The 57,671-nt window shown below is 69.9% G+C and carries 49 protein-coding genes (2 of these 49 running past the window's edge); 27 read left to right on the top strand and 22 right to left on the bottom strand.

The window, feature by feature from the left end:
• The 3 genes from ABZW60_RS26885 to ABZW60_RS26875 form a co-directional block, all read right to left on the bottom strand.
• Positions 1–92 carry the 5' portion of a hypothetical protein gene (locus tag ABZW60_RS26885; protein ID WP_355481296.1) on the bottom strand. Its footprint begins 439 nt before the window's first position, so the window shows 92 of its 531 coding nt (coding positions 1–92); it begins with the start codon at positions 90–92; its stop codon lies beyond the left edge, outside the window.
• Positions 93–304: 212 nt separating this feature from the next.
• Positions 305–829, bottom strand: a complete 525-nt coding sequence (locus ABZW60_RS26880) for a hypothetical protein (protein WP_355481294.1) — start codon at positions 827–829, stop codon at positions 305–307.
• Between the two features lie 117 nt (positions 830–946).
• Positions 947–1,420 (bottom strand): DUF456 domain-containing protein, encoded by a 474-nt coding sequence (locus tag ABZW60_RS26875; protein ID WP_355481292.1) that lies wholly within the window; start codon positions 1,418–1,420, stop codon positions 947–949.
• A gap of 54 nt (positions 1,421–1,474) precedes the next feature.
• Between ABZW60_RS26875 and ABZW60_RS26870 the strand changes: the two genes are divergently transcribed.
• Positions 1,475–3,451, top strand: coding sequence for a glycogen debranching N-terminal domain-containing protein (locus tag ABZW60_RS26870; RefSeq protein ID WP_355481291.1), 1,977 nt, complete (start codon positions 1,475–1,477; stop codon positions 3,449–3,451).
• On the opposite strand, the gene ABZW60_RS26865 is transcribed toward ABZW60_RS26870, so the two are convergent.
• Positions 3,452–4,078, bottom strand: a complete 627-nt coding sequence (locus tag ABZW60_RS26865; protein WP_355481289.1) for a LysE family translocator — start codon at positions 4,076–4,078, stop codon at positions 3,452–3,454.
• Between the two features lie 82 nt (positions 4,079–4,160).
• On the opposite strand from ABZW60_RS26865, the gene ABZW60_RS26860 reads away from it, so the two are divergent.
• A complete protein-coding gene (locus ABZW60_RS26860) occupies positions 4,161–5,636 on the top strand; it encodes a PLP-dependent aminotransferase family protein (RefSeq protein WP_355481287.1) in 1,476 nt (491 codons plus the stop codon).
• 107 nt (positions 5,637–5,743) lie between these two features.
• Here ABZW60_RS26860 and ABZW60_RS26855 read toward each other — a convergent pair whose 3' ends face one another.
• Positions 5,744–5,974, bottom strand: a complete 231-nt coding sequence (locus ABZW60_RS26855) for a hypothetical protein (RefSeq protein WP_355481285.1) — start codon at positions 5,972–5,974, stop codon at positions 5,744–5,746.
• A 392-nt stretch (positions 5,975–6,366) separates the two neighbouring features.
• Between ABZW60_RS26855 and ABZW60_RS26850 the strand changes: the two genes are divergently transcribed.
• Positions 6,367–8,451: a DNA topoisomerase IV subunit B gene (locus tag ABZW60_RS26850; RefSeq protein ID WP_355481283.1), complete on the top strand. Its 2,085-nt coding sequence runs from the start codon at positions 6,367–6,369 to the stop codon at positions 8,449–8,451.
• A gap of 25 nt (positions 8,452–8,476) precedes the next feature.
• Positions 8,477–9,130, top strand: coding sequence for an HAD family hydrolase (locus ABZW60_RS26845; RefSeq protein WP_355481281.1), 654 nt, complete (start codon positions 8,477–8,479; stop codon positions 9,128–9,130).
• Here the strand turns inward: ABZW60_RS26845 and ABZW60_RS26840 are convergent.
• The gene (locus ABZW60_RS26840) at positions 9,114–11,024 is read right to left on the bottom strand and encodes a hypothetical protein (RefSeq protein WP_355481279.1); all 1,911 of its coding nucleotides are present in this window, start codon (positions 11,022–11,024) and stop codon (positions 9,114–9,116) included. The genes ABZW60_RS26845 and ABZW60_RS26840 overlap by 17 nt on opposite strands.
• A gap of 243 nt (positions 11,025–11,267) precedes the next feature.
• Between ABZW60_RS26840 and ABZW60_RS26835 the strand changes: the two genes are divergently transcribed.
• The 6 genes from ABZW60_RS26835 (at position 11,268) to ABZW60_RS26810 (ending at position 20,546) form a co-directional block, all read left to right on the top strand.
• Positions 11,268–12,386 carry a LacI family DNA-binding transcriptional regulator gene (locus ABZW60_RS26835; protein ID WP_355481277.1) on the top strand — a complete coding sequence of 373 codons (1,119 nt, stop codon included), beginning with the start codon at positions 11,268–11,270 and terminating at the stop codon, positions 12,384–12,386.
• Between the two features lie 113 nt (positions 12,387–12,499).
• The gene (locus ABZW60_RS26830) at positions 12,500–16,009 is read left to right on the top strand and encodes an endo-1,4-beta-xylanase (protein ID WP_355481275.1); all 3,510 of its coding nucleotides are present in this window, start codon (positions 12,500–12,502) and stop codon (positions 16,007–16,009) included.
• 6 nt (positions 16,010–16,015) lie between these two features.
• Positions 16,016–17,485 carry an extracellular solute-binding protein gene (locus ABZW60_RS26825; protein WP_355481273.1) on the top strand — a complete coding sequence of 490 codons (1,470 nt, stop codon included), beginning with the start codon at positions 16,016–16,018 and terminating at the stop codon, positions 17,483–17,485.
• 5 nt (positions 17,486–17,490) lie between these two features.
• Complete coding sequence (locus ABZW60_RS26820; RefSeq protein WP_355481271.1) at positions 17,491–18,477, top strand: sugar ABC transporter permease; 987 nt, start codon at positions 17,491–17,493, stop codon at positions 18,475–18,477.
• Entirely contained in the window at positions 18,474–19,304 is an 831-nt protein-coding gene (locus ABZW60_RS26815; protein WP_355481269.1) for a carbohydrate ABC transporter permease, read from the top strand. Before ABZW60_RS26820 ends, ABZW60_RS26815 begins: the two co-directional genes overlap by 4 nt.
• Before the next feature lie 21 nt (positions 19,305–19,325).
• The gene (locus ABZW60_RS26810) at positions 19,326–20,546 is read left to right on the top strand and encodes a Gfo/Idh/MocA family oxidoreductase (RefSeq protein ID WP_355481267.1); all 1,221 of its coding nucleotides are present in this window, start codon (positions 19,326–19,328) and stop codon (positions 20,544–20,546) included.
• A 38-nt stretch (positions 20,547–20,584) separates the two neighbouring features.
• On the opposite strand, the gene ABZW60_RS26805 is transcribed toward ABZW60_RS26810, so the two are convergent.
• On the bottom strand, positions 20,585–21,904 hold the full coding sequence (locus ABZW60_RS26805) for a hypothetical protein (protein WP_355481266.1): 1,320 nt from the start codon (positions 21,902–21,904) through the stop codon (positions 20,585–20,587).
• A 132-nt stretch (positions 21,905–22,036) separates the two neighbouring features.
• On the opposite strand from ABZW60_RS26805, the gene ABZW60_RS26800 reads away from it, so the two are divergent.
• The gene (locus tag ABZW60_RS26800; RefSeq protein ID WP_355481264.1) at positions 22,037–22,786 is read left to right on the top strand and encodes a carbonic anhydrase; all 750 of its coding nucleotides are present in this window, start codon (positions 22,037–22,039) and stop codon (positions 22,784–22,786) included.
• Here the strand turns inward: ABZW60_RS26800 and ABZW60_RS26795 are convergent, their stop codons facing one another.
• The 7 genes from ABZW60_RS26795 to ABZW60_RS26765 form a co-directional block, all read right to left on the bottom strand.
• A complete protein-coding gene (locus ABZW60_RS26795) occupies positions 22,787–23,284 on the bottom strand; it encodes a carbonic anhydrase (RefSeq protein ID WP_355481263.1) in 498 nt (165 codons plus the stop codon).
• On the bottom strand, positions 23,281–24,210 hold the full coding sequence (locus ABZW60_RS26790; protein WP_355481261.1) for a sucrase ferredoxin: 930 nt from the start codon (positions 24,208–24,210) through the stop codon (positions 23,281–23,283). Before ABZW60_RS26790 ends, ABZW60_RS26795 begins: the two co-directional genes overlap by 4 nt.
• Positions 24,211–24,256: 46 nt before the next feature.
• Positions 24,257–25,918 carry an MFS transporter gene (locus ABZW60_RS26785; RefSeq protein ID WP_355481259.1) on the bottom strand — a complete coding sequence of 554 codons (1,662 nt, stop codon included), beginning with the start codon at positions 25,916–25,918 and terminating at the stop codon, positions 24,257–24,259.
• Complete coding sequence (locus tag ABZW60_RS26780) at positions 25,915–26,619, bottom strand: LppX_LprAFG lipoprotein (RefSeq protein WP_355481257.1); 705 nt, start codon at positions 26,617–26,619, stop codon at positions 25,915–25,917. Before ABZW60_RS26780 ends, ABZW60_RS26785 begins: the two co-directional genes overlap by 4 nt.
• 4 nt (positions 26,620–26,623) lie before the next feature.
• Positions 26,624–29,071: a DNA topoisomerase IV subunit A gene (locus ABZW60_RS26775; protein WP_355481256.1), complete on the bottom strand. Its 2,448-nt coding sequence runs from the start codon at positions 29,069–29,071 to the stop codon at positions 26,624–26,626.
• 1,081 nt (positions 29,072–30,152) lie between these two features.
• A complete protein-coding gene (locus ABZW60_RS26770; RefSeq protein ID WP_355481254.1) occupies positions 30,153–32,087 on the bottom strand; it encodes an FtsX-like permease family protein in 1,935 nt (644 codons plus the stop codon).
• On the bottom strand, positions 32,087–32,854 hold the full coding sequence (locus tag ABZW60_RS26765; RefSeq protein WP_355481252.1) for an ABC transporter ATP-binding protein: 768 nt from the start codon (positions 32,852–32,854) through the stop codon (positions 32,087–32,089). The genes ABZW60_RS26770 and ABZW60_RS26765 overlap by 1 nt, the downstream gene beginning before the upstream one ends.
• 108 nt (positions 32,855–32,962) lie before the next feature.
• Here ABZW60_RS26765 and ABZW60_RS26760 point away from each other — a divergent pair, with 108 nt between their 5' ends.
• The 4 genes from ABZW60_RS26760 to ABZW60_RS26745 are packed head-to-tail and all read left to right on the top strand — an operon-like array spanning position 32,963 to position 35,710.
• Positions 32,963–34,225 (top strand): sensor domain-containing protein, encoded by a 1,263-nt coding sequence (locus ABZW60_RS26760; RefSeq protein WP_355481250.1) that lies wholly within the window; start codon positions 32,963–32,965, stop codon positions 34,223–34,225.
• Complete coding sequence (locus ABZW60_RS26755; RefSeq protein WP_355481248.1) at positions 34,207–34,860, top strand: response regulator transcription factor; 654 nt, start codon at positions 34,207–34,209, stop codon at positions 34,858–34,860. The genes ABZW60_RS26760 and ABZW60_RS26755 overlap by 19 nt, the downstream gene beginning before the upstream one ends.
• A gap of 2 nt (positions 34,861–34,862) precedes the next feature.
• Positions 34,863–35,264, top strand: coding sequence for a CoA-binding protein (locus ABZW60_RS26750; protein WP_355481246.1), 402 nt, complete (start codon positions 34,863–34,865; stop codon positions 35,262–35,264).
• Between the two features lie 23 nt (positions 35,265–35,287).
• Positions 35,288–35,710 carry a TIGR03667 family PPOX class F420-dependent oxidoreductase gene (locus ABZW60_RS26745; protein ID WP_355481244.1) on the top strand — a complete coding sequence of 141 codons (423 nt, stop codon included), beginning with the start codon at positions 35,288–35,290 and terminating at the stop codon, positions 35,708–35,710.
• On the opposite strand, the gene ABZW60_RS26740 is transcribed toward ABZW60_RS26745, so the two are convergent.
• The 4 genes from ABZW60_RS26740 to ABZW60_RS26725 are packed head-to-tail and all read right to left on the bottom strand — an operon-like array spanning position 35,707 to position 39,483.
• On the bottom strand, positions 35,707–35,955 hold the full coding sequence (locus tag ABZW60_RS26740; RefSeq protein WP_355481242.1) for a DUF2630 family protein: 249 nt from the start codon (positions 35,953–35,955) through the stop codon (positions 35,707–35,709). The two genes, ABZW60_RS26745 and ABZW60_RS26740, sit on opposite strands and share 4 nt — an antisense overlap.
• Positions 35,952–36,719: an ABC transporter permease gene (locus ABZW60_RS26735; protein ID WP_355481241.1), complete on the bottom strand. Its 768-nt coding sequence runs from the start codon at positions 36,717–36,719 to the stop codon at positions 35,952–35,954. Before ABZW60_RS26735 ends, ABZW60_RS26740 begins: the two co-directional genes overlap by 4 nt.
• Positions 36,720–38,420: an AMP-binding protein gene (locus ABZW60_RS26730; RefSeq protein WP_355481239.1), complete on the bottom strand. Its 1,701-nt coding sequence runs from the start codon at positions 38,418–38,420 to the stop codon at positions 36,720–36,722.
• 10 nt (positions 38,421–38,430) lie between these two features.
• On the bottom strand, positions 38,431–39,483 hold the full coding sequence (locus ABZW60_RS26725) for an SLC13 family permease (RefSeq protein WP_355481238.1): 1,053 nt from the start codon (positions 39,481–39,483) through the stop codon (positions 38,431–38,433).
• Between the two features lie 35 nt (positions 39,484–39,518).
• Here ABZW60_RS26725 and ABZW60_RS26720 point away from each other — a divergent pair, with 35 nt between their 5' ends.
• A complete protein-coding gene (locus ABZW60_RS26720) occupies positions 39,519–42,215 on the top strand; it encodes a GNAT family N-acetyltransferase (protein WP_355481236.1) in 2,697 nt (898 codons plus the stop codon).
• A 100-nt stretch (positions 42,216–42,315) separates the two neighbouring features.
• Here the strand turns inward: ABZW60_RS26720 and ABZW60_RS26715 are convergent, their stop codons facing one another.
• Positions 42,316–42,834, bottom strand: coding sequence for a DUF2087 domain-containing protein (locus ABZW60_RS26715; protein ID WP_355481234.1), 519 nt, complete (start codon positions 42,832–42,834; stop codon positions 42,316–42,318).
• Positions 42,835–42,879: 45 nt separating this feature from the next.
• Between ABZW60_RS26715 and ABZW60_RS26710 the strand changes: the two genes are divergently transcribed.
• From ABZW60_RS26710 to ABZW60_RS26690, 5 genes are all read left to right on the top strand, one after another.
• Positions 42,880–43,929, top strand: coding sequence for a P1 family peptidase (locus ABZW60_RS26710; RefSeq protein WP_355481232.1), 1,050 nt, complete (start codon positions 42,880–42,882; stop codon positions 43,927–43,929).
• A gap of 150 nt (positions 43,930–44,079) precedes the next feature.
• Positions 44,080–44,868: an ABC transporter ATP-binding protein gene (locus ABZW60_RS26705; protein ID WP_355481230.1), complete on the top strand. Its 789-nt coding sequence runs from the start codon at positions 44,080–44,082 to the stop codon at positions 44,866–44,868.
• Positions 44,865–46,517 (top strand): FtsX-like permease family protein, encoded by a 1,653-nt coding sequence (locus ABZW60_RS26700; protein WP_355481228.1) that lies wholly within the window; start codon positions 44,865–44,867, stop codon positions 46,515–46,517. Before ABZW60_RS26705 ends, ABZW60_RS26700 begins: the two co-directional genes overlap by 4 nt.
• Positions 46,518–46,585: 68 nt before the next feature.
• Positions 46,586–47,197: a DUF5998 family protein gene (locus ABZW60_RS26695; protein WP_355481227.1), complete on the top strand. Its 612-nt coding sequence runs from the start codon at positions 46,586–46,588 to the stop codon at positions 47,195–47,197.
• Between the two features lie 4 nt (positions 47,198–47,201).
• Positions 47,202–48,329 carry a nucleotide pyrophosphatase/phosphodiesterase family protein gene (locus ABZW60_RS26690; protein ID WP_355481226.1) on the top strand — a complete coding sequence of 376 codons (1,128 nt, stop codon included), beginning with the start codon at positions 47,202–47,204 and terminating at the stop codon, positions 48,327–48,329.
• A gap of 7 nt (positions 48,330–48,336) precedes the next feature.
• On the opposite strand, the gene ABZW60_RS26685 is transcribed toward ABZW60_RS26690, so the two are convergent.
• Complete coding sequence (locus tag ABZW60_RS26685; protein ID WP_355481224.1) at positions 48,337–49,980, bottom strand: S8 family serine peptidase; 1,644 nt, start codon at positions 49,978–49,980, stop codon at positions 48,337–48,339.
• 97 nt (positions 49,981–50,077) lie between these two features.
• On the opposite strand from ABZW60_RS26685, the gene ABZW60_RS26680 reads away from it, so the two are divergent.
• Together ABZW60_RS26680 and ABZW60_RS26675 are read left to right on the top strand one after the other, a co-directional pair.
• Complete coding sequence (locus ABZW60_RS26680) at positions 50,078–50,731, top strand: thymidine kinase (RefSeq protein ID WP_355481222.1); 654 nt, start codon at positions 50,078–50,080, stop codon at positions 50,729–50,731.
• A complete protein-coding gene (locus ABZW60_RS26675) occupies positions 50,728–51,927 on the top strand; it encodes a rhodanese-like domain-containing protein (RefSeq protein ID WP_355481220.1) in 1,200 nt (399 codons plus the stop codon). The genes ABZW60_RS26680 and ABZW60_RS26675 overlap by 4 nt, the downstream gene beginning before the upstream one ends.
• A 110-nt stretch (positions 51,928–52,037) precedes the next feature.
• On the opposite strand, the gene ABZW60_RS26670 is transcribed toward ABZW60_RS26675, so the two are convergent.
• A complete protein-coding gene (locus tag ABZW60_RS26670; RefSeq protein WP_355481219.1) occupies positions 52,038–52,769 on the bottom strand; it encodes an SDR family NAD(P)-dependent oxidoreductase in 732 nt (243 codons plus the stop codon).
• Positions 52,770–52,927: 158 nt separating this feature from the next.
• Between ABZW60_RS26670 and ABZW60_RS26665 the strand changes: the two genes are divergently transcribed.
• Positions 52,928–53,986, top strand: a complete 1,059-nt coding sequence (locus tag ABZW60_RS26665) for a DUF4185 domain-containing protein (protein ID WP_355481217.1) — start codon at positions 52,928–52,930, stop codon at positions 53,984–53,986.
• Here ABZW60_RS26665 and ABZW60_RS26660 read toward each other — a convergent pair.
• Positions 53,983–54,459: a GNAT family N-acetyltransferase gene (locus tag ABZW60_RS26660; RefSeq protein WP_355481215.1), complete on the bottom strand. Its 477-nt coding sequence runs from the start codon at positions 54,457–54,459 to the stop codon at positions 53,983–53,985. The genes ABZW60_RS26665 and ABZW60_RS26660 overlap by 4 nt on opposite strands.
• Positions 54,460–54,645: 186 nt before the next feature.
• On the opposite strand from ABZW60_RS26660, the gene ABZW60_RS26655 reads away from it, so the two are divergent.
• The 3 genes from ABZW60_RS26655 to ABZW60_RS26645 all read left to right on the top strand — a co-directional run.
• Positions 54,646–56,049, top strand: coding sequence for an extracellular solute-binding protein (locus tag ABZW60_RS26655; protein WP_355481213.1), 1,404 nt, complete (start codon positions 54,646–54,648; stop codon positions 56,047–56,049).
• An 88-nt stretch (positions 56,050–56,137) separates the two neighbouring features.
• Positions 56,138–56,968: a sugar ABC transporter permease gene (locus tag ABZW60_RS26650; protein ID WP_355481211.1), complete on the top strand. Its 831-nt coding sequence runs from the start codon at positions 56,138–56,140 to the stop codon at positions 56,966–56,968.
• Positions 56,965–57,671: the 5' portion of a carbohydrate ABC transporter permease gene (locus ABZW60_RS26645; RefSeq protein WP_355481209.1), read on the top strand. Its footprint extends 187 nt past the window's final position; 707 of the gene's 894 nt are visible here — the first part of the coding sequence; its start codon is at positions 56,965–56,967; the stop codon falls past the right edge of the window. The genes ABZW60_RS26650 and ABZW60_RS26645 overlap by 4 nt, the downstream gene beginning before the upstream one ends.

The raw sequence follows: 57,671 nt of genomic DNA, 5'->3' as shown, positions 1-57,671 counted from the left end.
CTGGCCGCCCAGGCGACCCCGCCGGCCGTGGTGGTCACGGCCACCGCGGCGACGGTGCCGAGGAGCCGCCATCGCTTCTGTGAGAACTTCATCCTGCTGTGCCTTCCGTACTGCGTGCCGGGCGGTCACCTGGCACTGGTGCTTCTCACCATGGCCCACCCAGCTTGGACGAACCTCCGCCGCGGATAAGAAAAAGCTGGCAATCACCTAAGAACGGTGCGTGGACGACCTGAGCTTCGAGGCCGCCTGCGGTGAGGACCGGCCGTGACCGGCCCTCACCGTGTGGACGAACTACTTCGACCTACTACTTCGACGTGCCGGGCTTGGCGCCGTCCGGCGGGGCCGGGCGGTTGCTGCCGTCGTCGATCGAGTTGGCGGTCGCGGTGTCCCCGGACACGACGGCCCGGATTCGCACGGTCTCGCCGGTCTTGATGTCGGCGATCTTGCCGTCCCGGTTCACCTTGGTATCCGCGTTGACGACGTACGTCCGCGTGTACCCGTCGGTGCTCTTCACGGTGATCGATGTACTGCTGACCGCCGTCACCGAGCCGGACTGCGTGGCGATCGTCTGGTACCCGCCGCCGTCCTTCTGGACGACGAACTCACCGTGCAACGCGCCGAACAGGCCGTCCCGCGGGCCCCTGTCGTGATCGGGTGCCTTCTGGCTCCCGTTGGACGAGCCCTCCGACGGGGACGTCGAGGGTGCCGGGCTGGGGGAGTCCCCGGTCGCCGCGAACGCGACGCCGCCACCGACAGTGGTCGCCGCCACCGCGGCGATCGTGCCGGCCGCCCGCCAGCGGTTGTCGATGAGCTTCTGATGCAACGCCATACTGCAGTGCCTTCCGTTGCGCGCCGGGAGGTGCCCGGCGCTGGTCCCTCCACCGTTCGTGGCGGACCTTGGACGGCCCTGCGGCGGGACTGGAAAGTCCCTGGCAGTTCAGACAGGTCAGACGACGAACAGCACCGCGACCAGCCAGACGGCGGCGGCGAGCGACGTACCGATCAGCTCGATCAGGATGGAGACGCCGGTCTGGCGGAGTGCGTGTTTGGTGGAGGTCCACGCGGCCGCGTGCGTGCGCTGACGCTGCAGCTCGGACAGGTACACGCCGACCGGGAACCCGACGAACATGCCGACCACCGGGATCACGAAGAACCCGACGATGCCGAGCATCACGCCGACGACCATCGACCGCCGCGGTACGCCGGCCTCCCGGAGCCGGCGCTCCGGTACGACGTACTTCACCACCTGGCTGGCACCGATCAGCACCGTCGCGATCGCGAACACCACCCATCCGGTGGCGCTGCGCTCGACGATCGCCCACACCAGGATCGCCGCCAGGCTGAGGATGGCGCCGGGCAGGATCGGCACGACGATGCCGACGATCCCGACGAAGATCGCGATCCCGACCAGGATGCTCACACCAGTCTCCACAGTCCTACTTAACCGCATCGCGGCGCCGTTTAGGGTGGGGACATGTCGTCCCCACTGCATGAACTGGTCACCGCGCTCGCTGCTCCGTGGGTGGTGCTGTCGCCGCGCTCCGGGCAGCTCACCGGATCCGGCGCCGAGGGTGTGTACGCCCGGGACCGCCGGATCCTGTCCCGGCTGAGCGTGACGGTGGACGGGCACGAGCCGCTCCCGGTGCACGTCGACGAGCGGGACGCGGCCACCCACGAGTACGTCGCGATGCTCGAGGGCCTCGGCGACACCCGGCACGACCCGACCGTCCTGCTGTACCGGACACGCACCGTCGGCTCCGACGGCATGACCGAGCGGATCACGCTCGTCAACCGCTCCCGGGCGGCCGTCGACTGCCGGCTGGACGTTGCCCTCGGCACCGATCTCGCGGGCACCGCCGCGGTGCGCAGCGGCGCGGCCGCGTCCATGCCGCAGCTGGCTCCGCTGCCGGACGGTCCCGAGCGCGTGCGCTGGGAGAACGGCGACACCCGCGTCGTGGTCACCGCCGATCCGGGGATCTCGGCGACGCCGCACGTCGAGCCGGGGGAGGAGTTCACGATCACCCTGCAGGTGACCGCGGACTTCCCGAAGTCGACCACCGGCTTCTCGATCGAGCCGCCGGCCGAGCGGGCGGCGTACGACGTCACGGTCCGCTGCGACGACAAGCGCGTCGAACGCTGGCTCGACCGCTCGCTGGAAGACGTCGGCGCGCTCCAGCTGGCCGCGGACGACGACCGCTACCTCGGCGCGGGCCCGCCCTGGTACCTGACGCTCTTCGGCCGCGACTCGCTGATCTCGTCCGGCATGCTGATCCCGGTCGACCCGACCCTCGCCGCGGGCACGCTGCGGGCGCTGGCCGCACGGCAGGGCACGAAGGTCGACGCGGAGTCCGCCGAGCAGCCGGGCAAGATCCCGCACGAGCTGCGCGCCGAGGTCGCCGATCACGGGGGCGGCCTGGTCCTCCCGCCCGTGTACTACGGCACGCACGACGCGACCCAGCTGTGGGTCATGACGTTGCACAAGGCGTGGCGCTGGGGCATGCCCGCCGGCGAGGTCCGCGATCTGCTGCCGAACCTCCGGCGCGCGCTGACCTGGATGAAGGAGTACGCCGACCCGGACGGCGACGGCTTCCTCGAGTACATCGACGAGTCGGGACACGGACTCGCGAATCAGGGCTGGAAGGACTCCGCCGACGCGGTGCAGTGGCCGGACGGGACACTGGCGGTCGCACCGATCGCGCTCTGCGAGGTCCAGGGATACGCGTACGCCGCAGCGATCAAGGGCGCCGAGCTGCTCGAGGCCCACGGCGAGTCCGGCGACGAGTGGCGGGCCTGGGCGGCCGCGCTGCAGGAACGCTTCCGCGCCGCGTTCTGGGTCGACGGCTACCCGGCGATCGCGCTGGACGGCGCGAAGAACCCGGTCGTCGGCCGCGCGTCGAACATGGGACACCTGCTCGGCACCGGCCTGCTCGACGCGGACGAGGAGCAGACCGTCGCCGAGGTGCTCGCCGGCGCCGACCTGAACAGCGGCTTCGGGTTGCGAACGTTGTCCACGGCAATGACCCGCTTCAACCCGCTCGGTTACCACACCGGCAGCGTGTGGCCGCACGACACCGCGATGACGGTGCAAGGCCTGTTCGCGAGCGGGCAGTCCGATGTCGCGTCGTCGTACGTCGAAGGGCTGGTGCGCGCCGCGGAGGCGTTCGGCTACCGCCTGCCGGAGCTGTACGGCGGCCGCGGGACGGGCGAGGAGAGCACGCCGACGCCGTACCCGCTCTCGTGCCGCCCGCAGGCCTGGGCCGCTGCGTCTGCCGTCGCGGTGCTCGTGGCCGCGCTCGGCATCGAGCCCGACGTACCGGGCGGCACGCTCGCGATCAACCCGGCGGCCTCGGTGCCGTGGGACATGGTCGAGCTCGACGGACTGCTGGTCGGCGACGAGAGGCTGACCGTGCGGTTGGAGGGCGGCGAGGCGACCGTCGTCAGAAAGCAGTGATCAGAAAGCAGTGACGAGCGCGAACGCGGACAGGCCGAGGTAGATCGCCGCGACGGTCAGGTTCCGCCAGCGGCTCGTCGTCCGGACCGAGCGGAACCGCCGGCCGATGGCGTCGGCGCCGACCGCGTAGCAGAGGTCGAAGACGAGGCCGATCAGCAGCGCGCCCGCGCCGAGCAGCAGCAGCTCGGTGCGGAGCTGGTCCGCGGTCGCGCCGCGGGTCGCGAACTGCGGGAGGAACGCGAGGAAGAACAGCGCGGCCTTCGGGTTGAGCAGGTTCACCACGACGCCGTCACGGAACACCCGCCCGAGCGGGGCGGCCTCGAGACCGGCGGAGTGATCGCCGGTCGACGCCCTGAGCATCCGGACGCCGAGGTACGCCAGATAGAGCGCGCCGGCGACGGTGATCGCGGCGAACAGCGCCGGCGACGTCTGCACCAGCGTCGCGAGGCCGAGCGCGGTGACGACGATGTAGACGAGCGTCCCGGTCTCGATCGCGAGTGCCGAGACGACGCCGGCCCGGCGGCCCTGGGTCAGGCTGCGCAGCGAGATGTACAGATTGTTCGGCCCGGGCATCCCGACCAGCACCGCCGTCGCACCCGCGAATCCCGCCAACTGACCGGTACCCATCGTCTTCTCCTCGAACTGGACTGCCTTCGCGTACTAGCCTGGCGGCGTCGGAAGCAGTCCACCCGAGCCAATCCGAGGAGAAGTGGACCGTTCTGGAGATCCCGCCGCGCTGGCTGACCTGATCGGCCACCGGCTGAGCGACCGCGCGGGCGGCCTGTACCGCCGGCTCGCGGACGAGATCGCGGCGCTGATCGGCTCCGCCGAACTTCCGGTCGGTGCCCGGCTCCCGGCCGAGCGGCGACTGGCCGACGCGTTGGCGATCAGCCGCTCGACGGTTGTCGCGGCGTACGACGAACTCCGCGCCCGCGGCCTGGTCGAGAGCCGGCGCGGCAGCGGTACGACGGTCGCGCGCGCCGCGGGCCGTGGACGTTCACGAGCGGACAAGCGGATGCCGTCCGGGTACGGCGAGTCGCTGTTCCACCGGATCACGGTCGGGCCGGGCGAGGTCATCTCGCTGACGTACGCCGTGGACCCGGGACTGCCCGAGCTGTCCTCGGAGCTGATCGACCTCGCGTCCACCGACCTGCCGGAGCTGCTCGGCGACGTCGGCTACCACCCGCGCGGCCTGCCCGTGCTGCGCGAGCGGATCGCGGAGCACTTCACCGAGTCGGGTCTGCCGACCTCCCCGGACGAGATCGTGGTGACGACCGGCGCGCATCAGGCGATCGCGCTGGTGACACAGATGTACCTGCGCACCGGCGCCGCGGTCGCCATCGAGCAGCCGAGCTGGCCGGGCTGCTTCGACCTGTTCGGCGCGGCCGGCGGGCGCGTGGCCGGCGTACCGCTGGACGACGCCGGGATCCGGCCGGACCTGCTGGCGGCCGCGTTCGCGGAGCACCAGCCGGCGATGCTGTTCGTGATGCCGACGTTCCACAACCCGACCGGCCGGTTGATGTCGGCGAACCGGCGTCGTCAGGTCGCCGAGCTGGCCGCGCGGCACCAGGTCGTGGTGGTCGAGGACAACGCGTACTCCGCGTGGGATCCGGCGGGGCCGGAGATCCCGCCGCCGCTCGCTGCGTACGCGCCGGACGACGCAGAGGTCCTGACGATCGGATCGGTGTCGAAGGCGGTGTGGGGCGGGCTGCGGATCGGATGGATCCGGGCGTCCCGGCCGGTGGCGGAGCGGCTGGCCCGCCACAAGGCGCTGGCCGACCTCGGGAGTCCGGTCATCGACCAGGCGCTGACGGCCAGGCTGCTGCCACGGCTCGGCGAGCTGACCGCGGCCCGGGCGCGGCTCGCGACCAGGCGGAAGAAGCTGATGGGGGAGTTGCTGACCGAGCGGCTGCCGGAGTGGGAGTGGTCGCTGCCGACCGGCGGATCGGCGTTGTGGATCCGCCTGCCGGACACGGATGCACGAGTCTTCGCACAGGTCGCGTTGCGGCACGGCGTGGAGGTGGTCGCCGGTCACGCGATGGATCCGTCGGGCGCCCACGATGACTACTTACGGCTGCCATTCGCCTACTCGGAGCCAGTGCTCGAGGATGCGGTCGCCCGGCTGTCGCGGGGGTGGCAGGAATTGCGGCGGCACGGCCCGGGGCCCGAAGTACCTGTTGTGTAAGGCATTGCTCGCGCACAAAAGGATGGCGGTCACCCTTCCGGGTGAACCGCCATCGAAGCCTGTCTGACTTTGGCGCCGCCGTTGGCGCGTTTAGAACAGCCTGGGGGTCACCGCTCGTCTTCAGCGGCGACCGCGGGAGTGGCGTCGAGCCGGCCGGTCTCGTCGTGGATCGTGATCGCGATGTCGCGCAGCTTCTCCGAGTGCTCCCGGCTGTGGTGGGCGCAGAAGAGCAGCTCCCCACCGCTGGTCAGGGTGACTCGGACGTAGGCCTGCGCACCGCAGCGGTCACAACGATCCGCGGCCGACAGGGCCGAACTCGGGGCGAGTGCTGTAGTCATTGAGGCCTCATCTCATCTAGTTCCGTACTCACCAGATAGCAACATCCTGACATGCGGATCGCTTCCCGGTGGGGACAACGTGTCCGTATGTGAGACGAACCACCTGTCTCCGTATGACGCTTGCTGACGCGGAATCGTTTCGGGTGGAGGCGGATTTCTGGTGAGCCACGGGGGAGGGGTGCTTCTTCTCTCACTGTGCGCCATGAATCCGTCACCGTCTGCTCGGATTCGGAGTGTCGTACACCACTTCGAATCGAGTCCGGATCGATACCTGTCGCGACACGTACCTCCGGTACCCGGCGGCATGTCCCCGGAGGGCATGCCTGCGGCGTTTTGGGGGTGCGGCCGCATAGGCTGTACGCCGTCAGCGTGTGAACCAGTGAAGGAGCCCTGTGGCCGCCCCGACGCCTCGCAGTACCGAGATCGACCCGACGTACAACGCCCGCCACCTGCTCGTCCTCGAAGGCCTCGAGGCGGTCCGGAAGCGGCCGGGGATGTACATCGGGTCCACCGACAGTCGCGGCCTGATGCACTGCCTCTGGGAGATCATCGACAACGCCGTCGACGAGGCCCTGGCCGGCCACGGCGAGCGGATCGACGTCGTGCTCCACAAGGACGGCTCGGTCGAGGTGGTCGACCGGGCGCGCGGCATCCCGGTCGACGTCGAGCCGAAGACCAAGCTCAGCGGTGTCGAGGTCGTGTTCACCAAGCTGCACGCCGGCGGCAAGTTCGGCGGCGGGTCGTACAACGCGTCCGGCGGCCTGCACGGTGTCGGCGCCTCGGTGGTGAACGCGCTGTCCGCGCGGCTGGACGTCGAGGTCGACCGTGGCGGCACGGTCTGGACCACTTCCTTCCGGCGCGGCGTGTCCGGCGAGTTCGACGGCGACGGGGCGACGGCGTCGTTCACGCCGGCCAAGGGCCTGCGGAAGGCCGGCCGGGCCAAGAAGGGCGTCACCGGCACCCGCATCCGCTACTGGGCGGACCGGCAGATCTTCACCAAGGACGCGACCTTCAACTACGACGAGCTGGTCACCCGGGCGCGGCAGACCTCGTTCCTGGTGCCGGGCCTGGAGCTGGTGATCCGCGACGAGCGCGGCGACGAGATCACCGAGGAGAAGTTCAAGCACGACGGCGGCATCTCGGAGTTCTGCGAGTTCCTCGCGACCGACCAGAAGGTGACCGACGTCGTCCGGCTGACCGGGACCGGCCACTTCACCGAGACCGTGCCGATGCTCGACGACGCCGGCCACATGACCCCGACCGACGTCGAGCGCGACCTCGAGGTCGACGTCGCGGTCCGGTGGGGCGATGGGTACGAGACCGAGCTCCGGTCGTTCGTGAACATCGTCGCGACGCCCAAGGGCGGCACGCACGTCAACGGGTTCGAGCGGGCGCTGTCGAAGAGTTTCACGAGCGCGCTCGACGGCACCCGGCTGCTGAAGAGCGGCGAGGAGATCATCAAGGACGACGTGCTCGAAGGTCTGACCGCGGTCGTCACCGTGCGGCTGGCCGAGCCGCAGTTCGACGGGCAGACCAAGGAAGTGCTCGGGACGCCGGCGGCCTCGCGGATCGTGGCGAAGGTCGTGCAGACCGAGCTCGAGTCGTTCCTGACCTCGACGAAACGCGAGTTCAAGGCGCAGGCCCGCGCGGTGCTGGAGAAGATCGTCGCCGCCTCCCGGACCCGCGTGGCCGCGCGTCAGCACCGCGAGCTGCAGCGCCGGAAGACCGCGCTGGAGTCGTCCGCGCTGCCGGCCAAGCTCGCGGACTGCCGCAGCAACGACGTCGACCGGTCCGAGCTGTTCATCGTCGAGGGTGATTCGGCGCTCGGTACGGCGAAGCTGGCGCGCAGCTCGGAGTTCCAGGCGCTGCTGCCGATCCGCGGCAAGATCCTGAACGTGCAGAAGGCCTCCGTCGGCGACATGCTGAAGAACGCCGAGTGCGCGTCGATCATCCAGGTGGTCGGCGCCGGCTCCGGGCGGACGTTCGACCTCGAGCAGGCGCGCTACGGCAAGATCATCTTCATGGCCGACGCCGACTCCGACGGTGCGCACATCCGCTGCCTGCTCGCGACACTGTTCTTCCGGTACATGCGGCCGCTGGTCGAGGCCGGGCGCGTCTACACCGCCGTCCCGCCGCTACACCGGTTCGAGCTGACGAACCCGAAGAAGGGCCAGGAGAAGTACCTGTACACCTACAGCGACGCGGAGTACCAGCGGAAGACGGCCGAGCTGATGAAGAAGGGCGTCCGCTGGAAGGAGCCCCCGCAGCGCTACAAGGGTCTCGGCGAGATGGACGCCGACCAGTTGGCCGAAACCACCATGGACCCCCGCCACCGCACCCTCCGCCGCATCACGGTGGACGACGCCGAAGCCGCAGCCCAGGTCTTCGACCTCCTGATGGGCAACGACGTAGCCCCCCGCAAGGAGTTCCTCGTCCAGGGCGCCTACGAACTCGACGAGAACCGCATCGACGTCTGACATCCCGACGACCCCCGCCGGCCGGGTGTGCGAAGGTGGGCAGGTGGATGCTGCCCGGCTGGCTTGTTTTGATCTCGACAACACGTTGATTGATCGGGACGGGGCGTTTCTGGCGTGGGCTCGGTGGTTTGTGGGGCGGGTCGGGGTCGAGAGTGACGCCGTGGAGTGGTTGGTTGCTCACGACAACGGTGGGTTCCGGGGGCGGGCGGAGTTGTTCGCCCGGTTCGAGGAGCGGTTCGGTGTGGCGATCTCGGTGGAGGAGTACGACCGGGAGCATCCGCTGTTCACCTGGGTCGAGCCCGCGGTGCTGGACGGACTGGTGAGGCTGCGGGCGGCCGGGTGGCGCGTGGCGGTGGTGACCAACGGGACCGTGCTGCAGCAGACGGCGAAGTTGCAACACACCGGCATCGCGCAGGCCGTCGACTACTGCTGCATCTCGGCCGCCGTCGGCGTGCGGAAACCGCAGCGGGAGATCTTCGAACGCGCCGCCGCGGGCGCAGGCGCGACGCTCGACGGCGGCTGGATGGTCGGCGATCACCCGGCGTACGACATCGCGGGCGGCATCGCAGCGGGTCTGCGAACCATCCGGATCGGGCACCATCACGCCGCCGACACCCCGGCCGCGGACCACGACCTCGACTCGGTGGTGGAGGCGTTCGACGTCATCTTGGCGGGATGACCTGGCCGGGCGGCACCTCGCGGCCGTCGACGGCGATGGTTGTACCGCGGGGCTCGGTCGTGATCTCGATCGCCCGGCCCCGGTAGGTGTAGTTGGTGAGGTGCACGGTGCCAGGCGCGCCGGGCTGTGGGTGGATGACGAGAGAGCCGTCGGGCTGGGGGCGGATGCCGAGGAGGCCGTGGAGGACGGCCTCGGCTCCGGTCAGGCCGGCGATGATGTTGATGCGGCGGCCGGACGCGGGCGCGCCGGGGCGGTCGGAGTAGTGGTCCTGCGGGAAGTACGGGTAGTGCTCGCCCATCCAGAACAGCCGCCGCAGTACGTCCCACGCCAGCTCCGACTCGCCGCGCTCCCACAACGTCAGCGCCAACTGTGGCGCCTCGCCGGTGTAGGCGCCGGCGCCGGACCAGTCGATGTCGGCCGTCTCGTAGTGGAGCCGGTCCTCAGCGCTGACGCTGCTCACGCCGTACTCGCCGAGGAACGCCCCCGCGCGGAGATGGCTGAGGAGATCGGCGGCGACCGCGGGCGGGCACGCGCTGAGCGCGTCGTACGCCTGGATGGAATAGGTGAGCTCGGTATGACCGTCGGGGTAGCGGCTGCGGAACCACCTTGCCGCCGGGTCCCAGAGCTGGCGGATCACCTCGTCGCGGATCTCCCGGGCAGAGGTCCGGAGCTCATCGGCAGGGAGCGCCGCGCCGGTGAGGTCGGAGAGATCCGCGAGGGTGTCGAGCGCCACGGCACGTTCCGCGTTCGGGCTGGCGACGACGTGTTCCCAGCCGGCGCCGCGCATCTCCAGCAGGTTGCTCTGGTCGCCGTAGTCCCGTAGTACGCCGGTCTGGTCGTCGGGCCGGAACCGCTTGTCCAGCGCGACCAACACCTCGTACAGCCGGACGACCAGGGCCGGATCGAGCGCCCGCTCCGCGGCGGCCGCCCGGGTGAGTGAGACGAGGGACGAGCCGCTGTACGCGTAGGCGACGCCGAGGCCGGTGCCGTCGGGCGCGATCGCGTACCGATCGGTGAGGTCGGCGTCGAGGAACGACTCGATCACGTCGACGACGCGGTCGCCGAGCATCAGGCTGAGGAGGTGGGGCGCATAACCGCCGGTGTCCCAGGCGTACGCACAGACCGCACCGCCGTCGAGCCCGGACGTCGCGAGGAACGGCCGTGTCACGAAGCCCGGATGATCCCACCAGCACACGAGACCGCTCGCCAGCGAGCGCCGGTAGTACTGCTCGAGACCCGGAATGTCCGAGGTGAGCACCGGCAGCCGCTCGAGGACGTCGACAACGCTCCACCGGCTCGCCCGTGCTGACGAACCAACCGCGAACGTGAAGGTCACCGAGCCGTGCGGCGCGAGCGTCGCTGCGAGAGGGCCGTGGTGGAAAGCGATCTCGTCGTCGGCGCCCGGTCCGGGCGGCACCCAGCCCCACGCAGACAACGGCACACGATGCACGCGCGTAGGCGCCAACTCCGGAATCACGGTGATCTGGTGGACGTCGGCGGAACGATTCCGGACCGTCAGCACGAGCTCGTACCCGGCGGCACCCGCGACGAGCGTTGATTCGACATCGAGCGACGTGAGCCGGCCGTCGGCGTACTGGTGGTAGGTCCCGCGCCGGACAAGCCGGTCCGGGTACCACGTACCTCCGCTCGGCAGCAGCCCGCGATCGCCCGCACCCGGCCGGGCCTCGTCGACGATCCGCCGGCCGTCGACCTCGAACGCGATCGTCAGCCGGCTGTCGGGCGCCGCCTGCGGGGGAGCGAACCACCCGCCCGCACCGCAGACGGTGTTCGCGAGCTGGGTGACGGTCCCGGTCCCGCTGCGGACCCAGATCCCGGCGGGCGGCACGGCGCGGCGCAGGTCGAAGCCGAACTCGTCGAGGCAGTACGGCGGCATGGGCGGCCTCCTGGATGGCGCGTGGCGGGCGCGGCGTGCCGGACCGGTCCCGGCAGGTGATCCCGGCCTGCGTAGGACCGGTCCAACACGGTGCACCGATCGTGGCACGACCACGTCGTACGGCGCAATCCCCTGATGGGAAACCGTTTTCGGGCGAGGTGTTGACGGCGGTGTGGGCCGCTGTTACGTTCCGGTGCACAACCCGTTGGACCAGTCCAACGGACCGAGCAGAAGGACCCGCGGATGGCGAAGCTGACGATTCGGGACATCGCCGCGCTCGCCGGTGTCTCCAAGTCGACGGTCTCCCTGGTGCTGAACAACAGCCCGAAGGTGGACCCGGCGACGCGGCGGCACGTGCTCGCGGTGATGCGGCGCAACCGCTACGTCCCGAGCTTCGCCGCGACCGCCCTGGCCAAGGGCAGCACCCGGCTGATCGGCATGGTCGTGCCCGGCCTGTCCTGGCACATGGTTGCCTCGATCAACATCGGGGTGGCCGCGGTGACCGAGCGCAGCGGGTTCGACATCATCCTCTACACCGCGACCAACGACCGTGACTACGGCTCGCTGATCGACCGCATCCTCACGTCGAGCATGGTGTCCGGCCTGCTCGTGGTCAGCCACGAGCAACCGCTGGAGCCGCTCGTCCAGCTGCATTCCGACGGCCTGCCGGTCGTCCTCGTGAACACCATCGACGCCGATGTCGCGCTGCCCTCCGTCACCGCCGACAACTACGACGGCGCGCTGACGGCGATGGACCACCTGCTCCAGCTGGGACACGAGCGCATCGCCTGTGTCCAGGGCCGGATGGTCTACCGGTGCTGCCAGGACCGCTACCGCGGCTACCTGGACGCGCTCCGGTCGGCCGGCATCCAGCCCGATCCCGAGCTCACCAAACCGGGCGACTTCCTGCCCGAGCAGATCCGCGCCCGCTCCCGGGAGCTGTTCGCGCTGCCCGCGGACCAGCGGCCGACCGCCGTGTTCGCGCACTCGGACGTGACGGCGTACGCCGTGATGACCGCGGCGGCCGAGGCCGGGCTGCGGGTGCCGGAGGACGTCTCGGTGATCGGTTTCGACGACATCGAGTCGGCGGCCCAGATCCGGCCGCCGCTGACCACCATCCAGCAGCCGTTCGTGGACATGGGCAAGCGCGCCGCGGAGATGCTCCTCGACGCGATCGGGCCCACCGACGAACCGCCCGCCGGGGAATCTGCCGGGGAGTCTGTGGGTGACGAGCCCGCCGACGAGCGTCCCCGGCTCGTGATGCCGACCAGCCTGATCGTCCGGGCGAGTTGCGGGCCGGCGCCCGTGACCCGGTCCCCGCGCGGACGCACGCAGACGACCACGACGCCCGCCAAGGCCTGATCCGACCGGATCGAGGTCCCGCCCGACCGCCCGATCACAGCAGTCCCTGTCCGGACCCCGGCGTACCGCCGGCGGGTCCGCGCTGCTGTGCGCCCTCTGGAAGGAACCCTCCAGTGATCAGAAAACTGGCCACCGGGGTGGCCGTCGCTCTGGTCGCGGCCGTCGCAGTGGTGGCGGTCCAGCCCGCTGCGCGCGCCGACGCCGCCCCCGTCGAAGTCCTCCCGCCCGATGCCGTCGCCAACTTCACCGAGTTCAAGAGCCTGCCGGCCGACGCGACCGAGCAGGTCCCGATCACCGGCAACCCGGACTTCACCAAGGCCCTCCAGATCGCCGTCCCGAACGGCCCGCAGAGTCCGGGCCTCGACGGCGAGTACGAGATCACGCTCGGCGTACCCGCCGCCGCGACCGTCACCGAAGGCGATGCCCTGGTCGCCACGCTGTGGGCGCGGGCGATCTCGCCGGCCGCCGGCAACGCACACGTGGTGTTCGAGACCGATGGATCGCCGTACAAGAAGTCCCTCAACGCCGCGCTGCGCTACGGCACCGAGTGGCAGAAGTTCCAGTTCCCGTTCCGCGCCACCACGACGTACACGGCCGGGACGACGACGGCCGCGCACCTGAACCTGTGGCTCGGGTACGGCGCGCAGACGTTCCAGATCGCCGGCGTCTCGGTGCAGAACTGGGGACCGGGCACGCCGGCCGGATACCCGCAGGTGACGTACGACGGCCGCGACGCGAACGCGGCCTGGCGGACGGCGGCCAACGCGCGGATCGACCAGTACCGCAAGGGAAATCTCGCCGTGTCCGTCGTCGACCCGGCCGGTAACCCGGTCAGCGGCGCGACGGTGTCCGCCGTACAGCAGACCAGCGCGTTCAAGTTCGGCGCCGCGTCGGACGGCTCGCGCCTGATCGGTGACCCGTCCAGCGGGATCAGCGCCGCCGACCTCGCGCAGTACCAGAGCAAAGCCTCGACGATCTTCAACCAAGGAGCCCTGGGCAACAATCTGAAGTGGAACCACTGGGAGAACCAGACCGAGCGGGACACGATCACGCTGCCCGCACTGCAATGGATGCGTGAGCACGGGCTGCGGATCCGCGGTCACAACCTGGTCTGGCCGTCCTGGGGATACCTGCCCGCGGATCTGAGCACGCTGCAGAACGACCCGGCCGCGCTGCGGACGCGGGTCAACAACCACGTGCTCGACGAGGCCGGCGCGCTGGCGGGGATCGTCGACGAGTGGGACGTGGTCAACGAGCCGTACTCCGAGCACAGCCTGCAGGACATCCTCGGGCCGGACGAGATCGCGTCCTGGTTCCGGCTGGCGCGGCAGGCCGATCCGAACGCGAAGCTCGCGCTCAACGACTACGGGCTGGTGGAGAACAACGGCTGGGAGACGCGCCACCGCGACCACGTCTACGACATCGTGCAGTCGCTCAAGGCCGCCGGTGCGCCGATCGACCTGGTCGGCTTCGAGAGCCACTTCAACGGCGTACAACTGACGTCACCCGACGATCTGCTCGCGATCGTGGACCAATTCGCCGGGCTCGGCGTGCAGGTCGCGATCACGGAGTTCGACGTCGACACCGACGACCTGCAGCTGCAGGCGGACTACACCCGCGACTTCATGACCGCGATGTTCTCGAACCCGAACGTGAACCAGATCAGCAACTTCGGCCTCTGGACGAAGAACATCTACAACCCGCGCGTCGCGCTCTACAACGACGACTGGTCGCCCAAGCCGAACGCGCTCGTCTGGGAGGACCTGATCACCCGCCAGTGGCACACGAACGCGAGCGGTCAGACCAGTGCGGCAGGGACGTTCGGGACGCGCGGTTTCCTCGGTGACTACCTGGTGACGGTCACCGTGAACGGCATCTCGAAGCAGGTGAAGGTCGTCATGCCGACCACGGCCGGCGCGTCGGTCAAGGTGATCGCCGACGGTATCGCGACGACCGTGCGCACGGACACGCCGAACCCGATCGGCGACGGCGACTTCGAGAGCGGCACCCGCGGCTGGACCCCGCTCGGTACAGGCCCTGCGACCGCGGCCAACGCGCACAGCGGCCACACCGCACTGTCGCTCAGCCCGGGCTCCGGCGTGACCCAGAACCTCACGGGAATCACGCCTGGCACGAGCTACCTGCTGTCCGGATGGGGGAGGCTGAACGGCGGCGGCACGCAGTGCTACGTCGGTGTGCGCGGCGGCGCCACGGCCGGCACACCGACCTTCCAGTACGAACTGTCGTACGCCGACGAGCGCGCGTACACGCAAAAGCTGGCCGCGTTCACGCCACCGGCCGGGACGAAGTGGGTGCAGGCGTTCGCGTGGTCGAACCCGAATCCTGTCTCGACCGAGTGCACTCTGGACGATCTCGCGATCACCCCGACCGACGGCACGCCGCCCGTCGCGCAGGCGCCGCCGGCAACCACGCCGTACCTGCCGACGCCGTCGGTGCTCGCGAACGGGACGCTCGAGAACCAGACGAACACCACCGGCTGGTACTGCCTCGGCACTTGCACGCTGAAGAACGCGTCGTCCACCCCGCACACGGGCAGCGGCGATCTGTCGGTCACCGGACGCGCGGCGGCCTGGGCGGGGCCGGCGCAGGGCGTGTCGGTGGTGAACGGCGGCCTCTACGACTCGTCCGCCTGGGTACGACTGGCGAGCGGATCGGACACCGCGATGGTGAGCCTGAAGCTGACGACGTCGACCGGATCCACCACGATCCGTCTCGGTTCGGCGCCGGTGACGAGCAGCGGCTGGACACGGATCTCGGCGGCCAACACCAAGATCGCCTGGACCGGCACGCTGACGAAGGCCGAATGGTGGATCAGTACAACGGCGGGCACCGGCGATCTCCTGGTCGACGACGTCTCGTTCGCGCCGATGGCGAAGGTCGTCCCGGGGCGTGATCTGCTGACCAACGGCGACGCCGAGCAGGGGACCGACAGCTGGACCTGCACCTGCACCGCCCAGACCGGTGTGGTGCACGGCGGTTGGGGCTCGATCCTCGGCGCCACACCGACCCAGACGGTCTCGGTGACCAACGGAGCGTCGTACAAGACGTCGGCCTGGATCTCGGGCTCGGGTACGGCGCGGATCGACCTGAAGCTCACGCTGTCCGACGGGACCGTCAGCACCGTCCCGCTCGCCTCGGGAACGGTCAGCGGCTGGACGAAGCTTGCCGCGAACAACATCCCGGTCAGCTGGAGCGGAACGCTCAGCAAGGCCGAGTGGGTCGTGTCGGGCTCAGGGCAGGTGTACGTCGACGACGCGGCGCTCCAGCCGGCCGGGGTCGAGCAGACCGCCTTCAACCCGGTCCAGCCGACCGCGGCGTGCGTAGTCCGCAACCAGGGCGACAACAGCTACACGGCGTACTGGGGCTATTCGAACGCGAACAACTACTACATCCCGGTGCCGATCGGTGCCGACAACGCCTTCAGCCCGGGGCCTTCGGACCGCGGTCAGACCGTTTCCTTCCTGCCCTTCCAGCGGCCGCGGCGCGTGGCGGTCACCTGGGACGGCAGCCCACTCACCTGGCGGCTCGGCGCGCTGACGCAGACCGCTTCGTCCACGTCACCGGCGTGCGGTGCGGCAGCCGCCGGCCTTCATCGGAGGTAGTAACCCATGTCATCACGCATCTCACGACGGACCTTGCTCCTGGGAGCAGCCGGCGTGGCCGGCGCCGGTGCACTCGCCGGCTGCTCATCCGACAGCAGCGGGGCCAAGGGGTCCAAGGCCGCGACGACCATCACCTACTGGGACTGGTACGCCAGCCAGGCCGGGTGGGTCGACAACGAGATCAAGCTGTTCCAGGAGGCCCACCCCGGCGTCGCGGTCAAGAAGACCACCCAGGTCAGCGACAAGTACGCCGACCTGGTCTCGCTGGCGTACCGGAGCAACAACGCGCCAGACATCCTGATGGTGCCGAAGAGCCCGCAGCTCAGCCAGCAGATCTCCCAGGACTGGCTGCTGCCGCTCGACAAGTGGGCGACCGACTCGTGGCAGGGCCGGTTCCCGGAGAACAGCTTCGTCGAAGGCGTCGACGTGTTCAGCGGGAAGGTCTACACGGCTCCCTTCGCCGCGCCGGCTCCGTCGCTCCAGCTCTACATCCACCACGGCGTCTTCAAGGACGCCGGGCTGACGAACGACGACGGCAGCGTGAAGGTCCCGAAGACCTGGGACGACGTCACCAGCGCCGCGGAGGCGATCGCGTCGAAGAGCGGCGGCAAGGTCGCGCCGTTCGGCTTCGGCAACTCGACGAACACGACCCTGGCCTGGTGGCTCGATCTGTTCGTCCGCGGCGCCGGTTCACCGGGCGGCGCCGCCGTCGGCGGTATCGACGGGATGGACTACCGGGTCGGGAAGTGGACCTTCGGCACCGACCGGAACTACCTCGACGTGATCAACCTGCTGCTCGAGTGGAAGAACAAGAACTGGTTCTACCCGAACTCGATGAGCATCTCCGACGAGCAGGCCCGGGCCTTCTTCGAGCGCGGCCGGTTCGGGATGACGGTCGGCGGTGTGTGGAACCAGCCGGAGTGGACCAAGCACAAGTTCACCGACTACAGCCTGGTCACGCTGCCGACGCCGTCGGCGGGCGACCCCAAGGCGTTGTTCTACGGTCCGCCCGGCGGCAAGTTCGTCGCGGTGAACGCGAAGACGCAGCACGCCGACGAGGCCTGGGCGTGGTTCGACTGGCTGTACAGCCCCGAGGCGGGCAAGCGGTGGGTCGAGCAGGGCCAGGGGCTCTCGGTGTACGCGAAGAACAACGACCCGAAGAGCGTGACGTTCGCACCGTTCGCGCAGTACGTCGCGATGTCGGGCGCCGCGGTGGTCGGGCCGCAGCCGACGATCCGCAACCCGAAGGTCAGTGCCGTCCAACTGCCTGGGGTGAAGCCGGACATCAACGACGTACTCGCCGGCGTCTACACCGGACAGCTGAAGGACCCGCAGGCCGCGCTGAACGAGCTGGGCGACAAGATGAACCAGGCGCTGGGTGACGCGATGAAGAAGGCTCCGGGCGTCAGCGCCAAGGACTTCGCGTTCGCGGACTGGGACCTGACCAAGCCCTACACCACCAAGCCGGGCGCCTGATGGTGATGACCGCCACGGTCCGCGAGGACGTCTCCCGCGCCGAGCCGCCGCGCTCGGCCGGGCGGCGTCGCGCGCGCCGCCGGACGTACCTGTGGTCGTACGTGTACCTCGCGCCGATGATGGTGCTGTTGCTGGTGTTCGTGGTGTACCCGATCGTCGCCTCGCTCGGGTACACGTTCTACACGTGGGACGGGATCGGCGCCCCGTCGGACTTCGTCGGGTTCGGCAACTTCCGGCAGATCGTCCACGACAGCATCTTCTGGCGATCGCTCGGACACACCTTCGTGTACGCCGCGTTCGTCGTGCCGATCCAGCTCGTGCTGGCGCTGGCTCTGGCGCTCGTGCTGAACAACAAGCGGCTGCGGTTCGCGTCGTTCTACCGGACGCTGTTCTTCCTGCCGGTCGTCACGTCGGCCGCCGTGATCGGGGTCGTGATCCAGCTGCTGGTGTCGAACTTCGGCGACTCGATCAACTCGCTGCTGCTGAAGCTGCACGTGATCGACCAGCACATCGACTGGCTGGGGGATCCGCACTTCGCGCTCGGGATCATCATCCTGGTCGGGATCTGGCACACGTTCGGCTACAACCTCGTGTACTTCCTCGCGGGGCTGCAGACGATCCCCGAGGAGCTGTACGAGGCCGCCCGGCTGGACGGTGCCAGCCGGCTCGCGATGTTCCGGTACATCACGATCCCGATGCTGCGCGCGGTGGGCGTGGTGATCGTGATCCTGGCGGTGATCGGCACGTTCCAGATCTTCGACCTGGTGCAGGTGCTGACCAGCGGCGGGCCGTTCTTCGCGACCGAGGTCGTGAACACCTACATCTACCACCTGGCGTTCGGCGGCAGTAACGCGAACGCCGTGCAGCCGGACATCGGGCTCGCCTCCGCGGCGTCGTTCATCTACGGGATCCTGCTGATCGGCTTCTCCGTCGTGCAGGTCGTCGTACTGCGGACCCTGGCCCGCCGGCGGGGGACAGGAGGCATCGCATGACGCGCCGTCGGGCGGTGACCGCGATGACGCATGTCGCGCTGCTGGTCAGCGGACTGGCCTGGCTGTATCCGCTGTTCTGGGCGCTGGGCAGCTCACTGAAGAGCGACGACGACTTCTTCACCGACGGGCTCAACCCGATGCCGTCGCACTTCCTCTGGGCGAACTATCTGAACGCCTGGCAGGAGGCGTCGTTCAGCCGGTACTTCATGAACACAATTCTGATCACCCTGGGCACGGTGGTGATCACTTTGGTAGTCACTTCCTGCGCGGGGTACGTCCTTGCCCGGACACGGTTCCCGGGGCGTGGGTTCTGTCTCGGGCTGGTGTCCGCGACGCTGTTCCTGCCGCACGGTTACACGATCATCCCGGTGTTCGACCTGATGCAGCGGCTGCATCTGCTGAACAGCCTGTGGTCGGTGATCATCGTCCAGGCGTCCGGAGGAGTGGTCTTCGGAACGTTCCTGTTCATGGGCTACTTCATGGCCGTCGACCGGGAGCTCGAGGACGCCGCCCAGGTCGACGGTGCGAACTTCCACCAGACGTTCGCACGCATCATGCTGCCGCTGTCCGGGCCGATGCTCGCCACGGTCGGGCTGTTCACCGCGATCACCGCGTGGAACAGCTTCTTCATCCCGCTGGTGTTCACGCTCGGCCGGCCCGAGCTGCGGACCTTGGCGATCGGCATGTACGCGTTCATCGGCGAGAACTCGACCGAATGGACCCTGCTCTGCGCGGGGACCGTGATCACGCTCGCGCCGATCATCCTGCTCTTCGTGCTCCTGCAGCGCTTCTTCGTCAACGGCCTGGCCGGCGCGGTCAAGCAATAGGGGGTTTCCATGCCTGATTCCATGCCTGTAAGGACAGCGATCGTCGGGACCGGGCATCGCGCCCAGCTGTTCACCGAAGGCCTCGCCAAGCGGGACGGGTACGAGGTGGTCGCGTTGTGCGACCCGAACTCGGTGCGAATGGCGTTCCACAACCGCATGCTGCTCGCCGCGGGCCGTCGTACGGCGCATCAATGGCCGCCGGCGCGGTACGAGGAGATGCTGCGGGTCGAGCGGGTCGGGCTCGTGGTGGTGACGAGCGTGGACGCGACGCATCACGTGTACATCGAGGCGGCATTGCGGGCCGGCGTCCGGGTGATCTGCGAGAAGCCGATGACGACCGACGCGGTGAAGGCGCAGAGCATCGTGGACACGGTCCGGGAGACGGGCGGCTCGCTGTCGGTCGCGTATAACTACCGCTTCAATCCGGTGCATCGGCGGGTCCGGGAGCTGTTGGCGTCCGGTGCGATCGGGCGTGTGCATTCGGTGCACTTCGAGTGGATGCTCGACGTGTCGCACGGCGCCGACTACTTCCGCCGCTGGCATCGCGACAAGGCGAACTCCGGCGGGCTGATGGTCCACAAGGCCAGTCACCACTTCGATCTGGTGAACTGGTGGCTCGGCGCGGAACCGCGCACGGTCTATGCGCTGGGGCAGTTGGCTTTCTATGGTCCCGATCGCGACCACGGCTATGCGCGCGATTACCTGCGAGCACACGGATCCAGCGCTGCGGCGGACGATCCGTTCGCGTTGCAGCTCGCGGAGAACGCGACTCTGCGCGACCTCTACCTGGACGCCGAGGGAGAGGACGGCTACTACCGGGACCGCAACGTGTTCGGGCCCGGGGTGTCGATCGAGGACGACATGGCAGTCCTCGTCTCCTACGACACGGGCGCCACGATGACGTACCACCTCACGGCGTACTCCCCGGCCGAGGGCTACCGCGTGATGTTCAACGGATCCGGCGGCCGGCTCGAGCTGAATGTAGAAGAGTCGACATTTACCAGCATCACGCTGCGCCCCCTGTGGTCGCCCCCGATCGACCACACCGTCGACCACGACCACGAGGGCCACGGCGGCGCCGACCCCCGCGTCCTGGCAGCCCTCCTGGACAACGAACCAACCGAAGGCGCCGAACTCGCAGACGCCCGCCAGGCCGCACTTGCCCTCGTAACCGGCCTAGCTGCCAACCGCTCCTTCGAGACCGGCCTACCAGTCCAAACAGCCGACATCCTCAAGCTGTGATCAGAATAGTGGTCACATGACCACTATTCTGACCATCGTCACAGGGCACTGCGGAGGATCGCGTGGGCGCCGGTGATGATTGCGTCGCGGTTGGCCTCGTAGGTGGGGTCGGTGATGGCCGTCTTGTTGGTCAGGTCGAAGGACAGGACCGGAACGTGCAGGTGGCCGGCCGGCATCGACGGGTCGAGTAGGTCGCGTTGGAGGGTGTTGCGGTAGGCAACTTCGTTGGAGAGGTAGCCGCCGCCGGCGCCTTCCGAGGCGATCGAGCCCGGCGTGGGTCCGTCGGGACGGCGGACGGGTGTGGTCTCGCCGGCGGGGATCTCGAGCACGGACGTGCTGACGCGCGTGCGGAACGGGGCCACGTCAGTCTGCGCCATTCGCGCGAGTGGGAGGCTGGAGGTGATCCACTCCGGACCTGCCGGCATGCTGGGGGAGACGACCGGCGCGCTGATCGTGCCCCCGCCCCAGAGGTTGTTGTTGTCGCCGATCGAGCTGACCGACCGCCGGCGGCCGTTGAAGACCTCGAGGTCGAAGATGCCCACGCGGCCCTGGCTGGCGGTCATCACGAGATCCGCGTGCTGCGGGCCCGGGCGGTAGTGCGGAGCGAGAGCGTTCTCGACCATGCTCTCGTCGAAGTCGGTGTAGCGGACCGGGAACACCACGGTCTGGATCTCGTACGTCGTGCCGTTCACGCGCCAGCGCCGACCGTCGAGGGTGAGCGCGTTGGCACCGGACGGGTTGCCGATCCGGATGTCGGCGTCGAGCGTGAACGGGTCGAAGCCGGTGACCAGGATCTTGCGGGCGCCCGGGGTGAAGCGGGTGCTGGTGATGCCGCGGGAGGCGTACTCGAACGAGCGGATGAGGCTGTCGCGTTCCGTCGTGCCGAGGCCGAAGGCGGGCTGCCACTGGCGCAGGGCGAGGGCCATCGAGATGCGCGCCCAGTACAGGCCGCGGTCGTCGGTGGACGGCAGGGCGTCGGCGCCGTGCGGTGCCTGCTGCGCGCGGCGGGTCGCCGTACGCCACAGGGCCTCGCCGTGGGTGCGTACGAGGGCTGTGGCGGCCTGGTGGTTGGGGACACGGCACAGCAGTTGCGTGAACAGGTCGACCTGGCGGTCGAAGCCTGAGCGACGGAGGATCTCGGCAGGCACCGACGGGCCACCGTTGATGCCCCGGCTGAGCCGCTGCTCTTCCACGGTCCCGACGATCGACTGATCCAGGCATCCGGTAACGGGTCCGCCGCGGAGGGCGGGTGCGGTGTCGGGGAGCGCGTGGGCAACGGGTGCACCGGACAGGACCGCGGTCAGCGCCAGGGCGCCGGCGACCAGGGAACGGTGGAATGAGCTGGGGCGGAGTCTCATAAGGGCTGTCTATCAGATTTCCGCCCGCGATCCGAGAGATCCTCACCGTTCTGGGTACTGCAGACTGTATGCAATCTGTTACGGTCGGACCGACGGCCCCGCCCCGCCGTCCGCGCGTGAGGAGATCCGCTGATGAATGTCCTGTCCCGCCGCCACGTCCTCACCGTCGCCGGAGCCATTCTGGGCGCTGCTCTGGGCGCCGCTGCTCTGGCCGGATGCGCGGACGCCACCGGCGATCAGTCCGGTGCTGCTTCGCCTGATGCCGGGACACAACCGCCGACCGGCGCGCTGGTTGCTGATGGCAAACAGGCGCTGGCCCGGCTGAAGGCAGGTAATGCGCGCTTCGTCGCCGCTCAGGATCAGAAGCTCGACGAGGGCATCGCCCGCCGGATCGCCGTCAGCAAAGGCCAGCAGCCGTTCGCCACCGTCCTTGGCTGCGTCGACTCCCGGGTGCCGATCGAGCTCGTCTTCGACCAGGGCCTCGGCGACCTGGTCGTCGTACGGAGTGCGGGCGGGGCGTTGGACCACTCGGTCATCGGCAGCCTGGAGTTCGGGGTAGCCGAACTCCACACCCCGCTGCTCCTGGTGCTCGGCCACCAGCGGTGCGGCGCCGTCACCGCTGCGATGAACGCCGTCGACTCGGCGCACCGCACGTCCGACTACGGCGACATCGACTACGTGATCGGAGCCTTGACCCCAGCAGTCCACCAGGCGCGAGGCAAGCCCGGCGACCGCCTCACCAACGCGATCCGGACCAACGTCGACCTGACACTGGCCAAGCTCCGCCGGTCACCGGTCATCGCCCCGCTCGAGAAGGCAGGCAGACTCACGCTCGCCGGCGCCTACTACGAGCTCGACACCGGCAAGGTCATCCTGAGTTGATCAGTCGATCTGGGTGAGGTGGCCGTTGTCGACGTCGTACATGAAGCCGCCGACCAGGATCTCGTCGCCGATCAGCGGGTGTTCGCGGACGGCGGCGACGTCGCGGCGCAGGGCCTCGTGCTGGTCGGGGATGACCGAGATCGGCAGGTAGCCGGCCGGCTTGCCCGCGGCCAGTTCGACCTTGGCGCGCAGGTCGTCCTCGGACATCGCGGCCATCGCGCAGCGGGTGTGCGGGATGATCATGATCCGGCGGACACCGAGCAGCTGGACGCCGAGCACCAGGCCGGTCATCGTGACCTCGGTGACCCGGCCGCCGGCCGACCGCAGGACCTTCGCGTCACCGGGCTTCAGGCCGAGCATCTCCAACGGAGGGATCCGCGAGTCCATACAGGTGACCACGCCGATCCCGGCATGGGCGATCCCGTCGAACCCGCCGTAGTGGAAGTCGGCGGCGTACTCGGCGTTGGCGGCGAGCAGGTCGTCGAAGCCGCCGCTCATCGCACGGGTCCTGACAGGGGAGTACCGGCTTGCAGGACAGACATGGCGAATGCTTCCTTTCCGCAGGAGTCAGGACGGGGTGGATCAGCTGGTGCACTGGTGACCGGCACGGTCCACGACCGGCCGTCGACGTGCTGGACCGTGACGGTGTCGGCGTGCTCGCCGACGACGCGCAGGGCGTCCAGGGCGAGCTCCCCGGTGAGTTCGCGGACGGCGACCTCGGCGGCCTGACCGCGTTTGGTCCACGTCGACCGACCGCGCAGCCCGGTCAGCACGGTCTCGCCACGGTCGGCCGCGGCGAGCACCTCGACCGCCGTGTCGACCGTGAGATGCCCGTGCATGGTGCCGGCCGGGAGGTACGTCGCGGTCGGCGCGAACCGGTGACCGCCGAGGTGATTGGCTTCCCACACCCGCCCCGGTGCCCGCTCGGCCAGACCCGACACGAGCGGCCGGCCGAGGATGGCGCAGCACTCGTCGCGCTTGCCGTTGGTACAGACCAGCACGATCGGCGCGTCGAGAGGCGCGAGCGCAGGCAGTGACGCGGCCACCGCCGTACGGTCACCGCGTGCGACCGCGCCGAGATCGAGGGCGGCCAGCTCGGACGGGTCCGCGACCTGTCCGCCGAGCAGCCAGCTGCGGCCCGGGATCGTCGAGGCCACGAATACCTGGTGCGACCGCTCGACCGAGTCGGCGTGCCGGCCGGGGGAGCGGATCAGGCCGAACCGGACGTCGACCTTCTTGCACTTGTCGTCGAACGATCCGCCGAACACGGGATCGAGGTGACTCTGCGTCGGCGCCTTCGCACCCCACGGGCCGGGCTGCTCGACGACGACCCACCCGGTTGCGACCACCGCCGTGCCCGGCAACGGCTCCTGCAGCACCCGACAGAACGTCGAGCACAGGCCGGAGGCTGGTGCGGGGGTCACAGCATTAAGGTACGCGACCTGAGACGGCTGTCCCTCATGATGATCATCATGTGTGCGCTCTGCCACGTCGGCCGAGCAGCAGGACGCCCAGCACGGCCGCGAGGAACGCACAGACCGCCGCGCCGGCGAAGATCGCGTGAACTTGTGAAACGGCGGCGTCGCGCAGCGCGTCCACGAACGGGCGGCAGTTGCCGGGGGAGTCGGGGCACAGTTCGTTCGGCGATTTGATGCCTTCGGCAATCGCGTAGTAGCGGCGCAGGCCGATCGCGGTCAGCGCCGAGACGCCGACGAGCATGCCGACCATCCGTGCGACCACCACGAGCGCGCTGACCAGGCCGTGGCTGTCGGCGGGCGTCGCGCCGAGCATCGCGGTATTGACCGGCGACAAGGCCAGCCCGAAACCGAAACCACAGAGGAGCAGGACGACGGTCGCCGGCCAGTGATCGAGCGCCGTACGGCTCCAGAACGCCATCACCACGAACATGGCCCCGGACACCGCGAGACCGCCGCCCGTGATCAGCCCGAGCCCGTACCGCCGCGTCAACCACCCACCGACGACCGCACCGACCGGCAGCGCGATCAGAAACCGCAACAGCACCAACGCTGCGGCCAACTGCCCGCCGCCCTGCGTGGTGCGAGCGAACACCGGTACGTCGACCAGCGCCGCGATCAGCGCGCAGCCGACCAGAAAGCTGACCACCAACGCACCCCAGGCGGGACGACCGCCGAGCAGTCCACGCGGCACGATCGCAGCCGTCGTACGCCGTTGCCACAGCGCGAACGCGGCCGCGAACACCGCGGCAGCGACGAGCAACCACGGCCCTGCGGGCGACATCAGCTCCCGCTCGGGATCGGCGGTCGCGAAGGCCAACACGACACCGGCCAGCGCCAGCGCGAGCAGCACTGCGCCCACCAGGTCGACCCGTGAGAGCACCTCCGTCAGATGACCACGAGAGCGCCGCAGGACGAGTACGAGCCAGAGCAGCGCGAGCGCCAGCGTGGCGAGTCCGATCGGCGTGAGCAGCCGGGACGTGCCGGTGAAGGGTACGAACGGCAGGCCGAGCGTCACCCCTGAGGCGAGTCGATCAGGCGCGGTGAGCGTCAGACCGAGAGCGATACAGGCGAGCAGCCCGACCACTCCGGAGACCCGTGGCCGCCAGCGGCCGCGGAGCAGGAGCGCGAGGACGACCGCGACCACCAGATTCAGCCAGAAGATGTAGCGCCAGTCGGCCACGGCGAGTACGGCGGCACCGAGCAGCGGGCCGAGCACCGAGCCCAGCTCCTGCACCGCTCCGACCACGCCCAACGGCAACCCGCGTCGCTCCGCCGGCCACAGGTCCGCGACCAGCGCCAGCGTGGCGGGCACCAACCCGCCACCACCGACCCCCTGGAGAAACCGACCGGTTACCACCAGCGACAGGTCGTAGGCGCCGGCCGTGATCAACGACCCGACCGCGAACAGCAACAGCGCCCCGACGAGCACCGGCGTCCGCCCGGCGACGTCCGCGATCCGGCCGATCAGCGGCAGGACCGCGATGTACCCGAGCAGGAACCCCGAGATGATCGGCGCCGCCCGCTGCAACTCGTCCGCCGACAGCCCGACCCCGGACATCATGTCCGGCAGCGCGAGCACCACGACGTACGTGTCCGCCGCCGCGAACGCGACAGCGACGGACGCCAGCGTGAGACGGGTCCTCGCCGTGCTCACGGCTTGGTGATCTCGACCTTCTCGCCGTACTTGTCCAGGGTGACGTCGTAGCTGCTGGTCGCGCCGGAGTAGAACGGGCCCGTGATGGTCGCGGAGACCAGCTGCTTGGTGTCCTTGTCGATCTTGAAGGTGCTCGGGAAGTCCTGGTCGGCGGGTGCCTTCGGGAAAATGCCCTGCAACGACTTGCCCTGGACGGATCCGGTGACCTCGGTGAGGACCTTGGACCCCTCGCGGGTCTCGCCCTTCACCTTCGGGTCCTTCAGGCCCGGCAGGACCGCGGTCAGGCCCTTCGCGGGATCGAGCAGGACCGCCGGGTCCGGCGCGCCGAGCCCACTCAGCTGCGACGGTGTGAGCTCGATGAACGCCGGCGCGAACGACACCTTCGCGTAGACCTTGCTCCCGACCGCCACGACGTCGGCGTCGATCGGCGAACCGGACGACCGGACCGTCAGCTTGCCCTTGAACGCGGGTGCATGGGTCGCGACGCCGTCACCGCTGGCGAGCGTCTGCGCGTTGTCCGGCAGATCGCGCCCGGTCAGCACGATGTGCACGCTGGCGGCCTCGTCGATGGTCTTCTTGGCGTCGGTCAGCAGCGCGACCGCGTCACCACCGGACTGGCCGCCGCCGCCCGATTCCTTCTTGTCGGTGCAGCCCGCCACCGCGAGTACGACGATCGCGCCGAGCGCGAGCACTCTCTTCACAGAGTCAGCCTGCCAGATCGGAAGCGCACGCAGCGATCGGCTGCGCCACGGGTACGCCGGAGCCGTCGCGCCGCGGGTCGACCGGCGGCAGCTCCACCGGTGCGCCGCTGCTCGCGCTGGCCTTCACCGGCGCGGTGCCGATGTACCCGAGCAGGAGCCCGTCCTCGCCTTTCAGCAGCCGCTGGCAACGCACGCCGCCGGTCCCGCGGCCCTTGCCCGGGTACTCGCTGAACGGCGTCACCTTCACGGCGCCGACCTCGGTCCCCGGCAGCGCCGACGACGAGCCGGCGATCGTCACGACCTGTGCCTCGCGCGCGGGGTCGACGGCGCCGAAGAAGACCACCTTCGCCTTCGCGCCGAGCCGCACGCCGACCATACCGCCCGCGGTCCGGCCCTGCGGCCGCACGGCCGACGCCGGGAAGTGCAGCAGCTGAGCCTCCGACGTGATGAAGCAGAGCTCCTCCTCGCCGGTGGTCAGCTCGACCGCACCGACGACCTCGTCGCCGTCCTTCAGCCCGACGATCTCCCACGAGTCGCGGTTGCTCAGGTGGTCCGGCACGACCCGCTTCACGACGCCGCCGGCCGTACCGAGCGCGACACCGACCGAATCCGGATCCATCGTGGTCAGCGCCAGCGCCCGCTCACCCGGCTCCAGCGACACGAACTCCGCGATCGGCGCACCGCCCTGCAGGTTCGGCGCGTTCGCGGTCGTCGGCACGGCGGGCAGGTCGAGCGACTCGAGCCGGATCAACCGGCCCGCGCTGGTGACCAGGCCGTACTGCCCGCGGGCGGTGCTCTTGATCGCGGACACGATCGCGTCGTGCTTCGCGCGCGACTCGCTGGGGCCGAACGGCTCCACGCCGTTGGTCCGGGCGAGCAGCCCGGTCGAGCTCATCAGGATCCAGCACGGGTCGTCGCTGACCTCGAGCGGCACGGCGGCCGTCTTGGCCGCGCCGGACGACTCCAGCAGCACGGTCCGCCGCGGCGTCCCGTACGTCTTGGCGACCTCGGCGAGCTCGTCGGAGACCATCTTCCGGAGCAGCGCCGGGTCCTCGATGATCGCGGTCAGCGCCTCGATCTCGCGCTCCAGCTCGCCCTTCTCGGTCTCCAGCTCGAGCTTCGAGAACTTGGTCAGCCGGCGCAGCGGCATGTCCAGGATGTAGTTCGCCTGGATCTCGGACAGGTCGTAGATCTCGATCAGCCGGGACCGGGCCGCGGCGGAGTCGTCGCTGCTGCGGATGACCTGGATGACCTCGTCGATGTCCAGGATCGCGATCAGCAGGCCGTCGACGATGTGCAGCCGGTCCTGGGCCTTCTTCCGGCGGAACTCGCTGCGCCGCCGGGTGACGTCGTACCGGTGCTCGAGGTAGACCTCCAGCAGCTCCTTGAGGCCGAGCGTGCGCGGCTGTCCCTCGACCAGGCAGACGTTGTTGACGTGGAACGCGTCCTCGAGCGGGGTCAGCTTGTACAGCTGCTCGAGCAGCGCCTCCGGGACGAACCCGTTCTTGACCTCGATCACCAGCTGGGTGCCGTGCGTACGGTCGGTGAGGTCCTTGATGTCCGCGATGCCCTGGAGCTTCTTGCTCTGCACCAGGGTCTTGATCTTCTCGATCACCTTCTCCGGGCCGACCGAGTACGGCAGCTCGGTGACCACGATGCCCTTGCGGCGCGGGGTGACGTTCTCGATCCGGGCCGTGGCGCGCATCTTGAAGCTGCCGCGGCCGGTCGCGTACGCGTCCTTGATGCCCTCCAGGCCGACGATCTTGCCGCCGGTCGGCAGGTCCGGGCCGGGGATGAACCGCATCAGGTCGTCGAGGTCCGCGGCCGGCGTCTTGATCAGGTGCCGCAGCGCCTGGATCACCTCGACCAGGTTGTGCGGGGCCATGTTGGTGGCCATCCCGACCGCGATCCCGGCGGCGCCGTTGACCAGCAGATTCGGGAAGGCGGCCGGCAGCACGTACGGCTCGGTCTCCTGGCCGTCGTAGTTCGGCTTGAAGTCGACGACGTCCTCGTCCAGGCCGGTCGTCATCGCCATCGCGGGCGGCGCCATCCGGCACTCGGTGTACCGCATCGCGGCCGGGCCGTCGTCGAGAGACCCGAAGTTCCCGTGGCCGTCGATCAGGGGCACCCGCATCGACCACGGCTGCGCGGTCCGGACCAGGGCGTCGTAGATCGCGCCGTCGCCGTGCGGGTGGTACTTACCCATCACCTCACCGACGACGCGGGCCGACTTCACGTGGCCGCGGTCCGGGCGGATGTTGTTCTCCGCCATCGAGAACAGGATCCGCCGCTGGACCGGCTTCAGCCCGTCCCGCGCGTCCGGCAGCGCCCGGGAGTAGATCACCGAGTAGGCGTACTCCAGGTAGCTGGTGCGCATCTCGTCGGAGACGTCGATGTCGAGGATGTGCTCCTCGAAGTCCTCGGGTTCGGCGGTGCTGGTACGGCGTGCCATGCGGGTCTACGAACTCCTCGATCAAGCGGTCCGGCGCCGCGACGGTCGGCGCCAGGCCCATTGTCCCTGGTGAACGGCGGTTTGCCCGGCCACGACCCGCCCGGCGTCCGATCTCCGGCCGCTTCGCGGTCTAGTCCACCTCTGGTCGTACGTCGTCGCGGCCAGAGCGGACCCTACCGCCAGGGTCGGACAAGAATGACACCGCTGACGTTCAGACCCTCGCGTGCTACGCAGCCGCTAGCCTCGTCGCGGTGCTCCTCAGACGCGTCTGCTCCGCGCGCTCCCACCGCCCCCCGCTTGGCGCGGTGCATTTGTTTCCGGCTGGCGCCGTGAGTTGCGGGCTGCCGCCCGCGTGTTCGCGCTGCCGCGCGGGCGGGCGCCGCATGGGCGGGCACGCTGGTTCGCGGCGTGCAGCGGGTGAGTCCGTCGGCGCATGGTCCGGGAGCGATGCCGGTTGCTACGCCGCCGACTGGATGTCCGGCCGGAGCAGGCTGCGCACCGCCCCGGCTCGGGATGGGACGGGCTGCGTCGCGGGGTATCTCGTGTGCGGGTCGGATGTGCTGCACGCCGCCGGAGGCGGCCAATAGGACTGCCGCCGCGGAGCGGTGTCCTTAGCTCATGGCCCCGTGAGCGGAACGCGCTGCGAGCTTGGGCGGGACGTAGTCGCAGCCCACGGTCCGCGGGGGCCGGGGGTGCTTCGCCATCGCCTGGTGTCGGCGCGGCACATGCTGCGCACCGCCCCGGCTCGGGATGGGACGGGCTGCTTCGCGGGGTATCTCGTGTGCGGGTCGGATGTGCTGCACGCCGCCGGAGGCGGCCAATAGGACTGCCGCCGCGGAGCGGTGTCCTTAGCTCTTGGCCCCGTGAGCGGAACGCGCCGTTGAGCTTGGGCGGGACGTAGTCGCTTCGCACGGTCCGGGAGGGGTGGGCTACGTCGCCGTCGGCCATGTCTGGGTGGGACATGCTGCGCAGCTCGGGATGGGTCGGGCCGCTTCGCGGGTTACCTCGTGTGTGGGTCGGATGCGCTGCACGCCGCCGGAGGCGGCCAAAAGGACAGCCGCCGCGAAGCGGTGTCCTTTGGTCACTCGGCTGCTGCGGCGGGTTGTGAGCGGCGGAGGATGTAGGTGGTCGGGGCCAGCGCGGAGCCTACGGTGAGGGTCAGGCACAGGGCTCCGATGCTCAGGAGTACGCCCCACGGGACCGTGACTGGTACGTCGGGCACGCCTGCGGTCATCGCGTGACGGATGAGGACGCCGACGGCGATGGTGATCGTGGTTCCGAGGCTCAGGGCGACCGCGCCGACCAGGGCCGACTCCCAGAGGACCATCCGCCGGATCTGTGCCGGCGTGGCGCCGAGCAGCCGTGATGTGACGAACTCCTGCCGGCGCTGCAGGCTGCCCATCAGCAGCGTGTTGGCGATCGCGATGGCGCTGTAGAGCGCCGCCGGGCCGAGGAGCATGACCAGCCCGAGCTGGTTGCCTTTCCGTACGCCGACGGTCTGCTCGGCCTCCCAGTCGACCGCCGGCTGGGCGCCGGGGATCCGTCGTACGAGCTCGGCCGGATCGGCGCCGTCGGCCGGCAGGACGAAGCTGCGCTCGACCTTGGCGCCCGGGGAATGCGCGCGGGCCACGTCGAGCGGGATCAGGAACGACGGGTTCACCCCGAACGCGTCCTTCACGACCGCGACCACGCGGAGCTTCACCTGCGCGCGGTCGAGGAACACGACCGGGACCTCGTCGCCGACCCGATACCCCTCGAACCCCGACATCTCTTTGCTGACGGCAACGGTGTTCCCGGACAGCTTCCCGAGGTCGCCCGACAGCACACTCAGGTCCCGCGTCTGCGAGGCGATCGCCGGATCGATCCCCTCCGCGTCCTCGAGCTGCGCGTAGTCCGTCGCCACCCGCACCATCTGCACGGGCAGCCCGGCATCCACGGCCTTCACTCCAGGGGTATCAGCAGGTACCGCTCCGGTGACGACGATCGGAGCCCGAACAGCGTCCCGGATCGTCGCCCCGGCGCTGTCCGCGGCGAAGCTGAGGCTCAGCACCATCGAGCCGGCGATGGCGGAGATCGCCAGGATGGGCGCGGCGAGCGAGGCGCTGCGCCTGGGGGCGGCGAGCACGTTGCTCCGCGCCAACCGCCCCGACACCTGCGTCCACGCGACCAGCGGCACCGACCAGACCCGCGCCACCACCGGTACGACGAGCGGCGCGAGCAGAGTCAGCGCGATGACGAGAACCATCGGCGTGAACATCGCGAGCGGTACGGCGCCCTCGCCGCTCGACGGCCGGATCAGGGTCAGCATCGTGATCGCGCCGGCCAGGAACAGCAGCCCGAGCACGATCCGCACCGGCCCGATCCGCGGCGGCTCCAGCGCGGCCTCGCGCAGCGCGTCGACCGGCGCGACCCGCGACGCCCGCCGGGCCGCCGAACGGGCGCCGAGCATCGCGACCAGCAACCCGGCGCCGACCGCGATCGCGAGCGGGACCCACGGCGACGCCGGCTCCAGCTTCACCGGCGCCAGGTCGGTGTACGACGCCTTGCTGAGCAGCAGCGGTGTCGCGAGCTGGGCGAAGAACGCCCCGGTCAGCGACGCGGCGAGCGCGACGACGAGGGCCTCACCGAGCACCATCCGGCGGATCTGCCGCGGGGTCGCGCCGATCAGTCGCAGCAGCCCGAGCTCCCGTCGCCGCGACGCGACGGCGAACGCGAACGTGCTGGCGATCACGAAGATCGTGATGAACCCGCAGAGCGTCCCGACCATGCTGAGCACGGTCTGCAGACCGGACACGTCCGCGTCCGACAGCGGCACCTTCACCCGCTGCGGCGCCGTACCGTCGCCGCCGAGCGTGGTGACCGCGATACTCGCCGACGCCGGCCCGCGGTACGCGATCGTCGCGGCGGTAGCGGTCGCGGCCAGCCCGAGCAGGAACACCCCGACGGCGAGCGCGACGAACGATCCGGCGTACAAGGACCAGTTCCGGCGGACGGTCTGCCGGCTGAGCGAGAACATCATCTCTCCAGGTCGCTCATCGCGGCCGCGATCTGCGCGGGGGTGGCCCGGTCGAGGTGGCCGGCGAGCAGTCCGTCGGACAGGAACAGCACGCGCTCGGCGTACGCCGCCGCGACCGGGTCGTGGGTGACCATCACCACGGTCTGCCCGGCCCGGTCGGTTGCCTCGCGCAACAGCCCGAGGACCTGGCGGCTGGTGCCGCTGTCGAGCGCGCCGGTCGGCTCGTCGGCGAAGAACACCGACGGCCGGGTGATCAGCGCCCGCGCGATGGCGACGCGCTGCTGCTGGCCGCCCGACAACTCGGCCGGTCGCCGCTTCGCCTTCCCGTCCAGGCCGACCTGCTCCAGCACCCGCAGTACGTCGTTGCGCGCCGGGCGGCGGCCGGTCAGGCGCAGCGGCAGGGCCACGTTGTCGTACACGGTCAGTGACGGCAGCAGGTTGTACGCCTGGAACACGAACCCCATCTCGGCCCGGCGCAGCTTCGTGAGCTCGACCTCGTTCAGCCCGAGCAAAGTGATCCCGTTGAGTACGACGGTGCCCGTGGTCGGCTGGTCGAGCCCGGCCGCGCACTGCAGCAGCGTCGACTTGCCGGAGCCGGACGGGCCCATCACGGCGGTGAACGAGCCCCGCGCGAAGTGGTACGTCACGCCGCGCAGCGCATCGACCGCTCCGGCCTTGGAACGGTACGTCTTGGTGATTCCGTCGAGCACCAGAGCGGGCGGCTCCATCGGCGCGACGGCGGTGTACATGGGCGCGGTAGCGGTCATGGTGCCAGCCAACCGCCGTACGACGCTTCGCGCCCTGGCCTGCGCGGGAGACCTGGAGTAGCGCGCACGCTACCGCCCGGCGGACAGTCGTCGCCCTAGGGTTGGGGCATGACCGTGTGGGCCGCGTTGGCGTCGCCGCGCTACCTGATCTCCTCGTGGCCGTGGCGGAGCTATGCGTACCTGTTCACCTCCGTGCCCATGGGCGCGCTGTCGATCGTGGTCCTGGTCGGGCTGGCCGGGCTGAGCGCGCTGCTGAGCCCGATCCTGATCGGGATCCTGATGCTCGCGGCGTTCCCGCTGATCGGCGCGGCGATCGGATGGGTGGAGCGGCGGCGGGCCGGGCTGATGCTGCTCGACGGCATCAGCAGCCCGCACGCGACGCTGCCGGCCGGCCTGACGTCCCGGGCGAAGCTGGCCTTCCGCCGGCGCGAGCAGGCGTCGATGCGGGCCCTCGGCTACGCGTTCGTGCTCGGTACGGTCGTCTGGCCGCTGAGCGCGGCGTTCGCCGGGATCAGCGCCACCGTTCTCGTGACGACGCTCGCCGCCCCGGTCATCGCGGACGGGGACCAGATGGGGATGGGGCCGTGGACGATGGACACGGCGGGGGAGGGTCTGCTGTTCCTGGTCCTGTTCGGACCGGTGTTCTACGTCGTCAGCTCGTACCTGCTGGGGGTGATCGCCGGCGCCGAGGCGTCGCTCGCGAAGGCGATGCTCGGACCGCGGCAGGAAGAGCTGCAGCGCAATCTCGCCGAGCTGCGCCGCTCCCGGCTGGACCTGGTCGACGCGTTCGAGACCGAACGGGTGCGGATCGAGCGGCACCTGCACGACGGCGTACAGCAGCGGCTGGTCGGGCTCACGATGACGCTCGGGCTGGCCGAGCTCGACCTGCCCGACGGTGAAGGGCGGCGCCTGGTGGTGAAGGCGCACGCCGAGGCCGAGGCGGCGCTGGCGGACCTGCGGGCAGCGGTACGGGGCATTCACCCGCGGGTGCTGGTCGACCACGGACTCGAGGCCGCCGTCCAGGAGGTGGCCGACCGGATGCCGCTGCCGGTGACGCTGCAGCTGTCGATCCCGACGCGGCTGCCCGGGCCGATCGAGGCCGCGGCGTACTTCGTCGTCAGCGAGGCACTGGCGAACGTCGCCAAACACGCCCAGGCGTCGACGTGCGAGGTCTCCGGCCGGGTGGACCGCGACCGGCTCGTCATCACCGTCCAGGACAACGGTGTGGGTGGTGCGCGGCTGGGCGCGGGGACCGGCCTGACCGGGCTCGTGACCCGGTTGGACGCCCTGGGAGGCACACTCGACGTCGACAGCCCACCCGGTGGGCCGACCCGACTGAGAATGGAGTGCCCGTGCCGACTCGGCGATTGAGCATCGTGCTGGCTGAAGACTCGCTGCTCCTGCGAGAAGGCCTCGCCAGCATCCTGGATCGCGCGGGACACGAGGTGCGGGACACCGTGGGGGACGCCGACACGCTGCTGGCCGTCGTACGGAAAGAGCCGCCCGACGTCGTGATCACCGACGTCCGGATGCCGCCCGGGCACAGCGACGAAGGGCTGCGCGCGGCCGCCGCGATCCGGGCCGAGCTGCCCGCGATCGGCATCCTCGTACTGTCCCAGTACGTCGCCGACGCCTACCTCTCGTCGTTGCTCGAGACAACGACCGGCGGCATCGGGTACCTGCTGAAGGACCGGGTCGGCCATGTCGCGGAGTTCCTCGAGTCGCTGGACCGGGTCGCGGACGGCGGAACCGTGGTCGACCCCGAGGTGGTCCGGCAGCTGCTCGCCCGCCGGCGCAACGACGGGCCGCTGTCCGCGCTCACGCCGCGCGAGCTCGAGGTGCTCGCGCTGATGGCCGAAGGACGGGTGAACGCCTCGATCGCCGAGCAGCTCGTGGTCAGCGAGGCCGCCGTCCGCAAACACGTCGGCAACATCTTCGCGAAGCTGCAGCTGGATGATGGACTGGACCGGCGCGTGTCGGCGGTACTGACCTACCTGAGGGGCTAGTGATGGACGAGGCGATCCGGAAGATCCTGGCCGGGTGCGACACCTGGGCCGTGGTGGGGCTGTCGAACAACACCAGCCGGGCGGCGTACGGCGTGGCGCGGTTCCTGCAGGGGCACGGGAAGCGGATCGTGCCGGTGCATCCGGCCGCGGAGACGGTGCACGGCGAGCAGGGGTACGCGTCGCTCGCCGAGATCCCGTTCGCGGTGGACTGCGTGGACGTGTTCGTCCGGTCCGAGCTGGCCGGGCCGATCGCGGACCAGGCGGTGGGAATCAACGCGCGGGCGGTGTGGTTCCAGCTGGATGTAGTGGATCAGGACGCCTACGCACGGACGACGGCCGCGGGTCTCACGATGGTGATGGATCGCTGCCCGGCGATCGAGTGGGGACGTCTCGGCCCCACCTGACACCGACCAGCTGAAGGGCACCGATGTTCACGATCGACACCTCCACCGGCTTCGGCAAGCGCATCACGCGGCAGCTCGACGACGAACGGATCGTCTGGCTGACCACCGTGGCCCGGTCGGGTACGCCGGCGCCGACGCCGGTGTGGTTCCTCTGGCATCACGACGAGCTGCTGATCAGCAGCCAGCCGGACAAGGCGAAGCTGCGCAACATCGCCGCCCATCCGCAGGTCTCGGTCAACTTCAACGCCACGCACACCGGCGGCGACGTCGGCGTGATCTCCGGTACGGCGGTGATCGACGCGGCTCCGATCAGCGGCGATGCGCTGGCGGCGTACAACGCGAAGTACGCGGCGGACATCGCCGGCCTCGGAATGACTCCGGACCAGTTCCACGCCGACTACGCGGTGCTGATCCGGATCACTCCCGAGAAACTGCGCGGTTTCTAGTTGAGATAGCCCTCGACGGTGTCGCCCGACCGGGCCTGGGCGTCGTCGGGGTTCTCGCCGAACTCGCGCTTCGCGCGGCGCTGCCGGAGCAGGTCCCAGCACTGGTCCAGCTCGACCTCGAGCGCCCGGAGCCGGGCCTGCTCGTCGGTGTTGTCGACCTGCCCCTTGGCGTGCTTGGAGCGCAGCTCGTGCTCCTCGGACACCAGGTCGTCGATCCGGCTGAAGATGCTCTTGTCGTCGCTCATGGGGAAACCGTACGCCCGTCCGGAAGGGCCGAGCGCGACAGGAGCTCGGTCAGCACCAGGATCGCCAGCGCCTCGGCCGCGACCAGCCCGATCAGCACGACGAGCTGGAGCGCGGCCGCCTGCGTCGGAGAGGCACCGCCGAGAACCATGCCGACGAAGGCGCCGGGCAGCGTCACGAGCCCGACGGTCCGGGTCTGGTCGAGCGCGGGCAGCAAGGCGTCACCCGCGACCGGGCCGGCCACCAGCTTGAACGCGTCGGGCTGCAGCAGCCCGATCGACAGGCCCGCCTCGAACTCGCCGTACCGGTTGCCGTACTCGCTGAGCACCCGGCGGCCGGCGAGCGTGGTCGCGGTCATCGCCCCGCCGACGACGATGCCGCCCATCGGCAGGATGCTCGCCGGGTTCCGCGGCACGACCCCGGGCAGGATCAGCAGCAGCAGGACGACGAACGCGCCGCTGCCGATCGACGCCGCGCAGTACGCCCACTGCCGCGGGATGCGCACGGTGTGCTGGATCCGCCGGGTGCTCGTGACCGTCGCGACCACGAACATCAGCAGCACGAACGCGATCGCGCCGAGCGTGTGCTGCAGCGCGACACCCACCACCGCCCCGACCGCGGCGAGCTGCACGACCGCGCGCAACGCCGCCGTGACGATGCCCTTGTCGTGCCGGAGCCCGGCGTACCGCGAGGCGCCGACACCGATCGCGATCAGCAGCGGCAGGACGACGACGGCGGCCCAGCCGAGCCCGGTGTGGAAGGACACTTACCGGAAGTCGGACTCGTCGTACGTCTGACCGCCGGTACCGCTCTCGACCTTGGCCGCCTCGTCCGCGCGCAGCTCGACCCGGCGGATCTTCCCCGAGATCGTCTTCGGCAGCTCGGCGAACTCGAGCCTCCGGATCCGCTTGTACGGCGCCAGGTGCGCACGGCAGAACGCGAGGATCTCGCCGGCCAGCTCCCGGGACGGCTCGTGCCCGGCCGCGAGCACGACGTACGCCTTCGGCACGGCGAGCCGGACCGGGTCCGGCGACGGTACGACGGCGGCCTCGGCGACCGCCGGGTGCTCGATCAGCACCGACTCCAGCTCGAACGGCGAGATGCGGTAGTCGCTGGCCTTGAACACGTCGTCGGAGCGCCCGACGTAGGTGATGTAGCCGTCCACGTCCCGGCTCGCGACGTCGCCGGTGTGGTAGTACCCGTTGCGCATCACCTCGGCGGTGAGCTCGTGCGCGTCGCGGTAGCCGCGCATCAGCGGGACCGGCGCGGGCGCCAGCTCGATGCAGATCTCGCCGTCGTCACCGATCTCGTCGGTCGACGGGTCGATCAGCGCGATCCGGTACCCGGGCAGCGGGCGGCCCATCGAGCCGAGCTTCACCGGCTGGCCGGGCGGGTTGCCGATCTGGGCGGTCGTCTCGGTCTGGCCGTACCCGTCGCGGATGGTGACGTCCCACGCGGCGCGGACCTGCTCGATCACCTCGGGGTTCAGCGGCTCGCCGGCCGAGATGCACTCACGGATCCGGACCTCGGCCGCGGACAGGTCGGCCTGGATCAGCATCCGCCACACCGTCGGCGGCGCGCAGAACGTGGTCACGCCGTACTCCTGAAGCACCTGCAGCATCTTCTCGGCGTTGAAGCGCGTGTAGTTGTACAGGAAGACCGTCGCCCCGGCGTTCCAGGGAGCGAAGACGTTGCTCCACGAGTGCTTGGCCCAGCCGGGCGAGGAGACGTTCAGGTGGACGTCGCCGGGCTGCAGACCGATCCAGAACATCGTCGAGAGGTGGCCGATCGGGTAGCTCACCTGCGTGTGCTCGACCAGCTTCGGCTGGCTCGTCGTACCGGAGGTGAAGTACAGCAGCAGCGAGTCGTCGGCCGCGGTGTCGACCTCGGGGACCGGGCCGTCGTACGTCTGCGAGTCGGCGAAGTCCAGCCAGCCCTCGGCGGGCTCGCCGACGGCCACCCGGATGCAGTGGTCCGCGATCCCGGCGTACCGGCCGGCGTCGGCGCCGCTGGTGACCACGGCCCGGACGTTGCCGCGGGAGATCCGGTCCGCGAGGTCGGCGTCGGTGAGCAGCGTGGTCGCGGGGATCATCACGGCCCCCGCACGGATGCAGCCGAGCATGGTCTCCCACAGCTCGACCTGGTTGCCGAGCACGATGAGAACCCGGTCGCCCGGCCGCAGCCCCGCCTCGGTCAGCCAGCCGGCCACCTGTCGGGACCGCTCGGCCATCTCGGCGTACGTCCGCCCGTTGACCTCGCCGTCCTCCTCGACGATCGTCAGCGCGGCGACCTCGGGCTGCTCGACAGCCAGCGCGTCGAACCAGTCGCGCGCCCAGTTGAACCGCTCGAACGCCGGCCACCTGAAGTCCCGGTACGCCGTCTCGTAGTCATCGCGATGCGCCACCAGGAAGTCCCGCGCTTCCCGAAACTCCCGGGTGACCTCCGAAGTGCTCTGCTCCGTCGCCATGCGACGCACACTACCCATTCAGGGCGAGGACGGCGCCTGTCACCACGAGTGGCGTCAGGATCAGGCCGCGCCACAGGAACGACCACCAGGAGATGTCCACCCGGGCGGCGTCGCAGCGGGCTCGCCACAGGAGGGTGGCGAGTGAGCCCCACAGTGTGAGCAGGCAGCCGCAGTTGACGCCGATGAGCAGGGCGAGCATGCGGTGGGGGCTGTCCGAGGCGACGGGCTCCATGGCGAGGTACGCCGGGAGGTTGTCGAACAGGTTCGCACCGAGCGCGGCGGTGGCGCTCAGTCGTAGCTCGGAGGTGGTCCCGGCCACCCACCGCAGGACGGCCTCGAGCCCGTGCGAGCTCAGGAACCCGACCACGGTGAACAGCACCACGACGGTGCCGACCAGCTTGAACGGGATCAGCGACCACCTGAGTACGCTGCGCCGCCGGACCGCGAACAGGACGACCAGCACGACCGCCCCGATGCTCGCAGGCCAGGCGACCTCGACGCCCGAGACGAACGCCGGCCCGAGCAGCAGACACACGGCCGCGGCGCCCCAGAACAGCACCTTGTCCTCGACCGCGGGGGTCGGCGGAACGATGTACCGGCGCGGCAGGTCGCGGTGGAACAGCACCGCGAGGACCGCCACGGTGATCACGATCGCGGCGATGGCCGGGCGCCAGCTCACGGACAGGTAGCTGACGTCGAACTGGCGGAACGGGTGGAGGGCCAGCAGGTTCGTGAGGTTGGACACCGGCAGCAGGAGCGACGCCGTGCCGGCCAGCCAGACGGTGGTGAACGCGAAGAGCTTCGGCGGGATGTCGAGCTGGCGGGCCATCGACAGCACGACAGGCGTCAGCAGCACCGCGCAGGTGTCGAGGGACAGCACGATCGTGAGGCCCGTTGCGAGCGCGACGACGAGCAGCCAGAGCCGCCAGACCCGGCCGCGCGCGAGGTGTGCGGCCTCGCGGGCAGCGACGTCGAACACCTTGGCCTGGTCGGCCAGCTCGGCGATGACGGTCACAGCGATCAGGAACACCAGCACGGGTGCGATCCGCTCGACCAAATTCATCACCTCCACCGGTCGGGTTTGAGTACGCTTGCACGGTGCCGGACCAGTATGACCAGCAGCTGCCGGACGGCTATCCGGCGGAGTACGAGGCCGACGTCGTCCTGCGGGACGGCGCGACCGCGCACCTGCGCCCGATCGCCCCGGCCGACGCCGGTCTGCTGGTGGCGTTCTACGCCCGGGTGTCCGAACAGTCGAAGTACTACCGCTTCTTCGCCCCGTATCCCGAACTGTCCGAGCGGGATGTGGCGAGGTTCACGCAGGTCGACTACCACCAGCGCCTGGCCCTGATCGTGACCGTCGGTGACGAGATGATCGGCGTCGGCCGCTACGAGGGCACCGGCCGCCGGACCGCGGAGGTCGCGTTCCTGATCGAGGACGCGCACCAGGGCCGCGGGCTCGGCCAGTTGCTGCTCGAGCACCTCGCCCAGGCCGCCCGCGAGAACGGCATCCACCGGTTCGTCGCCGAGGTGCTGCCGGACAACCGGAAGATGATCACGGTCTTCACCGAGGCCGGCTACAAGGTCGCCCGGGAGTTCGAGGACGGCGTGATCATGGTCGAGTTCGACATCGCGCCGACCGACACGTCGTTCGGCGTGATGCAGGCCCGCGAGCAGCGCTCGGAGGCGTTGTCGATCGCGCGGCTGCTGACGCCGCAGAGCGTCGCCGTGATCGGTGCGAGCCGCCGCGAAGGCACGATCGGCAACGCGCTGCTGCGCAACCTCCGCGACGGCGGGTTCCCGGGCCGGCTGTACGCGGTCAACACCGACACGAAGGCCGACGAGATCGAGGGCGTTCCGGCGTACCCGACGATCCGGGAGGTCGAGGGCACGGTCGACCTCGCGGTGGTCGCGGTCAAGGCCGAGATGGTCGCCGACGTCGTTCTGGACTGTGCCGCCAAGGGGGTGCGCGGGCTGGTCGTGGTGTCGAGCGGGTTCGCGGAGATCGGCGACGAGGGGCGGAAACGGCAGCGGTACCTGGTCGGCCTGGCGCGGTCGTACGGCATGCGGGTGATCGGGCCGAACGCGCTCGGCCTCATCAACACCGCGAGCGGCGTCTCGCTGAACGCGACGCTGTCGCCGCTGATGCCGAGCAAGGGCCGGGTGGCGTTCTTCTGCCAGTCCGGCGCGCTCGGCGTACCGATCCTGGCCGACATGGTCGGTCGTGGCCTGGGCCTGTCGAGCTTCGTCTCGGCCGGCAACCGGGCCGACGTGTCGGGCAACGACCTGATGCAGTTCTGGTACTCCGACGAGGCCACCGAGGTCGTCCTGCTCTACCTGGAGTCGCTCGGCAACCCGCGGAAGTTCAGCCGGGTGTCGCGGCGGCTGGCCGGCCGCAAGCCGGTGATCGCGCTGAAGTCGGGCCGGGCGACGCAGGGCGTTCCGGTCGGGCAGCTGGTCCGGCGCAGCCAGTTGCCGCCGGCCACGATCGAGTCGATGTTCCGGCAGAGCGGCCTGATCGGCGTGGACACCACCGGCGAGCTGTTCGACGTCGCCCAGTTGCTCGCGCACCAGCCGCTGCCGAAGGGCCGCCGGGTCGCGATCGTCTCGAACTCCGACGCGCTGACCCTGCTCGCGCTCGACACCATGGCCGGCTGCGGCCTGGACGTCGCGGGGGAGCCGCGGAACCTGAGCCCGGACGCGACCGCGTCGGACTTCGGACTCGCGCTGTCGGACGTGTTCGCCGACGACAAGGTGCACTCGGTCGTGGTGATCTACACGCCGCCGGTGCAGTCCAACGGCGGCGAGGTCGCCCAGGTGCTCGCCGCGGCCGCCGCGGGCTCGGACAAGCCGGTGGTGTCGACGTTCCTCGCCTCCCGCAGCGTGCCCGAGGAGCTGCGGGTGCCGGACGAGGACGGCGGCGCGGCGCGGGGCTCGATCCCGTCGTTCCTGAACCCGCAGTACGCCGTGGGCGCACTGGCGAAGGCGACGCAGTACGCCGAGTGGCGGCGCCGCTCGGACAGCCGGATCCCGGACCTGCCGGAGATCGACACCGCCGGGGGAGAGGACTTCGTCGCGGAGTTCCTGCAGCGGCACCCGGGCGGCGCGGACCTCGACGACGCCGACCGGCAGCGGCTGCTGAGCTTCTACGGGATCTCGGTGCTGCCCGCGTTCCCGGTGCTGAGCGCGGACGAGGCCGTCGACCGGGCCGCGGACCTCGGGTTCGAGGTGATCCTGAAGGCGACCGCGGAGCAGTGGCGGATGCGGCCGGACCTGGCCGACATCTGGCGGCACATCCACGACGAGGACGACATGCGCGCGGCCTGGGCGGAGATGACGCAGACCTTCGGGGTCGCCGCGGATCCGGGGCGGGCGCAGTTCGTCGTCCAGAAGATGGCGCCGCCCGGGGTGCCGGTGGTGATCTCGACGATCGAGGACGTGTCCTTCGGGCCGGTGGTGACGTTCGGCCTGTCCGGCGTGGCCACGGACCTGCTCGGCGACCGGTCGTACCGGATGCCGCCGCTGACCACGCGGGACGCGGCCGAGATGGTCCGCGAGGTGAAGGCGGCCCCACTGCTGTACGGCTACCGCGGCTCGGACCCCGTGGACATCTCCGCCATCGAGAACCTCCTGCACCGGGTCTCACGCCTCACGCTGGACCTGGAAGAGGTCGTCCGGCTGGACCTCCGCTCGGTCCTCGTCTCCGCCCAGGGTGCAACTGTCCTGGACACCCGCGTCCGCATCGCTCCCAACGAAAAGCCAAGACAGGACACCCCCGCCCGCCGTCTCACCTGACGCGACGCCCGCCGCCACCTGGCAGAGGAACTGGGGGCCTGAGACAGGAAGCGGCTACCTGAGACCTGCAATAACAGGTCCCCGCCTACCGCATGTTGTCTCAGGTTTGCGAGGGGCGGGTGTAGATGCTGTTCTCGCGGGTGAGCAGCCGGGCGTCGACCAGGCCTCGGCGCAGGGCCGCGTGGTCCGGGTGGCGGCGGTTGAGGATCTCGTTGACCTCGGACTCGGGGTAGACGCGGCCGGCCTCGAAGTCCTGCACGATGTACTCGAGCACGATCCGGTACTTGTCCGGGAACGTGGGGAAATGCGTCAACCGCCCGTCCCGGACGAACGACTTGAGTACGTTGTCCCGGGCCGGGTCGGGATCGAGCGGCACCCACTCCGGCCGGCTCTCCCGGACGGCGTCCTTGAACGCGCCCTCGTCCGCCGTGAAGCCGTCCCGGCTCGCCGCGATCAGCCCGCCCTTGGTCAGCCGCTGCAACGCCTTCACCACGACCGGCGCGGCGAGTCCCGTGCTCCCGGCCACCTGCTCGGGAGTGGTGGCGCCGAGGACGATCGCGGAGTACGTCCGCAACCTCGACGGTTCGGCCAGCAGACCACAGAGCTGATCGGCGTTCATGTCCTCACGCTAATGCGGCCCGCAACCGGATTTAGGATCGTCCGCATGCAACCTGGTCCGCACAACGCGATCACCGATGTCCCCGGAATCCTGGTCGGCCAGGTCGAGCGCGTCGACCCGCCGTACCTCACCGGTACGACGGTCGTCCACGCGCCCGGCACGGCCGTCGCCGGGGTCGACGTCCGGGGCGGCGCGCCCGGCACCCGCGAGACCGACCTGCTCGCCCCGGTGAACTCCAACGGCGGCGTCAACGCGATCGTCCTGACCGGCGGCAGCGCGTACGGGCTCGACACCGCCGGCAGCGTGATGCGCCGGCTGGAGGAGCGCGGCGAGGGCGTCCGCGTCGGCCAGGGCGAGTACGACGTGGTGCCGATCGTCCCGGCCGCGGTGATCTTCGACCTTGCCCGCGGCGGCGACTTCAAGGCCCGCCCGGAGCCGTCCTGGGGCGCCGACGCGCTGGACGCGGCCACCGACGGGCCAGTTGCCCTCGGCAACCACGGCGCCGGGGCCGGGGCCCGGGCCCGGTCACTGAAGGGCGGCGTCGGCTCCGCGAGCGTCCGGCTCGACGACGGTACGACGGTCGGCGCGCTGGTGATCGTGAACGCGGCCGGCTCCACGGTGGATGCCGACGGCAACCTGTACGGCGCCCGCCTCGGCCTCGGCGCCGAGTTCGCCCACCTGCGCACGCCGGTCGAGCCGCCGCCGCCCGCCGCGCCCGGCCGCAACCTGATCCCGGGCCCCTCGATGAACACCGTGATCGCGGTCCTGGCCACCGACGTACCGCTGGACAAGGCCGCCGCCCGACGGATGGCGATGGTCGCGCACGACGGCCTGGCCCGGGCGATCGACCCGATCCACACACTGGTCGACGGCGACAGCATCTTCGCGCTCTCGACCGGGCCCGCGGGCGAGCCGCGGTTGGGCGTGACCGATCCGACCGCGCTCGGCCAGCTGGAGACCGTGTTCGCCGCCGGCGCGCGGACCCTGTCGCGGGCGATCGTGCACGCGATGCTGAACGCCGAGTCGGTGCAGACCCCGGCCGGCGCGATCCCGAGCTACCGCGACGCCTACCCGTCGGCGTTCCGGACCGACTGACGTACGACCTGAGTCGTACGCCCGGCCGTCGAAAGGAGCCGGAAGGCGACCGCAAGACCGGTCCGCGGGCCGACGCTCGCCGGCTCCGTTCCCGGAAGGCTCTGGGGTATGAACCTTCAGAGTCCCCAGGTTGTGTTGAGTGGCCACGGCTTGGTCAAGTACTACGGCAGCGTGGTCGGCCTGGCCGGTGTTGACGTCGCCGTCCGGTCCGGCGAGGCGCTCGCGGTGATGGGCCCTAGCGGCAACGGCAAGACGACCCTGCTGCATGTTCTCGCCGGCATCCTCACGCCGGACCAGGGCGAGGTCTGGCTGGGCGGTGAACGTGTCGACCAGCTGAACGACGCGGCCCGGACGGTACTGCGCCGCCGTCGCCTCGGCTTCGTGTTCCAGGACAACCAGCTGCTCGCCGAGCTCCCCGCGGACGAGAACGTCGCGCTTCCGCTCATGGTGGACGGCATGGGCCGGCGCGAGGCGATCGGACGGGCGCGGACGACGCTCGCCCAAGTGGGACTGGCCGCCGAGGCAGGCCGCCGGCCGGGTGAGTTGTCCGGCGGCCAGGCGCAGCGGGTCGCCATCGCACGGGCCCTGGTCGGCGAGCCGCAGGTGGTCTTCGCCGACGAGCCGACCGGCGCACTGGACGCCGCGACCGGCTCCCAGGTCATCGACCTGCTCGTCGGCGCGGCCACCTACCGCGGCGCCGCGGTAGTGGTCGTCACCCACGACAACGCTGTAGCCGCCCGCTGCCACCGAGCCCTCCACATCGTCGACGGCCGCGTCAGCCCCACCACCAGCCCCACCACCAGCGCCCCACCCGCCCCTGCACGCACAACCCTCCAGACCGGTGGGCAACCCCCGAACTGGAGGGTTGCCCCCTCGGATTCTGAGGGGGCAACCCTCCAGGCGAGGGGGCAAGGGCCGGAGACGGGAGCGGTGCGATGAACCCGATGACGGAGCTGGGATTACGGTTCGTACGTCGGCCGGGCCCGGGTGGTCGGGCTGCAAACCTGGCCGCGTTCGGCGCGACCGCGGTGGTGGCGCTGCTCGTGACGTTCCTGATCGCCGGCTCGCTGGGGCTGTCGCAGCGGTCGGAGCGGATCGGGTGGCGGAGCGCGGACAAGGCCGACCCTGCGACCGCGGTCGGCATGCTGGACCTCGACGACGAGCAGCGCGTCGACGGCCACCGCCTGAGCGTTCTCGAGCTGGCCACGCTGAAGCCGAACGAGCTGCCGCCCCCGCCCGGCCTGGACCACACGCCCAAGACCGGAGAGGTCTTCGTGTCGCCCGAGGTCGCCAAGCACTGGCCCAGCCTCCGCAAGCAGTACGGCGACCTGGACCAGCCGACCGGTGTGATCAGCGCCAAGGGCCTGTCGTCGCCGGAGGAGTTCATTGTCATCCGCGGCGTCGACGCGATCCCGGCTGACGAGCACCCGCAGTACGTGAGCAGCTGGAACGAGAAGGTCTGGGACAGCCGCATGCTCGGTCTGCTGATCGCGGTCGCGTTCGGCATCACGCTGGTGCTGTTCCCGATCCTCAGCCTCGTCGGACAGGCCGCCGGTGTCGCAGCGAAGCGTCGCGAGCACCGACTGGCCGCGCTACGTCTTGCCGGCGCCACTCGGACTCAGGTCCTCTGGCTGAGCGCAGTAGAACAAGCCGTGCTCGGTCTGGCCGGTGCGGTCGTCGGTCTGATCGGCTACACAGTCCTGAGCCCGCTGATCGCGCAGATCCCGCTTGGCGGTGGTCGCTGGTACGTCGGCGACATCACGGCCCAGTGGTGGACCGTGCTCGTCGTACTCGCCGCCGTGCCTGTCCTTTCAGTGATCAGCGCGCTTATCGGTCTTGGACGCGTCAGCATCACGCCGCTGGGCGTCGTGCGCGGCCAGACGCGCAAGGGCCTGAGCGTGCTTCGCCTGGGGCTTCTTGTCATCGGTCCGGTGATCCTGGCGTACTACGGGATGCAGGCGGCTGTACTGCCGTTGCTGATCGGCGTGGGGTTCGCAGCGCTCGCCGTACGTGTCATCGGGCCGTGGGCGGTGCAACTGGTCGGCAAGGCGATGGCCAAGGCAGCCAACGGCCCGGTGATGTTGTTGGCCGGCCGGCGTTTGGTCGACGACCCGAAGGGCGCCTTCCGGCCCGTGGCCGCGCTGGTGCTGTCCGGTTTCGTCACCGGCTTCATCTCGGTGTTCATGCCGCCCGGTGAGGACGACCCGAGCTTCAACGACATGCGGATCGGCGTTGCGTTGCTGCTGTCGCTGGTGTTCCTGACCGTGGCCGCCTCGACGGCCGCGGGCGCGGTCGGTACGGCGCTGGACCAGGCGGCTCCCGCACGGGCGTTGCGGCGCTCGGGTGTGCCGCTGTCGGTGATCGAGCGGGCCGCTCGCGTGGCGGCCGTCGTACCGGTCGTCGGCGTCGGTCTGCCGGTCGTCGGCTTCGGAGCCTTGTGCGGACTGGCGTTGAGCGGCGGGAAGGTGCTCACCTCGGGGAGTTCCGGCGTACTGCTGCTGCTCGGGCAGGTCGTCGCGGGCCTCGTCCTGGTCACGCTCGCCGGCGCCGCCGGTGCACCGGTCCTGCGGAAGGCAAGTGCGAACTGATCGCGGTTGTCCACAGGTGCAGGTGTTGGGTGAACCGCTCCGGGGCACGGTCGTGCAAGGATGAGGGCATGCGTGACCTGAATGCACCGGAGCTCACCGATGCGTCCGCCGACCTGCGCGAGGCGATCGATCGGTGCGGCTACTACCCCGACGTGGTGACCGACTCGCTCGAGGTGGCGATCGCCGGCGAGCCGATCCGGGCCTACGTGCTGCAGCACGAGCCGACGTTCGACCGGGACGAGGTCCGGCGGCACATCACGATCCTGGCGCTCACCCCGACCCGGCTGATCGTCGGCCACACCGACGAGCACGCCGCCGACGAGCTGATCCGCGCGCCGTATGCGTCGACCTCGACCGAGGCGATCCCGCTGCACCGGGTGAACGCCGTCGTCGTCAACCGCGTCGTGCCGAACCCGGCCGGTTACGCCACCGGCAAGGCGGACCCGGCGGTGGCCGGCAGCGGCGAGGTGGTGCTGACCATCGGCTGGGGCATGGTCAACCGGATCGACCTGGAGCCCGCCGTCTGCGCGGATCCGAACTGCGAGGCCGACCACGGTTACACCGGCTCCGTCGCCGCCGACGACATCTCGCTGCGGATCAGCGCCGCGGCCGACGGCCCGGCCGGCATCCAGCAGGTGCTCGAGTTCGCGAAGGCTCTCTCGTTCGCGACCAGCAGGTAGTGCCGTGATCCTGCCGGTCGACCCGCAGTACGGCGGTGGCGCGCTCGCCGACGTCCTGCCGTCGGTGGCCGGCGCGCTGTCGGTGCCCGGCGAGACGAACCAGCTCGACCTGCCACCCGCCGCGCGGTATGCCGTCATGCTCCTGGACGGCCTCGGTTGGAACCTGCTCAAGCGGTACGGCGACGCCGCGCCGTACCTGTCGTCACTAATGCCCGCGGGCCGCAGCCTGACGGCCGGCGTACCGTCGACAACCGCCGTCAGCCTGACGAGCCTCGGCACCGGGTTGCCGCCGGGCGCACACGGCATCGTCGGGTACACGTCGATCGTCCCGGAGAGCGGCGCGCTGCTGAACGCGCTGGCCTGGGACGCTCCGGTGGATCCGCGCCGCTGGCAGCCGCACGGGACGGTCTTCGATCGCGCCGCGGCGGCGGGCGTCGCCACGCGCAACGTGAGCAAGGCGCGGTTCGAGACGTCCGGGCTGACGGCCGCCGCGTTCCGGGGGAGTGCGCACCGGGGCGCCGACACGATCGAGGACCGTCTGGACGCGACCCGGTTCGCGAGCCGGGAGGGCCGCTCGTCGCTCGTGTACGTGTACGACTCGCAGCTGGACTACATCGGCCACCAGCAGGGCTGCGACTCGTGGCAGTGGCAGAAGGAGCTGACCGCGGCCGACACGTTCGCGCAGCAGATCCGCTCGGCGCTGCCCCGGGACGCGGTGCTGGTCGTCGTCGCCGACCACGGCATGATCGACGTTGCTCCCGAGCACCGCGTGGACCTGGACCTGGAGCCCGCACTGACCGAGGGCGTGTCGCTCGTCGGTGGCGAGTCGCGTTTCCGGCACCTGTACTGCGTTCCCGGCGCCGAGGCCGACGTGCTCGCCGTCTACCGGGAGCGGCTCGGCGACAAGGCACTCGTCCTGCCGCGGTCCGAGGCGATCGCGCGCGGCTGGTTCGGCCCGCTCGTCGAGGACCGCGTCACGCCCCGGCTCGGCGACGTGATCGTCGCTACCCTCGGCCCCGTCGCACTCGTCGCCAGTCGCCGCTACCCGCAGGAGGCCGGCCTGATCGGCCTGCACGGCTCGCTGACCCCTGACGAGATGGAGATCCCGCTTCTCGTCGACCCGGGATACTAGCCGCGGATCAGAAGCTCCAGACGTCCCAGAAGAAGCTCGTGCGGGCCGTCTTGGCCTCACCGTCGCGTGCGGTGACGGTGACCTTGTAGCGGCCGGCTCCGGGCGTCAGTACGCCGGTGATCCAGCCACGCTCCGGGTCGATGGACAGGCCGGGCGGCAGGCCGGTCGCCGAGTAGCTGATGTCGCCGGTACCACCGGTGCCCTTCATCAGCAGCGGGATCGCCGGGATACCGCCGACACCGAGTTGCTCCGACGGCTCGGTGATCGAGATCGCGCCCTGCGGCTGGGCGGCCGCGGCACCAACCGCCTCGGCGGCGTCGACGAGGCCCTCGCCGTAGTACGAGTTGTTGCCCGCGGAGCCGGAGCACTCACCGGACGCGGCCGGCGGGCAGGCGAGGTCGTTGGCCTGCTGGGCGAGCCGCGCGCGGACCTGGGCCGGCGTCAGCTTCGGGTCGACGCTGCGGAGCAGGGCCGCGACGCCCGCGACGTGCGGCGACGCCATCGACGTACCCTCGAGGATCTTGTAGCCGCCGCCGGGCACCGTCGAGTACACGGCCTGGCCCGGGGCGGCCAGGTTGATCTTGTTCTCGCCGAAGTTCGAGAAGGGCGACTTCGCGCTGGCCGGGTCGACCGAGGCGACCACGGTCACGTTCGGCAGCTCGGTCGGCAGGCTGATGCAGTCGTTGGTGACCTCGCGGTCCGTCGCGGTCGAGTCGTCGGGGCTGGACACGTCGTCGGTCTTGTTCGCGAGATCGTAGTCCTCATTGCCGGCCGCGGCGACGTTCACGACACCCTTGCTGTCCGAGTACGCGACGGAGCGGCGGACCGCCTCGCCGATCGCGTCCTGGTCCTTGTCGTTGGGGCAGTTGAACAGCCACGGGTCGACGTAGTAGCTGTTGTTGGTCACCGACACGCCCTTGTCGGCGGCGAACATGAACGCGCAGACCGTGTTCTCCGGGAAGAACAGTTGGCTGCCGGCCTCGGCCACGCGGATCGAGGAGATCTTCACGCCGGGCGCGACACCGACCATGCCGATCCCGTTCTTCGCGCCGGCGATCGTGCCCGCCACGTGCGTACCGTGCTCGCCGACCGGCCGCCACGACCCGGGGCGGGTGTCGAGCTTGCCGTATGCGCAGGACGCCGACTTGGTCGCGTCGAAGTTCGCCTTAAGGTCCGGGTGCAGGTCGTCCACGCCGGTGTCGAGCACGCCGACCGTGATGTCCTTGGAGCCCGGGTTCTTCGCCCAGGCACGGTCCGCCCCGATCTGGGTCATGTCCGCGCGGTCGGTCTCGGGCTGCGCCGTCGGCGTCTCCGGGACCGCGGGCGGGATCGCCGGGTTCGCGACGTCCGCGGGCAGGTCCGACGTCCGGGTCGCGCCGGCCTTCTGCACGCCGTCGACCCCGCGCAGCTTGTCCGCGAAGCCGGCCGCCGCCGAGTGCGCGACGATCACGCCGATCGCGTCGTAGGTCGCGTAGACCGTGCCGCCGTTCTGCGTGATCGCGCCGGTCACCTTGCCGGTCTGGCCGGGGTCGGTGATCACGAAGTACGCCCGCAGGCCCGCCTCGGACCGGACCGGCGCGGCACCGGCCGGAAGGGTGGCGGAGGCGACCGTCAACACGGCCGCGAGGACGACGAGCAGAGCTTTGCGCACGATCCATTCAAACTGAACCGGGGCTCAGAACCCAAGCCACCCCTCCGACACACCCCGGAGTGCGGAGCGGACCTCTGACTTGGCAGGATGTTCGCCCGTGGCGGAGCTCCTGTATTTCACCGGGACGATGGACTGCGGAAAGTCGACCCTGGCACTCCAGATGGATCACAACCACAAGGCTCGCGGGAGGCTCGGCAGGATCTTCACCAGTCACGACCGGGCGGGGGAGTCGGTGCTCTCGTCGCGGCTCGGCCTGTCCGCGGACGCGGTCGAGGTACGGACCGAGTTCGACTTCTGGGACTACGTCGTCGGCGAGCTGACCCGCGGCGGGCGGATCGACTACGTGGTGTGCGACGAGGCGCAGTTCTACAGCCCGTTGCAGATCGAGCAGCTCGCGCGGCTGGTCGACGAGCTGCAGATCGACGTGTTCTGCTTCGGCATCCTGACCGACTTCCGGGCGTCGCTGTTCCCGGGGTCGGCGCGGCTGGTCGAGCTCGCCGACCGGATGGAACTGCTCCAGGTCGAGGCGCTGTGCTGGTGCGGTGAACGTGCCACGCACAACGCCCGTACGATCGGTGGGGAGATGGTGACCGAGGGCGAGCAGTTGGTGGTGGGCGACATCGAGTCGCGGGACCACGAGGTCGCGTACGAGGTGCTCTGCCGCCGGCATCACCGCCGCCGTCTGACCCAGGCCCGCGCCCGGGCCACCCTGTCACCCGAAGTCCTGCCGTTCGGAGGAGCCGCGTCATGACCCCGTTGATCAGTGTTGACGAGCTGCGCGCACTGGACCCTCGTCCGGTGCTGGTCGACGTGACGTGGAACCTGGCCGGCCCGCCCGGCAAGGAGGCCTACGACGCCGGCCACCTCCCCGGGGCACACTTCGTCGACCTCGACACCGAGCTGGCCGCCCCACCCGGCCCCGGCCGCCACCCGTTGCCCACCGCAACCACAGTCACCGCCACCTTCGCCCGCCTGGGCATCACAACCCCCGACACCCCCGTAGTCGTCTACGACGCCGCCAACTCCACCGCCGCAGCCCGAGCCTGGTGGACCTTCCGCTACTTCGGCCTTACGAACGTCAGAGTCCTAAACGGCGGCAAAGCCGCCTGGCAGTCCACAGGCGGAAACCTAACAACCGAACCACCACCCGAACCGACACAAGCCTCTGCGACTGGCGCAACCACAGACTCCCCGGCTGGCGCGGGCACTGGCTCCCCGGCTGGCGCAACCACCGGCTCCGCGGCTGGCGCGGGCACTGGCTCCGCGGCTGGCGCAACCCCCGGCTCCGCGGCTGGGGCGGGCAGTGGCTCCGCGGCTGGGGCGGGCACCGGCTCTCCGGCTGGCGTGACGGCCGGCTCCGCGGCTGGGGCGGGCACCGGCTCCCCGGCTGGCGTGACGGCCGGCTCCGCGGCTGGGGCGACCGCCGAGTCCCCGGCGGGTTCTGGTGCTGCCGGGACCACCGACTTCCTGGCGGATTCCACGGGTGCTCCTGCCCCCAACACCGCCGGTGGCGACCGGACCACCAGCGATGTGCCCGGCGGTCTCATTGCGACTCCTGGGCATATTCCTGTTCTGGATGCTGACGGGGCTGCGGCGGTGGCTGCTAAGGGGGTTTTGCTGGATGCTCGGGCTCCGGAGAGGTTTGCTGGTGAGGTTGAGCCGATGGACCCGGTTGCCGGTCACATCCCAGGCGCGGTGAATGCCCCGACGACCGCGAACGTCGACGAGACCGGACACTTCCTCCCGGCCGACGACCTCCGCGCCCGGTTCGCCGCGCTCGGTGTGACCGCTGAGGCTGAGGTGGGCGTCTACTGCGGGTCAGGGGTGACCGCCGCGCACGAAGCGCTGGCCCTGGAAGCCGCCGGCATCCCAGCCACCGTCTACATCGGCAGCTGGTCCGAGTGGATCACCGACCCCACCCGCCCGGTGGCCACCGGCAACGACTGAACCGCTGCAGCTCGACAGGTAGTGCACCGGTGAGACGCCGTACGCAGCACTCGGATCACGCTCAGGTGCACTACCCGGCGGCCGACACCTCCTGTCGAGCTGCGGACAAATCACCAGTCGATAGAGCCGAGCCGGTCCTCGAACGTTCCGGTGGGTCCATCTGAGCCGATCGTCGCCAGGCGCACGAGCGAGTCGGTGCCTTCGGTGACGGTCAGCTGGCCCTTGTGCTGGTTCATGTCGGTGGCTGCGAACGTGTGCTTCGCGGTCTCGCCCGGGGTGACGGCGTTGATCCTGACATCCGGCAGCGCCTGCGCGTACCTGACCGTGATCATGTTCAGCGCCGCCTTGGACGAGCTGTACGCGAGCTCGTGCATCTTGGTCACCGGCTGATCCGGATCGAGCATCACGCCGAACGATCCGGCAGCACTCGACACCATCACGACGCGTGGGTTCTCCGACGCCCGCAGCAGCGGAAGGAACGCGTTCGTCACCCGCACAGGCCCGTACACATTCGCGTCGAACACCGCATGAAGCTCGTCGGCGGTCGTCTCCGACGGCGTGACCGCGTGACCGGGCGCCCCAGCGTTGTTCACCAGGACGTCGAGATGCTCGGTGTGCCCGCGGACGACCTCGAGCGCGGCAGCGACCGACGCGTCGGAGGTCACGTCCAGCTGGACGAGCACCACGTCCACACCGTCAGCGGCCAGCTTCTCAACGGCCTCCCGTCCGCGAGCCTCGTCGCGTGAACCGAGGAAGACCTTCCACCCGAGCCCCCCGAGCCGGCGAGCCGCCTCGTACCCGAGTCCTTTGTTCGCACCTGTGATGAGCACTGTTGTTGTCATGCCCAGGAGATGCCGCCGAGCCGCGCACTGTGACTACCGCCGGGCGTGAGCTGCACCACGGGTTTCGACCCTCCGTTCAAGGGTTGACGTCGCGGGGGAGACTGCGGGAAGGTGACGCAGAAATCGATTTCCCATCCACCGCCCCGTTGGGAGTCCTGATGATGATGAAGCGATCCACGTTCCTCCGGGCCGCGGTCGGCGCCGGCGTGCTGGCCGCCGTACCTACCCGGGCGCTCGGAAGCACCCAGGCCGTGCTGACCAACAAGGTGGCCGATCTGACCGGGCCAGGCCTCACCGACCGGTTCCGGATGGCGGCGACCGACCTCGGGATCCCGGCGCGGACGCCCGACGGGCGGCTGCTGTTCATGTTCGGCGACACGTTCGAGGAGGCCCGTGTCGGCGGGGGATGGTGGCGGTCGCCGGTCGCGCTGTGGTCGACGACCTCGGACCTGACCACCGGCGTGAAGTGGTCGGGCGCGGTCGGCGGGGCCGCCGCGCAGCAGCTGTGGGACTACCCGCACGACAACCCGACCTTCTCGACCGTGTTGCCATCGGACGTGATCACGATCGGCGGGTCGATGTACCTGCACGCCATGGTCAACAAGGGCCTCGGCAACGTGGTCTGGACCGAGATCTGGCGCTCGGACAACTCCGGCGCGAGCTGGTACCACACCGGCGCGAAGTTCGACCCGAACATCGACGGCGGGATGTTCCAGCTGCTCACCTGGGGGCTGGGCAACGACGGGTACGTGTACGTCTACTCGACCGGCTTCCAGCGCAACAAGCCGATCATCCTCAAGCGCGTCCGCGCCGAGCAGATCGCGAACCCGGCGGCGTACGAGCCGTGGGGGTACCGCGACGGGGTCTGGGCGTGGGGCAACCCGGCGACGCCGATCCTGACCGGCAGCTTCGGTGAAATGAGCCTGCGGCCGCTCGGCGGCAAGTGGGTGCTGACCTGGTTCAATGCCGGCGACTACCGGATCGACGGCATGATCATGGACACGCCGACGTCCAACCTCTACACGGCGTACCGGCAGACGCTGATCTACGGCGGCGCCTGGGGCTCCGAGGACGGCAACCACGTCGCCCAGCTGTACGGCGGCTACGTCATCCCCGGCTCGACCCTCTCGGACCTGCACCTCTCGGTCAGCCAGTGGAACACCGCCAACGGCTGGCCGTACCGCGTGATGCAGTTCCGCGTCCGCGGCTTCGGCTAGAGGTCGAGCACCATCGTGTCGGAGGTGCCGACGACGCCGACCTTGCGGAAGCCGAGGGACTCGTAGAGCCCGCGCGCCGGGTTGTCCGGGTCGACACTGAGCGAGAGCTGCGCGTACGACGCCGCGCGCGCCTGCGCGATGAGCTCCGTCAGAACGGCCCGAGCGACGCCTCGCCGGCGGAACGCGGCCGAGACCCCCAAGGTCAGCTCAGGAACGTCGTCAGCGATGTATCCGTAGCCGGGCCGGTCCGCGGTGAGCAAACGGCCCCAAGTCGCACCCGCGGGGGAGCCGTCGAGCTCCGCGATCACGCCGAAGTCGCTCGCACGCGGCCAGTCGGCGAGATACCGCCACGCGTGGTCGTCGCCCCGCGCCTTCTCCTCGTCGTACCAGGGCGACCCGTCCCAGTTGCACGCCTCGAGCAACATCTCGGTCAGGAACGGAAGGTCGGCAGCGGTCGCCGCGCGCAGATGCATGCCCCCATCCTTCCCGCCGCCGTCGGGGACCTCCACCGGATTACCGCCGGTGCGCCGCGAAACCGTTACCGCAAAAGTCGGCAGCAAGGTCTTGAGTTAGTAACACGCTTGGTTTAACTTACTCGGGACCTGGCCGGTGTGTGGCTCAGAGCACATCGGCGGCATCCGGAAACCTGAGGAGTTCCGATGACGAGAGTGAGCAGGTGGGGCCGGTACGGCACGGTGCTGGGTGTCGCCGGGCTGATGCTCGCGGCGGCCGGCTGTGCCAAGGCGACGGATCCGTCGTCGTCCGGCGGCGCGGGCGGGGCCGGTGGTGAGATCGACGAGAAGGCGCCGGTCACGATCACGATCGGCGACCGCCCGACCCCTGACAAGCCGAACGACATCAAGGCGTTCGAGCAGAAGATCAAGGACTTCACGGCGAAGAACCCGAACATCACGGTGAAGTCGACCGAGACCAAGTGGGAGGCGCAGACCTTCCAGGCCCAGGTGGCCGGCGGGACGCTGCCGACGGTGATGAACATCAGCTTCACCGAGCCGGCCAACATGATCCCGAACAAGCAACTCCCGGACATCACCGACGAGCTGAAGCTGGTCGACCTGACCAAGGACCTGAACCCGAACGTGCTGAAGATCGTCCAGGACGCGAACGGGCGGATCTACGGCGTCCCGATCGACGTGTTCTCGGTCGGGCTGGCCTACAACCGGGCGCTGTTCACGCAGGCCGGTCTGGACCCGGACAAGCCGCCGACGACCTGGGACGAGGTCCGGCAGTACGCCAAGCAGATCGCCGAGAAGACCGGCAAGGCCGGCTACGCGCAGCTGACCACGAACAACACCGGCGGCTGGATGCTGACCACGATGACGTACAGCATGGGCGGCACCGTCGAGAGCCAGGACGGGAAGAAGAGCACGTTCAACGACGCGCCGACCAAGAAGGCGCTGCAGCTGCTCAAGGACATGCGCTGGACCGACAACTCGATGGGCAGCAACTTCCTCTACAACCAGGAGGAGATCCGGCAGGACTTCGCGGCCGGGAAGATCGGCATGGTCCTGCAGGCGCCGGACGCCTACGACATGAGCGTGAAGAACTTCGGCATGAAGCCCGCCGACTTCGGTGAGGGCGCGCTGCCGCAGGACGGCGGCCCGCACGGCACGCTGACCGGCGGTTCGCTGAAGATGATCAGCCCGAAGGCGACCAAGAACGAGGTCGTCGCGGCGCTGAAATGGATCAAGTTCGACCAGTTCGACAAGTACACGACCGAGGCGCTGGCCGTGCAGGACGCGAAGACCACGATCGCGGACAAGGGCTTCGTGGGCCGGCCGGGCATCACGCCGTTGAGCCAGGAGACGTACGACCAGTACAACAAGTGGCGCGAGCCGTACGTGAATGTCCCGGTCAAGCAGTTCCAGGGCTACATCGACTCGACGACGAGCCTGAAGCTGCTGCCCGAGCCGTCGAACAAGGGCCAGGAGGTCTACTCGCTGCTCGACCCGGTGGTCCAGCAGGTGCTGACCAAGAAGGACGCGGACATCGACAAGCTGGTGAGCGACGCCGCCTCGAAGATCGACGCCCGCCTGGCGCGGTAGCCCCATGTTCCAGCAAAGAAGGCAGAAGTCCGGCCGGAGTGTTACCACCTGGTACCGCTCCGGCGGGCTCAGCGCCGTCCTGTTCGCCGTGCCCCTGGTACTGATCTTCCTGTACTTCTCCTGGGGCCCGATCGTCCGCGGCCTGGTGCTCAGCTTCCAGAAGAACAACCTCGTCCAGGCCCCGGAGTGGGTCGGGATGGCGAACTTCAGCTACGTGCTGACCGACCCGCAGCTCCCGCAGGCCGCGCTCAACACGCTGTACTTCGCCTTCCTGGCTCTGGTCTTCGGCTTCCCGGTGCCGCTGTTCCTGGCCGTGTTCATCAGCGAGCTGCGCCGCACCGGTTGGCTCTACAACGTGCTGTCGTACCTGCCGGCCGTCGTCCCGCCGGTGGCCGCGATCCTGCTGTGGAAGTTCTTCTACGACCCGAGTACGACGGGGGTGTTCAACTCGATCCTCGGCTGGTTCGGGATCGGGCCGTTCGCCTGGCTGAACTCGCAGACGCTGGCGATGCCGGCGATCGTGCTCGAGGCGACCTGGGCCGGCGCGGGCGCCACGTCGATCATCTACCTGGCGGCGCTGACCGGCGTCCGTACCGAGCTGTACGAGGCGGCCGAGCTGGACGGGTCGGGGATCTGGAGCCGCGTCTGGCACGTCACGCTGCCGCAGATCCGCGGAATCATCCTGATCATGATGCTGCTGCAGCTGATCGGGACGTTCCAGGTGTTCACCGAGCCGTTCCTGTTCACCGGCGGCGGCCCGAACAACGCCACGATGTCGATCCTGCTGCTGATCTACCGGTACGCGTTCATCAACGGCGACTTCGGCGCCGCGACCGCCCTCAGCGTGCTGCTCGCCGGGGTGCTGTGCGTGCTGTCGGTCGTCTACCACTTCGTCACCCGCCGCTGGAGCACGACATGACCGCTGACAATTCTTCGGAACGCGGAATCATCTCCTTCGCCGACCGGAAAGTTTCGGCGGTCCGCTACGGGTTGCCGGCCATCCAGGTCCTGCTGTTCATTGGCGTGGTGATCGCCGGCGTCGGACCCCTGCTGTGGCTGCTGAAGTCCGGTGTCTCGACCAGCCAGGACATCCTCCGCGGCCCGATGCAGCTGTGGCCGTCCGGCATCCAGCTGCAGAACATCCCGGACGCCTGGAACCGCGTGCAGATCGGCGCGTACCTGGGCAACACCGCGTTCATCGCGATCGGCTCGATGATCTCGACGCTGTTCGTGTGTACGACGGGCGCCTTCGTGCTGAGCATCCTGCGGCCGAAGTGGGGACCGATCGTCACCGGCGCCGTGCTCGCGACGCTGTTCCTGCCCGGTGTGATCTCGCTGGTGCCGCTCTATATGACGGTGCTGAAGCTGCCGGTGCTCGGGATCAGCCTGCAGAACACGTTCTGGGCGGTCTGGCTGCCGCAGGCGGCCGGCGCGTTCAACGTGCTGGTGATGAAGCGGTACTTCGACTCGATCCCGCGCGAGCTGATCGAGGCGGCCCGGATCGACGGCGCGAGCAACCTGAGGCTGTTCACGGCGCTGATCCTGCCGCTGTCGAAGCCGATCGTCGGAGTGGTCGCCCTGCTGACCGTGATCGGCTCGTGGAAGGATTACCTCTGGCCGTT

Origin of the sequence: Kribbella sp. NPDC003557 (genome assembly GCF_040610805.1) — a bacterium.
Classification (GTDB): domain Bacteria; phylum Actinomycetota; class Actinomycetes; order Propionibacteriales; family Kribbellaceae; genus Kribbella.
Note: the sequence above shows the minus strand (reverse complement) of the source record. Positions and strands in the feature narration are given on the sequence as shown.

Coding starts and splice junctions, on each gene's coding strand:
- ABZW60_RS26740 (WP_355481242.1), bottom strand. CDS start 35,955: ATGAGCGACGACAAGAGCATCTTCAGCCGGATCGACGACCTGGTGTCC.
- ABZW60_RS26750 (WP_355481246.1), top strand. CDS start 34,863: ATGGACGAGGCGATCCGGAAGATCCTGGCCGGGTGCGACACCTGGGCC.
- ABZW60_RS26710 (WP_355481232.1), top strand. CDS start 42,880: ATGCAACCTGGTCCGCACAACGCGATCACCGATGTCCCCGGAATCCTG.
- ABZW60_RS26815 (WP_355481269.1), top strand. CDS start 18,474: ATGACGCGCCGTCGGGCGGTGACCGCGATGACGCATGTCGCGCTGCTG.
- ABZW60_RS26745 (WP_355481244.1), top strand. CDS start 35,288: ATGTTCACGATCGACACCTCCACCGGCTTCGGCAAGCGCATCACGCGG.
- ABZW60_RS26665 (WP_355481217.1), top strand. CDS start 52,928: ATGATGATGAAGCGATCCACGTTCCTCCGGGCCGCGGTCGGCGCCGGC.
- ABZW60_RS26870 (WP_355481291.1), top strand. CDS start 1,475: ATGTCGTCCCCACTGCATGAACTGGTCACCGCGCTCGCTGCTCCGTGG.
- ABZW60_RS26865 (WP_355481289.1), bottom strand. CDS start 4,078: ATGGGTACCGGTCAGTTGGCGGGATTCGCGGGTGCGACGGCGGTGCTG.
- ABZW60_RS26725 (WP_355481238.1), bottom strand. CDS start 39,483: ATGAATTTGGTCGAGCGGATCGCACCCGTGCTGGTGTTCCTGATCGCT.
- ABZW60_RS26770 (WP_355481254.1), bottom strand. CDS start 32,087: ATGTTCTCGCTCAGCCGGCAGACCGTCCGCCGGAACTGGTCCTTGTAC.
- ABZW60_RS26660 (WP_355481215.1), bottom strand. CDS start 54,459: ATGCATCTGCGCGCGGCGACCGCTGCCGACCTTCCGTTCCTGACCGAG.
- ABZW60_RS26800 (WP_355481264.1), top strand. CDS start 22,037: ATGAATGTCCTGTCCCGCCGCCACGTCCTCACCGTCGCCGGAGCCATT.
- ABZW60_RS26715 (WP_355481234.1), bottom strand. CDS start 42,834: ATGAACGCCGATCAGCTCTGTGGTCTGCTGGCCGAACCGTCGAGGTTG.
- ABZW60_RS26880 (WP_355481294.1), bottom strand. CDS start 829: ATGGCGTTGCATCAGAAGCTCATCGACAACCGCTGGCGGGCGGCCGGC.
- ABZW60_RS26655 (WP_355481213.1), top strand. CDS start 54,646: ATGACGAGAGTGAGCAGGTGGGGCCGGTACGGCACGGTGCTGGGTGTC.
- ABZW60_RS26825 (WP_355481273.1), top strand. CDS start 16,016: ATGTCATCACGCATCTCACGACGGACCTTGCTCCTGGGAGCAGCCGGC.
- ABZW60_RS26670 (WP_355481219.1), bottom strand. CDS start 52,769: ATGACAACAACAGTGCTCATCACAGGTGCGAACAAAGGACTCGGGTAC.
- ABZW60_RS26795 (WP_355481263.1), bottom strand. CDS start 23,284: ATGAGCGGCGGCTTCGACGACCTGCTCGCCGCCAACGCCGAGTACGCC.
- ABZW60_RS26805 (WP_355481266.1), bottom strand. CDS start 21,904: ATGAGACTCCGCCCCAGCTCATTCCACCGTTCCCTGGTCGCCGGCGCC.
- ABZW60_RS26700 (WP_355481228.1), top strand. CDS start 44,865: ATGAACCCGATGACGGAGCTGGGATTACGGTTCGTACGTCGGCCGGGC.
- ABZW60_RS26840 (WP_355481279.1), bottom strand. CDS start 11,024: ATGCCGCCGTACTGCCTCGACGAGTTCGGCTTCGACCTGCGCCGCGCC.
- ABZW60_RS26810 (WP_355481267.1), top strand. CDS start 19,326: ATGCCTGTAAGGACAGCGATCGTCGGGACCGGGCATCGCGCCCAGCTG.
- ABZW60_RS26695 (WP_355481227.1), top strand. CDS start 46,586: ATGCGTGACCTGAATGCACCGGAGCTCACCGATGCGTCCGCCGACCTG.
- ABZW60_RS26765 (WP_355481252.1), bottom strand. CDS start 32,854: ATGACCGCTACCGCGCCCATGTACACCGCCGTCGCGCCGATGGAGCCG.
- ABZW60_RS26835 (WP_355481277.1), top strand. CDS start 11,268: ATGGCGAAGCTGACGATTCGGGACATCGCCGCGCTCGCCGGTGTCTCC.
- ABZW60_RS26760 (WP_355481250.1), top strand. CDS start 32,963: ATGACCGTGTGGGCCGCGTTGGCGTCGCCGCGCTACCTGATCTCCTCG.
- ABZW60_RS26820 (WP_355481271.1), top strand. CDS start 17,491: ATGACCGCCACGGTCCGCGAGGACGTCTCCCGCGCCGAGCCGCCGCGC.
- ABZW60_RS26855 (WP_355481285.1), bottom strand. CDS start 5,974: ATGACTACAGCACTCGCCCCGAGTTCGGCCCTGTCGGCCGCGGATCGT.
- ABZW60_RS26730 (WP_355481239.1), bottom strand. CDS start 38,420: ATGGCGACGGAGCAGAGCACTTCGGAGGTCACCCGGGAGTTTCGGGAA.
- ABZW60_RS26675 (WP_355481220.1), top strand. CDS start 50,728: ATGACCCCGTTGATCAGTGTTGACGAGCTGCGCGCACTGGACCCTCGT.
- ABZW60_RS26775 (WP_355481256.1), bottom strand. CDS start 29,071: ATGGCACGCCGTACCAGCACCGCCGAACCCGAGGACTTCGAGGAGCAC.